Below are 47032 nucleotides of genomic sequence, written 5' to 3'. Positions count from 1 at the left end.
AAACAGGCCTTCATACAGGGAGGGCACGCACGACGCGTATGCGCCTTCAGAATGGGGCCAGCTTCACCGCAAACCGTTTAATATTGGTTGAGTAAGTGCAAAGGAACGGAACCAACAAATAGATAAGGCGCTCCGGACAAACCGAAGCGCCTCGTAAAGATTCGATTAACCGCCTGCGGACGACGCCGCGCTTACGAAGCTGTAACGATGATGGCTTCGCCTTCCGGCGCGAGCGTCACGGTCAGACCGCAGGCCTGCGCCAGCAGCCGCGTATAATAGGGCTGGATCGCGTGCGCATCCGCGGCCGGGCCACGCTCGCCGCTGAGAAGCTCGGCGATGTTCTGCGGCAGTCGCGCATTGTGACCGGTCGACGTGACGCGAAAGCTCATGGTCTCGCCCTCGCCGATCGGATCGACCGTCAGCGTGCCGCCCCGCGGGATGGTGTGCTGCGCGATCACGAGCATATTGAGCAGCAGCTTGACGCGATTCTTCGGCAACAGCAGCCGCGGCAGATTCCAGGTGATCGTGCACTTGCCGTCCTCGATGTGGCCGCGCGCCATGGTCTGCGCGTCGCCCAGATCGATCTGTGCGCCCGACGAGCCGGCGGCACCGAAGGCGAGGCGGCAGAACTGCAGGCGGGCGGACGCCGTCTTGGCGCTCTTGCGGATCAGTTCGAGCGCGAAGTCGCGGTCCTCGGGCTTGGGATCATCGTCGAGCACCTCGAGCCCGTTGACGATGGCGCCGACAGGGCTGATGAGATCGTGGCAGACACGCGAGCACAGCAGTGCCGCGAGTTCGAGCATATCGGGAGCAGTAGCGGTACCGGGTGACGAGGTGCCAGACATTAAAGGGGTCCTGGAGGGTTCCTGGAATTGCACGGCGCGGACGCGGCGAATCACGCATGCTTGACGGATGGGACGGGTTCTAACATTCGCAAGCCCGTCGCAGCTAGCTTGCGATAGGTTCGAAGCGGCCGTAATGCAGCGGCCGAATCAACCGACGAGAGGGCGAAACTTGCCGATGAATGAGGCATGCAGGTGAAGCGCATCATCGACGCCGAGGCTGCGACCGGCCTGATGGAGCCGCTCACGGCGCTGGTGGTGAAGGCGGGCGAAGCCATCCTCGCGGTCAACCGCGCAGCCATGCGCATCGACGGCAAGCAGGACGGCTCGCCGGTGACCGAGGCAGATCTCGCCGCCGACCGGATCATCGCGGATGGCCTCGCCCAACTCGCCGGCGAGGTGCCGACGCTCTCGGAAGAGCGGACGCAGCTCGCCTCTCCGCCCTTCCGTGACAGCTTCTTCCTGATCGATCCGCTCGACGGAACCAAGGAGTTCGTCGCCGGCCGTGACGAGTTCACCGTCAACCTCGCGCTCGTCACGCGCGGCGTGCCGGTGCTCGGCATCGTCAGCGCGCCTGCGCTCGGGCTGCTCTGGCGCGGCATCGTCGGGCGTGGCGCCGAGCGCGTGACATTTGACGGCGCGGTCATCGGCGCCGCCGAGCCGATCCATACCCGCAAGCTGCCGAACCAGGGCGAGCCCTGGGTCGCGGCGGTGAGCCGCTCGCATGGGGACAAGAAGAGCGAGGCATTCATTGATGCCCGGCCCAATGCCGTGAGACGGACGGTCGGCTCGGCCGTGAAGTTCGGCCGGATCGCGGAAGGCACCGCCGACATCTATCCGCGCTTCGGGCCCACATCGGAATGGGACGTCGGAGCCGGCTGCGCAGTCGTGACTGCGGCCGGCGGCAGGGTCACAGACGGCAAGGGCGGCGAGCTCCGATTCGGCGAGCGTCGCGACACTGGCTTCATCATCCCGGAGTTCATCGCCTGGGGTGATCCGCAGGCGGTACGGCCCTACTGACTGAGCTGGTCCTGGAGCGCCGGCCAGCGCTTGCTCACCTCGTAGAGAAAGCGCTCCGGATCGACCGCGAAGGCATCGCGATTGTCCTCGCGGCTGAACAAATAAAGCCGCTGCGCCGCGATCACGAAGAAGCGCGGATTGCCGGCGACGGTCACGCCCCGGGCGATATCGGCTGGATCATAGCCGCCGAACTGCGGTCCGTAGATTTCGGGATGAGCCAGGAAGGAGGCCCGGTTGCCCTCGTTGCGGAAGCGCCAGACCACGCCCCAGATGTTCGCTTCGAACTCTGCTGTGCCTTGGACCGGTTGGCCATCGACGAAATAGGCCACGGGGTCGAAGCCGTCGATCGCCACCCCGCTGAAGCGGTTGACGACGATCCGTTCGGTGGTGGCGGCCTGTGCCGGCAACCCGGAGCAGTCGATCCATATGCCCGCCAGCAGGCAGACGACGAGGCCGATAAAGGCAATTCCGGGGCGCAAAGGGCTAGCTTCCTGCCGTTGTGCCGTCATAGTTGCTGCGGATAACATCCGAGTCGAGGGGACATTCGGCGCAACCTAGGGCCATGCCTGTTGGCGTCAGGTTAAGGGAAGTGACCGGATTCGGTACCAGGGGTTTTTTATGACTTTCGCATCACGCCTTGCCGCAGTCGCGCTTGCCGCGCTGGTCGGTTGGATCGTGCCGGCCGCCGCCCAACAGGGGCCGCCGCCGAACCTGCCGCCGCCGCAGCGGACCCCCTCGCCCAACACCTATGGGCCGGACGAGCTGGTGGGCGCCGGCCACCGCTTCTTCGGCAACGTCTCGCGCGGGCTTGCCTCGATCATCGAGAAGGCTGTCAGCCAGTGGGGCCTGCCGAACGGCTATATCCTGGGCGAGGAAGGCTCCGGCGCCTTCGTCGCCGGCCTGCGCTACGGCGAAGGCACGCTCTACACCAAGAACGCGGGTGATCTGCGCGTCTACTGGCAGGGCCCCTCGCTCGGCTTCGACTGGGGCGGCGACGGCGCCCGCACCATGACGCTGGTCTATAACCTGCCCGCCACCAACGCGATTTACCAGCGCTTCGGCGGCATCGACGGCTCGGCCTACATCATCGGTGGCTTCGGTATGACGGCGCTCACAGCCAACAACATCGTGCTGGTGCCGATCCGCTCCGGCCTCGGCCTGCGGCTCGGAGCCAATATCGGCTATCTCAAATACACCCCGCGCGCGACCTGGAACCCGTTCTGAGGGTCCCCTCCTCCCCGTCCCCTACAGATCAACGTTAACGACAGGGCGGGGCTGGCTTTTTGCCGGCCCCCCATGGCATTGTCGTTGGTAAATTTTTCCTTGATTTGCGGAGTCCTGCCCCATGGTCGAACCGATCATGTATCTGGCGATCGGTTTCCTGCTCTCGATGCTGTGCGGGCTCGCGTTCGTGCCGCTGGTGCACAACCGGGCGGTCCGCCTGACCACGCGCCGGCTCGAGGCCGCAACGCCGCTGTCGATGGCGGAGATCCAGGCCGACAAGGATCAGCTCCGCGCCGAATTCGCCATGTCGGCGCGGCGGCTCGAGATGAGCGTCGAGCAGCTCAAGAACAAGACCACGAGCCAGCTCGCCGAGCTCGGCAAGAAGAGCGATGCCATCAACCGCATGAAGATCGAGCTCGGCGAGAAGAACGCCACGATCTTCGCGCTGGAGGCGCGCGAGAAGGCGATGAAGGAGCAGCTCCGCGCCACCGAAGAGGAATTCAGCGCCAAGACCGAGGCGCTGCGCGGCGCCGAGCAAGCGCTCACCGACAAGCAGGGCGAGCTCGCCAAGATCAACTCGGAGCTCTCCGACCGCTCGATGATGGCGGAGAGCCGCCAGGTCGAGCTCGTCGCGGTGCGCGCGCAGATCGAGCAATTGAAGAATCGCGTCGGCGATGCCGAGAAGGAGTTCGCCGCGACCCAGGCGCGCCTGAACCAGGAGCGCACGGAATCCGAGACCGCCTCGCGCGAGCTCGGCGATGCGCGCGGCCGCGTCGAGAATCTGAGCCAGCGCGTCACCGATCTCGACCGCCAGCTCATCGTGCAGGTCAAGGAGGCCGAAATGCTCTCGGGCCGCGTCGCCGATCTCGAGGGGCGGCTCGCAACCCAAGGCAAGCTGCTCGCCGAGCGCGACTATGAGAACAACCAGCTCCGCCAAGCCAATGAGGCCGCCGAGCGCACCGTCAAGGAGCTGCGCGTCGAGATCGCCGCGCTCAGCGGCGGCAAGTCGTCGGCCGCATTCGACGCGCTGCGCGCGGAAAAGGCCGCGCTGGAAGAGCAGCTCCGCACCGCGCGCGACGAGCGCGCAAAACTGCAACGCGACATCAACGGGATCCAGCAGCAGGCCGAGAGCTCATGGGCGACCGAGCGCATGGAGAATGCGCTGCTGCGCGAGCGCATCAACGACATCGCGGCCGAAGTCGCCAAGCTGGCGATGCAGCTCGAAGGCCCGAACTCGCCGATCGAGGCGCTGCTCGCCGCCGAAGCAGGCCAGGCGCCGAAGCCCGCCCCGCGTCCGGCCAACGACGCTGCGACGAACGGCGCGGCCAGCCTGCCGGAGGGCGGCGGAACGCTGGCCGAGCGCATCCGCGCGCTCCAGGCCCACGCCTCCCGCGCCCGCCAGCAAGGGGCGTAAAGCGGGCCGAAAGCGCGGTTTCGTTTGCGAATTGCGTGATCTACGGAAGGTTTTCGGGCGCGAGACCACCTGGAAACTTGACACGTTCGGCCCGCACTTCTAAATCGCGGGCTCCACAGAATGTGCCGGCCGGCCGCAAGGTCCGGCCGCCTGCATGATGGTCCCGGGCGCATAGCTCAGCGGGAGAGCGTTCCCTTCACACGGGAGAGGTCCAAGGTTCGATCCCTTGTGCGCCCACCATTTATAGCCAAAATTCAATGACTTAGCAACCCGCCTCCCCTCTAATGTGCCCCAGAAAAGCGGGGGCACAATAGGGGCACATCGATGCTTTGCTACCGCGCGCAAGAACTCCGTGCGGGGATTCATCGAGAGGTCGGCGATAAACTGCACCCTGCGAAGAGCTCTTGGGTGGCCAGTCGTTTTCGAGAAGCCGATCGTCGAAGAGGAGACGGCAGGCTCGTGCCGAGCATGTTTTCGCAAAGAGCATGCGATGGCGCTGTCGGGTTACGAGCAACGGCGACAACGCGCGCAAGGATTACCGTGCGCACCGAACTGGACAACCTGCTGGCCGAGCCCGGAGCCCCCATGCAGCGTTCAGGAAACGGCTGGAGAGAGCTCGCTTGAAAGCCGCAGTGGAAGGAGCGGCTGCGCTCCGAGGCAGGGCCCGAGTTTAGTCGATGAAGGGAGGCGGTTTGGGCCGCGACGGCCGTATGCATTTATGCTGGGCAGCGTCATCAACAGTCGCAATCGGCGACCCCGCGCTAGAACTCAGTGATACTTCTGACCTCTATTGTCAAAGGCGATCTTCGTGCCTTCCAGCACATCAACAACAGCCCTGTTGATTATTCCATCCTCGATAGAGCCTGACTGATACGAGATACGGGCGCCATTCTTTCTGTCGAATGTTGCGTGTATAATCTGCTCGGCATCGCACACGACCGCCAAATTCGGATTATGCGTTACCATGATGATCTGTCGTGATTTCTTTGCTTCGTTGAGAACCGGAACGAGCAAGCTCACAACCGTCTCGTTGTCCAGATTCTCTTCCGGCTGATCGAGGACGATGGGATTTCGTCCCTTGTCGACCAACAGATAAAAGATCAATAGAAGAGCGCCGCGCTGCCCGGGCGACAGCCGTTCGATGTGCGTGTCTTGAAACAGCAGCGTATACTTCGGTTCCAGATACTGAAGTCCGAATACATAATTGTAGACCTCCGACGGCGCCTTCTCCTTCCTCATTAGCGCCCTGATCCCTGGGACATTGGGCGCCGCCTTATCGGCGCTCTCGGTCAGCAGGGAAGTGACGTCTTCGGCAAAACCGACCGCATCGGCAGCATTTTCAAAGGCATATTTCTCAAATCTGCTACGGATTGCGGCGAAGCTCTCGTCTTCGCCCCGCAGCTCTCCAACGTTTTGCTTGATGGCTCCAAAAAGATTCGTCGCGATGGCGTCAGGCGAGCCGATTAGCTTGGCCTGAAACTGAAGCTTGTAGTCGTCCCGGATCAGCGAATTATTCTGAATCAACTGCTGCAATGGCGCGAACAGCGCCTCCCGCGCTGTGCGCTGTTCTTCGAGTACTGCAAAGATCTGGCTGGTAATCTCCCGGCGCGCCGCCCGCCTTTGTGCCAGTAGCGTCGGAAGTTCATTTAACTGAGCGAGCCGTCGTTGCAACCCCTTAAGGCTTTCCGGCTCCGTTTCGGATCCTTCAATTGCCTCCAGGGCCACTTGCCAACCCTTCAAGGCTTCCGTGTAGGCTTGGTACTTTTGCTGCGGATCGTTCAATTTCTGAGAGAGTTGCTTCTGCTCTGTGACCAGAGCCGCTTCCGTCTTAGCGGCACTTTCGACCCTTTCCGCCATCTCTGCGTCGCTCGCGAGCATCGTTTGCTCAAGCTGAATCAGGACGTGGCGGTTGACTGTCAAGGTAATCATCCTCTCCGCTGTAAGCTCGACCGCGGCGAGGTCATCCGCGATCTCTGATACGAAGGTCGCGAATTGCTTCTCAAACAGACTAATACGCTCGCCAATGTTGCGGAGCGATCTCTGCTTCCTGCCGATCAGCCGCCTGTCGTCGGCAACCTTCCTGGCCTCAGTCTTGAGCTGCTCCAGCGCCGCGCCGATCTCCGCGAGTCTGGCACTTGCCGCTTGCTGATCGGCAGTAAGAGCCGCCGTCGGCTGTTCGACCTCCGCGGGTCTAACTGTCGCGTGTTCCTCGATCTGCTTCGCCTTGAGCTTGACCTGCTCCTCGATATTTTTCTGGACGTTGGGATGGAGTTGATCCTCGGTTTCAACGATCTGCTCGTTGAGCGCCCGCAACGATTTGCGAAGCTCGTTCGTTTGAGCCCGGAAGACATTCTCCTGTTTGTCAATGAGCTGATCGAAACTGAGGGCCTCAAGACGGACGCTGTTCGGAACGTGCGAAAAAATCACCTCGCGCAGCTCTTTCTCGAACTCGTCCGTCTTGCCGGACACGTGATCATTGCAAAGGGCTTCGAATCGTCCTTGAGGTATGTACCGAACAAGTTCGACCCGCTCGGGCGATGGATCATCAGCAAGGCACATGACGCATGGATCGCCAGCTAGCCAGCACAGCCTGCCGACGAACTGGCGCGCCGGTTCACCCGCCTTCCCGCGAAATCGGTCCCGTTTGAGAAAAGAGAAGTGGACATTCTGATGCGAGTTTCCTAGCAACGCCACGATGTCCGCAAGGGCGCTCTTGCCGCTTCCTTTGTTACCAATGATCGCGATGAGGTCTGGGTTCAGAAGGATCTCGGTTCCGTCGAGCCAAGTGTCGGGAAGCGCGCTGTCAGGGTTCTTGTAGACGCTAATCCGGTCTATGTAGAACGTTTTGTGGCCATTGATCCGCTCGAGCTTCGGCGGCAATTCGCCTAGGAATGAGCGGTTGGCAGGTTCTTTCAGCACCTGTAACAGGCCCTTCCAGGTGGGATCGGCCTTGATCCACGTACGCTTGCCGGACGGAAACTGACCGTATCCGCGCTTATCGTTGGTCCCGTTTCCTCGGAAGCCGTGGGCATCGCTGCCGGAAACCGCGAGTCGAGGAACGCCCCTCAATGCCGCCTGGAAATTATCGAGCCATTTTCTGTTTCCCTCTGATTCAACGCCACAAAAGGCGGCCCAATAATCCGTGCTTCTCGTTTCAAAAATGGGAGAAGATTCGAACAGCCCCAGCGCATACGCGTAATGATCCGTCCAATTTATTGAATCAAGTCCGTCGTAGGTGGAGAACGGCATGAAGCCAACTGCCCGACCACTGGGAACCTCGCGTATCGCCTCCTTGTATGAGTCGACCTTCAACTCCGCGATCCTGCATCCTGCGGCGAACGCCTCCTCGTCTTCTGAAACAACCCTGCTCTTGTCAATTCCATGTTTGGCCAGTTTGTCCGCGCCCACATATCGGGCGTACTCTATCAGCGCATCACGAGATAGCGGTTGATTGATGAGTTCAAGCTTGAGCCGCGAGAGAAAATCTCTGAGGTGCTGATCGCTGATTTCATCGGAGAAGAGGACGTGGGCATTAAGTCGGCCCTGCATCGGCGCTGCCAAGCGCAGTTCGATACCCGGAAAGACCGTTTTCAGAAGTGCCGGCGCCCCCTGTTCGCTGTGTCGCGCCTTTAGCGCGAACCAGCCATCGAACGTCCAGTAGTCCATGAGCCCGAACGCCACTGGAGCAGCGTCATTTAGGGCCTCGATCATCTCGTCGACGAGACGATCGTTTCGCACCTTGTCCGTACCGAAGCGCTCGCCATCCCAATGAAATGAGGCTGGCGAATGCATATGCAGATCCCACTCGCGCCATTCAGAGCCCCTCGGAAACATCCCTGCAATCCTTCCAGCTAGTATTTTTTTTGAACGAAACCCGATTAGTTTTAGTTCAGATGCGGCGATCACACCTAAATAACGTCGATGCTCTCAATCCGGAGCGCCGACGGCCGGGTCGTCTGCGCGAACAGAGTTGGTCAAGCTTGCCGGATTCACATGCTTCCGATCGGCCCACTCGACGAGATTCTTGGGACGGTACGACGCATCTGCCCGCCAGCGATCGAATACCGACTTGTCGATCGTCTCGTTCACATTCACGTGGGCGCCGTCGTCTCGGACGTCCGGCTCCTGGCCGATCGTCCGATAGAATGGCTTGGTGATCCTCGAGTACAGACCGTCGGCAAACTCTTTGTAGGAATCCGCAAGCGGCGCCGACAGTCCGTCACCGTCCAGATCCACCTCGCTTCGGAATGCGAGTCCTTGTGACTCGGCCTTCTTCATGATCCAGCGCAACGGCGCCTGAGGCAATAGGTCGGTCGCGTATCCGCCTCCAACGTTGGCGTGCGCGCCGACGAACCAGCGTTGCTCGACGCCGGAGATGGGCCTTGGCGCCGCGATGACGGCCTTGGGATCCTTCGGATGGCGGACGTCCCAGAGCGTGGGCGCGAAGTCGCCGCGATGTTCATCGATGGCGAGCGCATGATATCCGTTGAGGATGTGGATCCGAAGCCCTGTTTCGAGGAAATCGAAGGTCGACCTGCTAATCCCCTCGATGCTGAACGCCTTGAGGCCGAGCGACCCGACGGTGTCCCAGACTCCGACCATCTTCACGTCAGCCCGTCGCGAGTACTTTAGCAACCAGCGCTCTTCGGTCGTGATATTCTGAAGGTCCCCCCAGCTCTGCAGCTCGGCTAGCCGCCAGATCGTCTCCTCGTTCCCGCGCTTATAACGGTCATATAATTGAGTGATGCCGATGGGCGAGCCCGGCTTCAAAATTCCGAGCTTTGCGGTCAGGCCTGCGAGGCTTCGCGCAGTGTAAGCTCCGCGACTGAACCCAAAGATGAATATTTCATCCCCGTCATTGTAGTTCTCGACGAGCCACTCGTAGGCAAGCCGGATGTTCTCATCGAGACCCTTACCAAAGACGCCGCCAAGAAAGCCATTCACTCCAACCTCATAATAGATCAGTTGCGGCATTCCGGCAGCATCTTTGGGAGCGCACAAAGCTCTCATGCGCCACACGTTGGTGTTGCTGTTCACCGCGTTCCAGGTGCCGTCGAGGAAGATCGCGAGCCTCTTTCTCTGGTTGGAGGGGCCGGAGAACGCCTCCTGGTTTCCGCCACTGGTCTGTGGCTGGCCGACGATCGCGCTGACAGCAACGATCATACCGATAAGGATCGAATAGCCGACAACCCTCTCTACAATTTTCGCGAAACGCTTCATTTGCCCCCTCCCAAACAGCCCAATGTTTATGGCAACCGACTTAGCCCGCACGGGCCTATTGGATGCGACAACGCAAGCAATGCAGCAGCCGTCGTAGCCCCAAACCGTTTCTGATGGCTGCCGAGCCTCACAGATTGTTCGATTACAATCGGAGGCCGCAGTGAATCAACAACGCTTCGTTCCTATTAGGAATCTGGTGTGCTGTACGTACCGTTTAGAGCAATCAACGCAGTCTTTCGGCGCGATGACGGCATGATTCGCGGCGAAGCGGCCCGAGACAGGTGCCCATCGTAGTTTGTGCAGATTATGAGAGGAGCACAACTCCAGGCAGATGTCGTGACTGTCGTTTGCAGCAATCAAACACTCTCTGCTCGGCGCGCTCAATCTTTCGTGCTGGACGCCCTCACACCTGCTGTCTTTTTTTCGGCCGCCGCAAACGCGCCTGCAAGCCACGTCTTAATAGGGATACATCCAGTAGGTCGTATCGGTCTCGTCGGGCATCGAGCGTAGAGTGGGGGTCCGCTGCAGCGGTTTAAGATGCGCCGAAGAAGAGATGATCCTGCCGATGTCATCGAGAACCGCGCGGCTCGTTGAGTATGTACTGTGGTTTAGAGCAAACATTTCACTCCCTACCGCAGAAACATCAATCGTTTCGATGCCAGGCACCAGGGTTGGCCCACTCTGAGTCACGAATCCCATTCGCGATTTGGATTGCGCTTTCTTCATGGAAGCTAGCAGGGCTAGATCCGTCGAGGACGCATAGAGAGTTACCGCCCCCGCTGCTGCTTTAATCTGATTTGCACGTTGCAGATAAACATCACGGTCCACGTCCGGGGCAGCAAAAATCAGCTCGGTAATTCCAAGCGTCGTCTGGCTCAAGGCAGCTTGCTGCAAAGCGCCAAGGACGACTTCGCTGCCGAGGCTATGTGCAATGACGATGATTCTGGAGACCTTGCCCTCCTTTTTGATCAGCTGGAGAAGGTCGAACAGGCCATCCGGCGCGAACAGAGCACTCTCGCGGTCGTAGTCGTAGTCCTTCCATCCGCCCTTGGACGGCCAGGAATACATCATGACGCGTCCCTTGTAGTTCGCGTCAAAGGCGATTTGGGCTGCCTTGAAAGCCGCGTCGTTGAACGCAACGTTATAGCCGTGCACAAAGAGCATCAGGCTGTCTGCCGGATTTGCAATAGCGGCCGCAAACTCCTCGCGTGAGAGCCGATTCAGCTTCTGAATTCGAAAGTGTTTTCCGTCCTGCTCCGCCTCTTTCGTTCCCCACCAACTGGTCCCGGGGATTTCCACTTCGCCCATCTTGTGAACGATGGGAATGCTGACCGTCACATAGCCAAAGGTGTTGGAAGCGGCCCGGCCATACGAGATCTGGCTCAATTCCAGACCTGGTCCGCCCGTCACAACGCGATTGGTAGCAAAGTAGACCGGCACCAAGCCCTTAATTGCAGACTTGTTGGCCACCACCTCGGCTCCGGTGGTGCTCTTGTTGGGAGGCGCCTCCTCGCTCGCCTCACCGGTCGTCGGTCGCCAAGGCCGGTCTACATGGTAGCGCCGGACATGGTGGTAGTACCCTGGCCCATAGCGGTAGCCGTATCTTGTCAGTGCATTCCCATGTTTCTTGGGAGCCTTCTGGACATGCGGCTTGAGCGGCTGTGAGGCCGGCCCCTGATGGGCGCAACCGGTCGCGTGCGCACAGAACAAAACAATGAGCACTGTCTGGAAACGCCGGCAAACCTCTCCGATCCGTTGCAGACGGTTCGAGGCCCGAAGTTGCGATGCAAGAATGACCATCTATCGACACCTACTTCGCAAGGACCTGAGACACGTTGACCGTAGCCCCCAGCCATCCGCGGTACCTGTCCACAGCGGGCCCGCTGGTGAGCTTATAGGTGAAGCGCGCCTGCGCTCCACCGTCCTTAATCGCGCAAGCGATGTTGCTTGCGCGATTTGCCGTCTCGACATGCCATTTGCATCCTGTGATGCGGTAGCCAGGCTCAGCCGGGAAGGTCTCGGTATAGTCCGCCGAATGCTCGGCAAACACGACCGGGTGATCGTCTTTGGTCTTGTCCACCGTATAGGAGCGATCGATCTGCTTTGGCTCGACGAGCTGCGATACTGGCACGTTCACAATGAGGCGGCGGTCTTCGGGCACGAGAGTGTGGATTGCGCCAGCTAGAATCTCGGGGATCTTCACGCCAGCGTTGGCCTGCGTCTGCACATGCGTGGAGTTCAGCTTGCTCCAGTTCTCAAACGAGATCGTTGTGTCGACCCATTTCGTCCAGCAAACGGACGGCTGGGGAATGGCGGCGATCATGTTGTAGAGTGGGCTTGCGGTAATCACGGTCGCGGGGATAATGAAGTTGACGCCCGAAACCTGTGCCTCATTCCACTTGACGATACCGCCGACCGCGATCCCAAGCAGTGCGCCGAACTCATTGAAAGCCGGCCCGCCGCTGTTGCCGACGTTCATCACCGTATCGGTCTGCCAGCGGCCATTGGGGCTGGTTTGGTTGCTGATTAGGCCACTCGATATGCTGAGATCCAGATCGAGAGGATAGCCGAGCAGATACAGCTGGGTGCCCATCGGGGCTTGCCGATTGTCGTCGATCACCGGCATCGGACACCGTGAGGCTCCCCCGCTGCTTCCCGCGGGTTGCGCCAGTTCGAGGAGTGCGAGGTCTCGGGCATCGTCGCGATGCACGGCAGTGACCTTGATCGGGTTCGCATTGCGCGATCCCAGCCGGGCATCAACCTCGAGGGTCTTGTAGTTCTCCTCGCGTCCGACGACATGGCTGTTGGTCAGCACGAGGCTATCGCCGATCAGTAGCCCGGAGCCGCCGCCAACTTCCTGCTTGCCGTTGAACATCACGCCAACGAACTGGACGTGAACCGTCCTGACGTTGTACCGCGCGGCAATCTGCACCGCCGCACGATCCGCTCGCGCCGGCGCGCACATCAATGTAAGGACGCCAAATGTCAGGACGGATAGAACGTCCTGACAGCGGCGATATCGAGTGGGCTTAATTGTCCGTTTCCGTTCCATGCTGAATTACAATAGTTCATTATTGAATTGGGATCGTATTTGGTGACTTTGTAATCGCCGACTGAGCCTGACGCTTTTTCGTTGCGACATTGCTCCGGAGCATCATCACGATTCTGCTCATGCGTGAAGCCGAGCGCGTGTCCGAATTCATGGACCGCGACTGCGCGAATGCAAAATTCGCGTTTGTCTCGACAGCCTTTGCTCCAATGATTGAAACTGAAATTGAGAGTCATGCCCGAGGACTTGCCGTCCAGGTATTTTCCGACCACGTCCGTGTGGGCACCCTCGTCGGCTATGCGCACATGAACGCCAGGCGCGCCGTCGGTACAGGCGGGCCACGTCTTTGAGAACCGGACGCCCCCTTGCGCCGCCGTCTCCCAAGTCTCAGCAACGGCTTTCCGGACGAGGTCGGCATATTTGCTGTCCTGCGCTTTGAGATTTTCCCAGCAGACTGGAATTTCCTTGATGTCCCACTTCGAGCCGCGGATGACCGTGCCGTATAATTCCATTTCGGACACGCCGGAAGGAAGCGCAGGCTGAGCATTCGCGCCCCAAGACAGAGAGAGCGCGAGCAGCAGTACGAGTCTGGGCAACCAGAGGCGAAACATGCTTCCTACTGCGTCGGAGTTGGGCTCGGCGGGAAGACCGGCACCGGCGCCACAATGAAACCATTGGTCCGAGGTCCGCCCCCGCTACGGCGACCGCCAGGTCCCACTCCTCCCGGGAATTCCTGCGATTTCTCTCCGCCTGGCGAGGGCGCTGTATAAATGGGGTTCTCCTTTGACCCGAGCGGCGGCGTTTTTGCCGCATAGCCAGCCGAGCCGGACTTGGCTCCATTGGCAAGGACCGCATTCGGACCATTGATGTAAATCCCGAGATTGCTGAACTGCTGCGCGGAGGCAGAAGCCTGGACTGCAGCGGGGGTCCAACGCACCGAAGTGAGGGAGTACTTTGCCTCGACGCCGCCGGTCACCTGAACCGAGAAAGTGTACGTCATCTGCGCTGGCTCCGCGCTCTCCGAAGGCATGGCGGGCGTCAGATTGTTGGCGGAGATGAGAACAGCGTTGTCCCGCAACCACGTTGCAAATGGCTTCGAAGCATCGACAATGATGCGCTTGTAGGCGACGCGCTCCGGAAATTTGTTCTCGGCGAGAGCCTCGAGCTCGGCCAGATCAGTGGGCGTTCCACGATAGCAGCCACGTTCATACGTTGCCGAACCGGCTGCAGCGGGAGTTGTATCGGACGCAAGCTGGGCATTCTGCTTCATGAGGAATGACCAGATCAGGTCATAAGTGTCCTGGGCCGAAGCGGTGGGGCCTGCATGAGTGACGTCATTGCCCGTCGCGTTCAGAATCCGCTTGTAGTCGAATGCTGTGCCGGATCCGAGTCCGGCCGTATCGGTCACCTTCAACTCCAGGAAGAAGGTGCCATACAGGAACGGGTCGATGTCAAAATGAGCGTACTTGTCGAACGCTTCTTCCGGCCGGGTTTTGTAGATTTTCAGGTATTCCTTCCGCCTCTCGCGCTCGATTTGGTAGAAGGTCACGACCTCACACCTGATCGACTTGAGGAAATACGGCAGCTCACCGGCCGTGATCACGCCCGTCTGCGGATCATGAATGTAGTACAGGCTCGTGCAGCCGCCCATGGCAAGGCAAATGCCAACGCAAGCCGCGGCGCGGCTTAATTTCCACATCTGATCGTCCCCCGTCCACGTCACTGACCGCGCGCGGATCTCCCGCCCAAATTGAAAAACAGTCGCATCGGTTCGTCAATAGCATCGTGACCACACTGCAGCTTTTCGTTGTCCCTGGTGCTGTTGGCGCAGATTTTCCGCGCGCCGCGGGCGCGTCGTTGAAAGCAGGGCTGAATCACCAGACAAGATCGAGACCAAGAGGTGTGAGCAACGCGTCGAGCCGATTGCAAACAAGCCAGCGCGCGCCTATCGAAGAAACATATTTGCTTGCGTGATTTGGACGAAGATTTTGCCCGGGCCCGTCGACAACCGAACCGAGAGAGCGGACTTTGCTGCCTGGAAAGAGGCAGCCCAAGAGCTTGCTCACGGGCACGAGGCGATTACGAATGCCAGTCGGGACGAGCTCAGGAAAGCTCTGGTTGATCTTGACGCGCTGTTTCGCAGTGCTCCCGGCAGCGTCCACAAGGCCTACCGAAATCTGACCGAAAGGCGGATCGAGAAGGTGCGGGAAACCTTCACCGACGCGATAGGAGACGGCCATCTCTCGTGGTCGCTATCCGATGAAGCGCCCGAATTGGCGGCGTTGGCGATGGGCGGCCTCATACGGGAAATCGACCGGGTGCTTGCCGAGCGACGCTCTCACTGGCCGATCGCGCCAAGTGAGTGGCACCTCGAGCAGCTCGGATGCTGGTTCATTCCGCGGCAGGGCGTCAGCGCATTGCGCCCTGCCCGACGGGGGCAAGCCTATTCAAAGCGAGGCACGCTCTTTCACCGGATATTGCCTACACTGATACAGGGCTACCCCATCCACGTGGTCGATACCCGGACGTTGCATAGTGCAGCGAAGGATGCGAGCAAGTGGAAGATGGGAGCTTGCCTGTTCAAGGAGCTGAAGCTCAATCCCGAGTTCATTTCGCTAGACGACGATAAGCGTTTCATAGTCGCCAGCCTGGAGGCGCCTTCTGCAGGAGAGGCGATTGCGGTGCAGATCGGCCAGGCGCTGCGAGAAAATTGCATCGCGGTCGTCTGGCCTGAGCTGACCGTTCCCCCGGATTTGCGGGAGAGGATCATCAAACTTATCCGCGAGCGTGACGTCGCTGATGAGCTCGAAGCGCCCGAAATCCTGATTCCAGGGACCTGGCACGAGGCAGGTGACCATGGGACCGTAAACCGCGCTCGGATCTACGACGGATATGGAGAGGAGCGCCTGATCTACGACAAGATCGCCCCTTACGCTGACGATGATTGGGGCGCGGAAAACATCACTGCGGGCGATCGCATATGTGTCCTTGCCACCGAAGGCGCCTTGATCGGCGTCGCCATTTGCCTTGATTTCTGCGACGTATGCGAGACGCCGTTCAACGAGCTCGATGTCGACGTGATGCTGGTGCCCTCGATGGGGAACGACCGCACCATGCAAGGCCACCAGACCACAGCAGCCCAGGTCGAGGCGCGGTTCGGCACGCGAAGCTTTGTGGTGCAACATCCCACTCACACAGCCTTCAATGATCAGAGACTAGGTACAATCTTACCTCTGTTGAAGGAGCCGAACTCGGTTTCAGCTCGAGAACTCGGTCAAAAAACCGTTTGGACTGCCTACAAATGGGGCCCTTGACACCTAGATTCCGGGACTAAAATCAGAGTAAAGCGTTGTAAAACGTTCTTAACGGTTGTGATGTAGGTCTAGCCCATGTCTGACGTAGCATTGGAAAAGGTAGAGACGGGCGAAGCAACGGCGAGCGAGGCCAGGCGCCTCATTTCGGAATTGCTCAAAGAGGGATCCGAAAGAAGTCTGGAGCGGCTCTACGCCACGCTCGGCGCGTGGATTTGGAACGCCCTCGAGAGCCGCCGGCGCGATCCGGAGCTACGAGAATGGTTCGACATCCTGCGACGGACGAGCGCAACGCTCGGGCCGAGGAATGCTGCCTACGCGGAGCGCTTCCGAGCATTCTACGATCTGCTGCAAATGTCGATCAATACCTCCAAGCTCGTGCGTCCGAGCGAGGTCATGCATCGTCAGCACGTGGTCGCAATCCTTCGGCTGCTCCGCGACGCACCGTCGCGTCAGATGGAGAAGGCAGCGATCGCCAAGAAATTAGAACTGAGAGATGCCAATCTGAGCCGTATTCTCCGATTGATGACGAATGCGCGATTTGTGGAACGAACGACACAGGGAAAATTCGCTCATTTCGCTTTAACGCGCGACGGCTTGTTTGAGCTGGAAAACCGCGAAAAGCGTGAAGGCAAGAAGCGCAGCCAATTGCCTGCACTGCTGCGAGATAAATATCCGTCGGCAGGAGCCGCTCACCCTCATCACCTATCGGCGGATGTGGATGCGGTTCTTCGCTCCTTTGACCTGGCGATACAGAGCTCTGCGCACGCGCCGAATACGGCTGGGCTGCTCAATGCGGGCGCTATTGGCGTCCGTCGCGCCATGGAAGACTATCTGCTTCATTTTCATGGACCAGCACCTGCAGCGCCCGGATACATGAAGGTGAGGACAAAGAATTCATACCAGGGCTTTTCCGTAACCGCCGTCCAGACAAAAAAGGCCGAAGCCCACGGCTCCTACACCATCGAGGCGGCAAGCAGTCCCAAACCCGCCTCATTCCCTGTAGGGGCACTGCATCTGTACGATGAGGATGAACATGCCGAATGAGGATCTCAATGCTTTGAAGCCGGATGAGGCGCAAAGCGATCCCGACTCTGTCGTGCTGTATGGAAGCGCCCTCGTCGATCGACTGACATATATCTCAACAACCTTCAGCTCGCTGATCATGAGTGTGGGCAAAGCTGCTCGAGACGATCGCGACGTCCTGGTCCCGCTGGTGGAGGTGAAGTTCGAGGGCCCGAGCGGCCAAGACGACGCCCTATCGAAGACCTTCTTTTCAGAGCTGGTGCCGCTCGAAAACGTAGCTTTCGTTCTTGAGGACATATCGAACGATCTCACGACCATTTGCCGTCACCTTAGTGCGGTGAGTGCTGGACCGGTGAAGCCCGATTTCAAGCGGTTGGGAGAAACAAGAAGGCTTCTGAACGAAGCCAAGGACAACATGCAAAAATGCCTGGCAGATTTGGAAGGGATTGGCTGAGGCCTCGAACGGCCTGCCGTTTTGCAAGGGTCCTCGATTGCGGCGAGAAAAATGGACGAGAGTCTTTCTTTTTCAGCGCAACCATCCCCCGGCTTTACGATGCTGGGATATCCTTCTCGGCTCGATGTGAAACACAGCTCAGTCACCACCTCTCCGGCCGCCCCCTATAGCTATGCTGCTAGGTTAGCCAGCACATCAGCTTTCTCCAGGCTAGCTCTGAGCGCCTCGTCGGACACGTGCGTGTATATTTCCGTGGTTGATATGCTGGAATGTCCAAGCAATTTTTGAACGAAGCGGATATCGACGCCGCGCTCGATCAATAGAGTGGCGGCTGTGTGACGCAACATATGCGGCGTAATCCGACGCCGGCTACTCGACAATTCAGAATAGCGACGAAGAGCGAGGCGAACCGACTGCGGCCCCATCGGCCGCTTAAGTCGATTCACAAAAACATGCGCGCTTTTGGCCGGCTGCTTCGCGCGCGCGTCCAATAGCTGCAGGAGCCCCGACCGAAGCCCCGTGCGGGGATAGTTGCCGCTCAATCGCACAATACCGCAAGTACTCCGCAACCGCTGAGCCGATCAGCATCACAACCACACTCCATCTGCAAACGCGACCAGTCTCTATCGCAGTACAAGCAGGCTTGGGATGGGCTCAGATTCATTAATGGTAAACACCCTCACAATGAGCCGCGGGGAGAGCACATAACTCGGAATTATGCGGTCATCAGACGGACGCTTGATTAGGGAATCTGCTGAGCGACTCTATGGTCAGGGGCAACCCATTTGGCGATGGCTGTCCTGTAGGGCATGATTGGTGGTTATCCCTGGATCAAGGCGAGCGCTTCGGCATGAAGCCGCGGCGTTGCGGTTGCCAAGATGCGCCCTTCCGAGTGAATCGAGAGCGGGCATCCCTCCCAATCGGTGATGCAGCCGCCGGCGCCCTGCACGATCGGAACCAGCGCCATGTAGTCATATGGCTGAAGCCCCGTTTCGAGAACGATGTCGCAGTGTCCCGACGCAAGCAGGCCATAGATGTAGCAATCGCCGCCGAATCGGCGCATCCGCGCAACTCGCGACAGCCGCTCGAATGGCTCCATCTCGCCTTTGCGGAACATGTCAGGCGATGTGGTGTAGAAGCGCGCGTCGGCGACGCTCTCGCATGCGCTGGTCCGAGCCAATCCATCGCCAAACCGCGCCACGCTGGGCTTCGCCATCCACCGCTCGCCCGTAAAGGGGATGTCGATCAGGCCGCAGAACGGCTGCTGCTGATAGGTCAACGCGATCAGCGTGCCGAACAAGGGAAAGCCGCTGATAAAGCTCTTGGTGCCGTCGATCGGGTCGACGATCCAGGTGAATGCTCCGCCGGGCTTGGCTCCGATCTCCTCGCCGATGATGCCATGCTCCGGAAAGCGCGCCTCGATCCCTTCCCTGAGACGCAACTCGACGGCTCGATCGGCGATCGTCACCGGGCTGGCATCGGACTTGGCAACGACATCCAGCGGCGTGCGGAAATAGGACAGCACGATGGGCCTGACCGAATCCGCGAGCTCGGCGGCGAATGACAGATAGACATCGGCATCGTCTGCCGTGACGGCATATTGGGCCATTACAACTCCTTCAGGAACAGCGGCCATCGCGGATCGCGGATGATGGAGCGCGTCCGCATGTGTTTCCAGATGCCGTATTTGTGACGCACCAATATAGGCTCAAGTAATCCGCTTAGCCGGCTCCAAGCTCCTGCGAACGTCCTGCGTCTGCCACCAGGATTTTAAGTGTCGTTTCGCGACAGCGATGGGATCATCGTCGTTGGCAAGGGCGGCTCGATACGCAATGCCACTATCTTTGAACTTGTTAAGAAGTACGTATCCATCCTCGACCTTGTATTGTCCTTCCGGCTATCTCGCCGGTATCGCCCTTCGCGCCCGACGAAGACCGAACGATAACACTAAGGCTGCGATATTCATGCGGCATTTTGGACACCCTAGATATGTGATTTGTCTGCGTTGCCGATCATCAAACGTCGCGCGCGAAGCGCGATACCTGTTCATCAAACGCTACGACATTTCCCCTCCACCTGATCGAGCATGACCGGTAAAGGAGCTTCGTGGGGCTGCCCAGGCACCTTTCGGGCAGTGCCTGACTAACCCCGTCCCCCTGACCAAAAGCTGACGGCCGCGATCAATTCCTCGAATTCGGTAACTTGCGGGGCGCGACGCACCCCGGTCAACTTAGAACAGCTATGCTACAAGCCTCAAACTTGTCAGAGTTTTCCAGTCGCGCAGGCAGTCTTCGTCTTTGTCAAGGTCTTCACCAATCGTGGCGAACGAATCTTGCCGCCATCAGGCCACGTCAGCAACTGCGGGTTCAAGGCTGAAGGGCTGACCGTCAAACACAAAGGCAACTTCGTCATCGTCGATTCGCTTTGACGATCTCGGCCTTGGAGGTTGATCGCTGTACCGGCTTTTGTGCCGACGTCGAACTCTAGTCGCAGCATCGCGGTAAGCTGCGGCGCCCGATAGCCGAGGTTTCAAGCAAGAACAGCCAATGACAAGCCACTTCCGTTCAGCCGCCCTTAAGTCGAGGTATGAGGATAACCCTGGCGCCGAACGGATTGTAGGCTGTCCCTTCCCTCATGCCTGCAGCCGACTGTGCCATGTACGGATGACCATGGATCTAATTATCTGCCGTGGGCTGGTACGGCCTCGGGATGCCATCTACGCTATTGAGCGCGCCGAGCAGGATGTCTGGAGCCGCTTGAGGGACCGTGGTTCCAGCCCAAGCTTACGATGTGGGTGAAATCCTCATTTAATCTCCTAGCTCTCAGACCGAGTGCTGGGCATGCCTACTGCCGCGGCAAATCAAAACGGCCAGCTCCTCCGGGCCAATTTTCCCTCGATCTTTGGTTTTAGACTGCTGGACCCGCCCACATCCCGAGGGCTCTGTCTCGCGAGTTTCTCGGTCCGAATTTTCTCCAACTCGGAGATAAAGTGCGCCGACCATTTCTGGATGGGATACACTCGAAGCTTCGCCATCATCTTCTTCCAGCGGCAGATGCGGTCGGGCTGCGACATTGAAAATGCGATCGAAATCTTGGCCGCTATGTCTTCGATGTTGTTGGAATCGATGAGCAGCGCCGCGTCGAATTCCTTGGCCGCGCCGACAAATTTCGACAAAATCAGTAGGCCGGGATCGCTGCCATCCTGCGCGGCAACATATTCTTTCGCTAAGAGATTCGTCCCGTCACGCAACGATGTTACCAAGGTGACACGTGCGGCGCGGTAGAGGGCGGCGAGCGCTGCCTGACTCTGAGGCTTCGTTCGTGGCGGATCGGCATCCAGCCGTCCGCGCCATGCCGAGCGTTGACGTCCTCGACAAGAGCCGCGACATCGCTCTGATAGTCATCGTAGCTCTTGATGCCGGATCGTGAGGTGGTCGCGATCTGCAAAAGGCGAGATGCTGCGCGGTTCCTCGTTCAGAAGGTGATCGATTGCCCGAACGCGATTGTCGAGACCCTTGGTGTAGTCAAGCCGGTCGACGTCGATGGCAAGTTTCTCGCGATTGAGACCTTGCAATAGCAACAAAGCATCGGCATTCGACAGCATATTGTGCAAATCTATCTGTATCTATGCCGATCGGAAATACTTGCGATCTTGTCACGCGGCATTGCGGGAAATCACCACACCATTTTCATCAGGCGTGAGCTCGAAATCGGCACGGACACAGGCGAGGAAATTCCGTCGATTCTCGTCGGTCTGAAAGCCTATCAAATCATAAGCGAGCATCGCCTCGGCCCCACCCAAATCGCCCCACAGCAGCAAGGACCGCCTCAAGCCCGCCTGTTTTGGGTTGATCGACGTCGCTACCGGCGACCCGGTTCGATACGATGACGAGATTCACAAGTTATCCTTCCCGTCTGACTGCCGTTTTGCCGGCCATCGATCAATTTGCAAAGGTTGGTCGCCGAAGATTTCCGGCCGGACCGCCGATCGGACTCGGTGATTTCGTGTGCACTCGGCTGGGATTAGATGTAGCGAGCCGCCTCGAGGGCGTCCCACGCACACCCTTGCTCAGTCGCAAGACGAATGCGTCTAGTCCGCGTCCACCGCATCAACGGCTTCGCCTAACGAAGCAACTTACCCACGGCCACGAAGTACCGATTCTTCGCAGACAAAAACGGCTTTAATTCTTTGGTGAGCGGCACTCTGGTCCGATATCGGGTCGATCGATCGGCTTTGGGAGCCGATGATTCTGCTGGAGCAAATTGCGCCTGCTTCGAATATCAACCTTCGCCGCGGGAACGACAGTTTGCGCAACGCGGAGCTAAACGGCTGCCTACCAAATTTGGTATGGGACATAAAGACGCGTTTGCATCGTGCGACCGAAAGTCTGTCACGCTAGAGAGATATTGGTGGGGACGAAAAACGTCTTGGCAGGCTTCATGCCCGTTCTTGTAAAGCCCCGCACACTGGGTCTGTTGACCAAATGCGAGCGTCGTCCTCCAGGGGCGAACCTCATAATTTCGGTCTTCGCGATGTTCGACCTCGCCAACCCGCGCGCAGATCGTTTGCAGGGCGAGCAGGAGCTTTGGGTCATGGCCGCGAAGGAGCTTCCGCCCGGCACCCCTCTCGACGTCGGCAAGTCCAAGCCACAAGCCGAGGTGCCCATCGGCGGACACGCGGCGGCACCTGAGGGAGGCCAGACAACCATGTCCACGTAAATCTAGGCATTCGTCGAACGGTGCCGCGCGCCACCGCCAAGGTCGCGCGCGCGCCGCTACACCTATTGAGCCACAATGCCGACATTTCGCCGTAAACACCGGACCATACGTTGATGGCGTCATTCGAAAGCTGGATGGGGCGGCTCCATCTCAATCTGCCTGGCCTGACGCTCCTCCCGCAAGACCTCTTTCCCGAGTTCAAGGCGGCCTCGGTAGTGATCGTCGACATGACTTCATCAGCAACCTAGCCGCGCGCAACCGTTTCCTAGCACCGCCATTGCATCCCGCGTCAAGGCTGACGGTTGCCTGCTCACCTGAAGCGAGGCGTCAATACATGGTCGATGAACTGGATCTGCGAACCTTCACGCCACATCCGCAACGCGACGCTGTGCTCCGCGAAGTGCACGCACGCCCCTTCACGCGCCTTATTTCGCCGTTCAGCGTGATCCACTTCGCTTTTCTTGCACAGGGCGAGGCGGCCACAAGCGATCGCTGCCGTTTTATCGATTTTTGCCTCGAGCGCAATCTTACGCCGCCTGAGCAATCGGCGAAACTTCATCAGATTGTCATCGGGCCCGCTACGCTACGCTGGGAGCAGCATTCGGAATTTACAACGTTCACCTGGATCTGGACTAACGCAAATTGTTCTGCCGCAGACCAATTTGACAAAGTTGATGGTACTGTCCGATCGCTGATCCGCGCGTTGCGTCAGACCGGACAGTTGCTGGTCGCGATCAGGCTAGAAGTGGAGCGGGACGCTTCGCCGACCACGCGGGCCGAACAGATTTTTGACAAGAACAGCCTGGCCATGGTTGCCACAAAGAGCGGCGCAGGCGTCGCCGCCTCAGACTTCCGCGTAGACGAAAAAGGCTTTACGAAAATCCTCGTCTGCGACCTCGGGTTGACGTCGCACGATCTCGGAGCGCTGGTGCAACGGCTCCTGGAAATCGAGACCTACCGTCCATTGGCGCTGCTTGGCCTGTCGGCGGCCCTTGAGCTTGCACCATCTGTTGATCGCATCGACCGCCGTCTTGTTGAGGCGCTCGAGAAAATGCAAAGCGGTGAGGGGCTGCAGTTCAACAACCACCTACTTGCCGAGCTGACGGCGCTGGCCGCATCCTTCGAAAGAGGCGCGACCGGCAGCCTGTTTCGATTCGGCGCCAGTAGGGCCTATAACGAGCTGGTCCAATCGCGACTATCCATCATTGAAGGCAACGATGTCTCGGGCTATCCGACCTGGTCGTCGTTTCTGGCACGCCGCATGGCGCCGGCGATGCGAACCTGCGCAACTGTGGAGGATCGTCAGGCGACTCTGTCGGTCAAGCTCGCGCGTGCCGCCGATCTGTTGCGAACCCGGGTCGACGTCGAAATCGAACGACAGAATCGTGACCTGTTGCAAGCTATCAACGAGCGCGCGAGACAGCAACTTCGGCTGCAGTGCACGGTCGAAGGATTGTCGGTCGGGGCGATAGGATATTATGTGGTCAGCCTGTTTAGCTATCTTGCCAAGGGCGCGCATGACGTCGGACTGCGAGTAGAGCCCTCGTTCCTGACCGCAGCCTTCGTGCCGATCGCGGTCGGCGTGATCTGGCTGGTGAGTTATAATGTCCGAAAGCGACACCTCAAGCACAACGACGCGCCCTCGGTTACTTGCGACTAGAGCCCCTTAAGGGAATCGGTGCGTCCGTCCTGCGAATCTCGCATGGTCGGGGTGCGACGCTGCCGCAAGATCGCGGCCGGCTCCTGCGCAAGGTAATGGCCCCACGGAACAGCCGGGCGCGGCAATGTGGGCCGGGTCAGTCGCCGTTGCGACGGTTGGGACGGGGCCAGATCAGGCTGAAGCGCTCACCTTCCTCGTCGGCGAAGAGGTTGGCGAAGATCGCAGCGGTGAAGCTCGGATCGTCGAGCTTCAGACCCAGATAATCGCGGCCCTCGTTGGAGCGCTTCGACTAGGCGGCCCCGATCTCCACACGGCCGACATAGACCCGGTGGCTCGGTGCGTTGTCGCCGGCACCCGAGAGCGTGCAACCCATTCCCTACGCGGTTGGTTGGTCGTTCGAAGGCGGCTCGCGGCTCTGGCTCAGCCGGGGGAGATTCCAGTGGGATCACAGCGCAGCAATAAATGTGAACGGGCCGCGCGGCCGACGCGTAATCACGGCACCAAATCCGTCCGTTGCTGAAGGGAGAGGGCGCGTGTCAATCGCAGTGCGGTGAATTTCGGAGCGGATCTGGCGCGCGTTGCCGCGAGTGTCAGTTCTGCTCCGACGATTTGCCGTGCGGAGATATGCCGGGCTCCAGGCTCGAACTGCCTAATCCTGCAGCCCGAACGTGCGGTATGCCAGCTCGGTCAATGCCCGTCATATCGTATCTCCGATTTTTATATCCTGGTCACACCTCGTGCACACGACCCCCCTGAGCAGTTGACAAACCTAAACTCCCGGACCAGTTCATCACAGTCCGTCTTGCAAAGCGCCACCATCTGGGGACGATATTTGGTACGATCCCCTGATCGTAGATCAGCGCTACGAATCGTGCCGGGCAGCGGGTCGGCGATTGTCGAGAAGTTCGACGGCTTGATCCAAATCTCTACCAAGGTGGCGGAGAATTAACCCTCGACTTGGCTAGTACAGGTGCAATTCAGTTTTCGCGACTCGGGCCACTGCCCTTAGTCATGTGGCGCACGGCGCCCGCTTAGACTAGCATGCCGCCGACGCGCCCGCGGGTCGATCCGCTAATGCGCTTGGCAATGCTGATGAGGCTTAGGCTTTCAGCTCGAATAGCCAACTCGAGTAGCCGCGGGTCATTCGCTTACCTGATGCGGAGACCCGTAGACCAAAGCGAGTCAGGCTATCCCGCTGACGCGACCATTTTCCGAGCTTCCCCCAGCGAAATGATCGTGCTTGTGCACCGTTCAGGGATGTATTCCGTGCTCTCGATGTGGTTTACGAAAGAACTGTTGAGCGTTCCCGCGCATGATCCTCTCTATCAGACCACGAGTATCTTCAAGCGCAACCCACCCTTCGGCAACCAATTGCGAGAGTGCCATAGCGATTCCACGACGCGCTACAAACGCATGGCCGTAAATTGGCTCGACAGCGACATAGTCGCCGCCAAAGGTGAAGATCTTGTTCGACGGAACGGCCATCAGAAACTCCTTCAGAAAGCGAACGCCCGCCACCGGATTGATAATCCATGCCCAGCACATGTCGATCGCGGCATTCGGATAATGTTTGGCCAGCGCGATAAACTCGTGCTCGTATGGATAGCCGATATGCATGAGAACAAAACGGGTTTCGGGAAAGTCTTGCAACAGACGGCATACGTCTGCGGCATTGCTGTGGGTACGGCCGAGTTGCATCACGCCATAGCCGGCCAAAACGCCGGTGTGCAGCTTGACCGGTAGGCCGCACTCGCCAGCTTTTTCGACGCAATAGCGGAACAGATAATCTTGCAGCGCCTTGAGGTCCTCAGGACCGAGAGCATGTAACGCGCCGACCCTGTCGGCATGGTGGGGAAATAGCCTTGACGCATGCGCCTTGGTGACAGGCTCGAAATTAAGAGCGCGCGAATAAGCTATCTGCGATTTTACGGCCACGGCTTTGGCGCCGTATGTTGCGAAATAGTAGTCGATGACGCCGAGCCACTCGTCGAGCGTCGTCGGGCATCGACCTGTCTCGGCCTCCACCCACGCAAAATCAGCAGCACTACACCGGCACAGTTGAAGGATGCTTATATCGTGATCGAGGAGCCCTGGCTGTTCGGTCTCCATGAAGATGCGCTGTAGCGAATTGATATGGCAGCCCTTGATGTTCGCCTGGCCCAAAATGCGTGCATAAAAGCCAGGTTGAACGGTTTCACGATATTTCTCCGCGATGCGCGGTAGGCTCTCGGCAGTGAGATCGTCTTCACCGTAAACGCCGCGAAACGTATGGCGCAGCGCCTGGGCGTAGCCAGTGTGGCGGATTCGGTCCCAGTAAGGGGCGATCAGCCGATACTTTTCGTGACTTGGAAGATCCGGCAAGAGAAACCTACGCAAATCGGCCGCCGGGAGGCCGGCAACTACCAGATCCTCGGCAGCATAGGACCTGAACAAATACGCCCAGTCGTTGCACGGTAACGTTCGCGGATGGATCGCTCCGGCAAGGCGCTGACTTTCCTCAATCAAGTGCTCATGGGTATCCACAAAGGGCGTCTTCTCAACCCATTGTGCGATCTGTCGATCGGAGTCCGTCATCGCCTCCCAGCCAATCGCAGCTCTACTCATCTTGGGCTCCCTTTAAATAAGGACAGTCGCTTGCGTCCGCATTTGCGACCGCCGCTCGCGTTAGACATGCTGTACGTCTGGCGTTGGTCAGCAACGCTCCCAGGGCCGCGGCCGGTACGATCAATTGTTTACGACATCACTAGGATGGGTGACGCGTTCCTTAAGAGCCTCGGTCATTGGAAAGTTGAGGTTGATGTTCTTCGGCGGGATCGCGGCCATGAACCATTTATCGTAGATTTTCGTGAACTCGCCGGAAGCCATAAGCTTAGAGAGAACGTCGTCGACCATTTTTTTGAAGTCGGGATCATCCTTCGAGAACATCAGACCATAATAATAGATCGTGCCGTAGTTGGCTCTTAGGAAAGTGAGGTCAGCGGGGTTCGAATAATCCGCCTTCATACCGGCCAAGAGAATGTCCGCCTCCACCCACGCCGATGCCCGCCCGGTGGCCAGCAGCAGCAGGGATTCAGCATGGTCTTTGGCTTGTGCGATCGTAAGATTGAGACCTTCATCCTGCGAGATACTTTTGGCGATGCCAAGCGCATCGGATCCCTGTGTGACAACGATAGTCTTGCCCTTTAGATCTTTCGGCGTCTTGAACCCGCTCGACACCTTGGCGAGCCAAGCCGTTTGGCTGGCGAAGGTCGAAACGCTGAATGAGACCTGCTCCAGACGCTGCTTGCTGCTGGCAGTGCCGCCGCACTCGATATCGATCGTACCGTTCTGTATCAGCGGGATACGGTTGGACGAATTGACCGGCGTGAGCTTTATCTGAAGGTCTGGAGTGCTGAGATCAGCTTTCAGCCGATCGACGATATGCGCACACAGGTCCAGGGAAAAACCGACGGGCTTCTGGTCGCCGCCGAGATAGGAAAAGGGGATCGAAGCTTCGCGATAGCCAATGGTGATCGCCTTTTTCGACTTGATGTTGTCGAGCGTCGGACCGGCCTGAGCCGTGGAGAATGAAAGCATGGTGATAGCAGTTGCGGAGAGCAGTGCAAACATTCTGGGCATGGAGATCTCTCTGTTCGGGTAAGATGCGGCTAGTGAATGATCTGGTTGAGGAAGGCCTTGGCCCGTTCCGTGTTCGGTGCGCGAAAGAAGGTGCTCGGATCGCCCTCTTCCACGATTGAGCCGCAATCCATAAAGACCACACGATCCGCCACTTCGCGCGCGAAACCCATTTCATGGGTGACGCAGATCATTGTTATTCCGTCCTGCGCGAGCTCAACTATGGTTTCGAGCACCTCCTTGACCATTTCCGGATCCAGGGCAGAAGTCGGCTCGTCGAACAGCATGATCTTGGGTTGCATGCACAAGGCGCGAGCTATAGCGACACGCTGCTGCTGACCGCCAGACAATTGCGAGGGATACTTTTTGGCCTGATCGTGGATCCGGACCTTCCTCAGCAACACCATCGCTCGGTCACGTGCTTCGGACTGAGCAAGACCTCTGACTTTCATCGGAGCCAACATGCAATTCTCGAGCACCGAGAGATGCGGAAACAGGTTGAAGCTCTGAAAGACCATGCCGACTTCACAGCGAACAGTGTTGATATCGCGAATCCGATCTGTAAGCTCGGTCCCGTCGACGACTATGCGGCCGGAATCATGCTTTTCGATATGATTGATGCAGCGGATCAGGGTCGACTTCCCGGAACCCGACGGCCCGCAGAGTACGATCTTTTCTCCTTTTGCAATGTTGAGGTTGATATCACTCAGGGCATTGAAGCTGCCGAACCGCTTGATGAGGTGCTCGACGACAACCATCGGGAGTTGGTCGGCTGGGCTAACCGTGCGCTCTTGCTGCATGCTGGTCTCCAGGTTGAAGCCGCCAGGGAAGGACGGGCCATCAGATCATCGATTGACTATGGATGGGCGCCCGCGATCGCGTACTTCTTGCGGAGTGAGGCGACGAATTGGGACGCGGCGGAACTTATGATGAGATAAGCAACGGCTACTGCCAGGTACATCTCGACGAGGCGACCATTGAGCTGTGCAAGCTTCGAAGCCGCACCAAGCAGATCGGTGAGCGACAGGACGTACACGAGGGACGTATCCTGAAACAGAATGATGGTCTGGCTCAGGATGATGGGGCTGGCGACCCGAAACACCTGCGGCAGGACGATGTGGCGATACGTATCGAATGTCGACAAGGCGAGAGCCTGGCAGGCCTCGAATTGCCCCTTGTTCACCGCGCGCAAGCCGACGCGGATGATTTCCGAATAATAGGCGGCCTCGAACAAACCGAACGTAATGAACGCCGTGTAGGTGGCACCCACTGGAATCGGACGACCATTGCCTGACAGGTGGCCCAGAACGACGGGCACCAAGAAGAAAAACCAGAACAGGACGAGAATGAGCGGAATCGATCGCATCAGGGCGACGTAGCCACGGACGAGCTGGCTCAGAATGCGGAGTTCAAAATGCTGCACGAGAGCGAAGAGCGTTCCGAGAAACATCCCAAAGAAGAAGGCAGCTGCCGTCAAGGAGAGCGAGAATAGCAATCCTGACCATAAATAGGGCCATGCCTGCGCGATGATCGAGAAATCGAGGCTGTTCATTTCACGACCTCCATACTGCTGGGCACGGCGCCTTCAAGATTTACGTCGTCAAAATCTGCTCCCACAGCTTCCTTGCCCGGTGCCGTAGCGGGAATACGCACCGCTTTGTCGATGAGCATCATCGTCTGATAGGCGATCAGAGCCAAGGCAAGATAGATGAGTGTGGCGGCACCGAATGCCGTGAAGGTTTGGAACGTAGTGTCACTGATTTGGCGCGCTTGAGCGGTCAACTCCATCAAGCCGATGGTCAGAGCAACGGACGTGTTCTTGTAGATGCCCATCACCTCGCTTGTCAGGCTTGGCACGATGAGGCGCAGAGCCTGCGGCAGGATGATATGGCGATAGGTCAGATATCCGCTCAGACCAAGTGCGGCAGCCGCTTCGGCTTGCCCTTTCGGCAAGGCTTCGATGCCTGCCCGAACCTGTTCCGCGATGCGCGCCGCGGTGTACAGGCTCAGACACCAGAGGGCCGGAAAGAAAGATCCCCAGGGCGGAGGAATCTGCTTGATCCAGTCGCCGATTGTACTCGGAAGAAGCTCGGGCAGGACGAAGTACCAAAGGAACATCTGCACGAGAACGGGGATGTTTCGGAAGATCTCCACGTACATTCGCGCTAATGCCCTGAAAAAGGAACTCCGCATGGTTCGACCTATGCCGACGACGACTCCGACCGCGAACGCTATCCACCAGCCGAAGAAGGCAAGCGCCAAGGTCCAACCAAGGCCCGAAAGAAGCCAGTCGATGTACCGCTGGCCATCCGACGTATTTTCAAGAAGAACTCCGAACATCGCGAGCCTCACGATTGCGGGTGTTTTTCTCAAGCCGCTCCCATGCCAAATCCTAAGCGGCCCTGAATGACTTTTTTGACTGGCGTCCACGGATGAGATGCACCAGACAGTCCACATCGTCGACCGTGTTGAACATGCCGAACGACACGCGAATGCCGTCGCGCTCGGGGGAAACACGCACGCCATTCTCTTCGAAGTAGCCGAGCCATTCTGTCGCGGGCAGACCAACGACGTAGATGTGTGGCGAGCGATGGTCTCGCTGACGCGGACCGACGAGACTGAGGCCGAGCTCGTCCAGTTGGGCGATAAGATGATCGCCCAGGTCGAAGCAATGGTTCTGAATGTTTGTCACGCCAATCTGCTCGATCATGTCGAGGGAGGCGCCGAGCGCGTGAATTGCGGGAAGGTTGAAGTTTCCTAGTTCGAAACGTCGCGCGCTCGGAGATGGCGACAAGCGATCGGCACGCGCGATAAGGTCGTCAGGAATCTCGGCCAAGCTGGCAGCGGCGAGATAGGCAGGCTCCAACTCCGCCAGCTTCTTATTCCAATAGAGCAATCCAAGACCTTGAGGGACGAGCAATCCCTTGTGACTGCCGGAGCCAACGAAGCTTGCCTGAATAGCTTTCGCGTCGATCGGAACGACCCCGATCGCCTGCATGACGTCGACGACGAAATACAGCTTCTTATCCGCGCAAAGAGAGCCGATGCTCTCGATGTCGAAGCGATGTCCGGCGTGGAAGGTGACGTGCGACAGCGATATCGCGCGAGTTTTTTCATCGATGTGGGGAAGGAAAGTGTCCGCGTTGACGACATCCGTCATCGGAAGGAAGTCGATCTGGACGCCCTTCTTTTTCAAATTGAGGAAGGCATAGGCGTTATTTGGATGATCTCCGTGGATCATCAAAACTTTATCACCGGCTCGCAGAGGCAACGCATTCGCCGCGACGTTCATGCTTTCCGATGTGTTCTTCGTGAAGGCGATTTCGTCGGCTGACACACCAAGGAAACGGGCGACCTTGGCACGCGTTTGCTCAACCCGATCGAGCCATACGCTTTTCGGTCCGGCTGTCTCCAAGCCTTCACGAAGGAAGGTGTCGATCGCCGTCTTTACAGGTCGCGCCAGCGGCGTCTGAAAGCCGGAATCGAGGTAGACCATCCTTTCGGCTGCCGGGAACTCCTTGCGCACAGCTTCCACGTCGTAATGACGCGACATTCCCATCTCCTTTTTGGACACCTCGCCTCGCACCGGTCGAATTCGGGCCCCAGCCGCAGGCCCAACACACTGCGCGCTGCACAATCTCTGATCATGAGACGACAGCGCCAACGTTATGAGCAAAGGGCAAGCGCGTCTAACGTATTTTTCATATTGTAGTAGTATTTATTCCAAAAAATGATAATTTACCTCTATGGGAGATTCGCGTGACGCAGCAAGAACGAACGGCTGGACCGCTCGACCGAGCATTCGCCATCATCGGTTACGTCGCTCATCAGACGAAGGCCGTCTCGGTCGCGGAGATCGCGAACGCCCTTTCGTTACCCGTTCCGACAGCCCATCGGCTTGTTGGAAACCTGGAAGAACGCGGCCTTCTCCAGAAGGCGCTTGGATCCAAGCGCTACGCGGTGGGCAATCAGCTGGTCACACTGTCCGCCAAAGTCATCGGCGCGGCTTTTCGCACGGCGCGGCGACACGCGGTGCTGCGCGCGGTTGCCAGCGAGATCGGCGAACAGTGCGAAATTGGCGTCGTGCGCGACAACGTCGTCGCTTACGTCGACAGCGTACGGGTGTCCCAACCACAGGGGCTTCAATTCAATCCCGGCGAGGCTGCTCCCCTTCACTGCACCTCGACTGGAAAAATCTACATGAGTCGGTTACCTGAGAGAGCGCGTGAGAAGTTATGTCGTTCGCTCGCTCTGACACGGTACACCGACAACACCATCGTGGATTACGACACCCTCATGAAGCTTCTCGAGGAAACTCGCCGTCGCGGATGGGCCAAGACCAACGAGGAATACGTGAAGGGCGTCGTTGGCTGCGCGGTCCCCATCGTTTCCCCGGACCGAGAGCTGATCGCCTGCCTTGGCGTATCGGTGCCCGTGGCGCGAGTGAGCTTCACAGAGCTGGATCGCTTCATTCCTCCACTTCAAAGAGCCGCCGCGCTGCTATCGCAAACCATCCTTCAGACAGACAGTGAAGACGACACACTTGAGGATACTTGATGATCCTCAGCGCCGGCCTTCTGGGCAGGAGAGAGAGCGTGATCGGCTGAGAACGTATCACCATCGATGTGATCGACGATCTCGTCGGTTTCGCCAGTCGCCTCGCCTATTCTGAATGAAATCGCCGGCTGCTTCAGTGTTTGCGCCTGTCGCGAATGACGGCGCCGAGATCAGCAGGTGTGTGTATGAACATAGTCCATCCGCATGTCAGCGTGCGCTTACTGTCATGTGTAAGCGATCGCTGACACCTTAAAAGGTCGGCGATCGCCAACATTTCGGGATGTCAGCGATCCCTGACATAAACATAAAGAAATGATTAGCTTCCGCCCTTATCCGAGCAGCGCCGGAGCTCGAGACCAACCTTCGAACCCTCAGCTTTCGGAGAAAGTTCTTTGGGTCTATTCGATAGTCCCGATTAAGGCAGCTGAAATGGCCCGAGCCAGAACTTGCCGGTTTTCTGGATTGCTTACCATTGTGGTGTGGTTGCCTGGCATTGGGACCGCATGAATGGCCCCCGCATTCAAAACCAAGTCCCAACCCTTGTTTGGCGAGTTTGCCTTGCGATGCAGTTGTTCGTCAGGTTGTACCTCAGGGCTGATAAGAGGCTCACTGGCATAAAACTGATGTATCTCGATCGGGAGCGACGGCACTCGGTACGAGTGTAGCGCCCGGTGAAATGTCGCGGCCCTTTGATACATCGAAACATCGCCGTGGAGATCGTGGTCTGGAGGTAACGCTCCCATTTGCTGCGCCTTTTCGAGCAACTCAAAAATGGAACATTGCTCAGGGTGTCGTTCGAAAACCTCGCCATATTCATCGCGCGAGATTCCACAACGCTCCAAAACAAATTCTCGAGCCAAATTGATATGTGATGCGCCAGAAGAATCTGCAGGTGAACTAACATCGATGAACGCCATGAATGATACAAGTTCGTCGATGCTCAGGAATTGCTCGGCGATTGCATAGGCCAGGATTGCACCTGATGAGTATCCAGCAAAGCGGTATGGGCCTCGTGGCTGGATCTCTTTAATCGCAAGGATCACCTCTGCGGCCATCGTCTCAAGAGTTGGTGAACAAACGTCATTGAAGGGCGGCCACGGCAGAGCGTAGACGGGGCAATCTACATCCATTTCCGCTACCAAACCGAAGACATAGGAACAATCCCCAAAACCTGTGGGGACAAAGAACAGCGGTGGCTGCGATCCGGTTGATCGAACGGAAATCACCCCTCGGCTACTGGGCTGTGGCTCCACATGAATCTTTGATGCAAATTCCTTCAGAACAGGGGTTTGGAAGAGGTCGGCAGCGCTAAAGCTCAGCCCAAGTTCTAATGCTCGACTGAGCATCTGCACGGCCAGGAGCGAGTGGCCGCCCAGTTCGAAGAAGTGGTCGTGGCGTCCGATGCGCTCGACACCGAGAAGCTCGGCCCAGATCCGCGCCAGCGCGGTCTCGACCGCACCCTGCGGCGCCTCATAGGCCGCCAGCGCATAGGCCTCGTCGGCCGGCGCCGGCAGCGCGTTCCGATCGAGCTTGCCGTTCACCGTCAGCGGCAGCGCCGCGATCGGCACGAACGCAGCCGGCACCATGTAGTCCGGCAGCCGGCTACTCAAGTGCGCGCGCAAGGCGCCCGCAAGCCCACCTCCATCGCCCTCGACCGAGCCGGCCTCGGGGGCGCCGGCCTCGGGCGCGCAGACCACATAGGCGATCAGATGCTTGTCGCCGGCGCGGCTCTGGCGCGCCATCACGACCGCCTCGCGGACCCAGGCGTGCTCGCAAAGCTTTGCGACGATCTCGCCCGGCTCGATGCGGTAGCCGCGGATCTTCACCTGGTCGTCGTTGCGGCCCAGGAACTCAATATTGCCGTCCGGCAGATAACGCCCGAGGTCACCGGTCCGGTACAGCCGATCGCCCTCGACAAAGGGACTGGCGATGAACCGCTCGGCCGTCAGTTCAGGGCGGTTCAGGTAGCCCCGCGCCACCCCCGCCCCGCCGATGTAAAGCTCGCCCACCGCGCCGAACGGCACGGGCGCGCCATGGCCATCCAGCAGGTACACCCGCGTGTTGGCAATCGGGCGCCCGATCGGGACCACTGCCCCATCAAAATCGGCAGGGCAATTCCAGACCGTCGCGCAAACTGTTGTCTCGGTCGGGCCATAAGCGTTGACAATTGATGCCTGGGCGAGACTTCGGATGAGTTCAGCCTTCGGCAGCTCGCCAGCAAGAATGAGAACTTGCGAAGCCAAACATCCCAGATTCTTGCTTGCCGGTAGCAACGCGGGGGGTAACGTCGCATGGGTGATAGCTTCGCTTCGGAGATAATCCGATAGCTTGTTACTCGCTTGACGGATCTCATCCGCAGGCAAGTGCAATGCGGCTCCAGAGCCAAACGCCATAACAAGCTCCCAAGCGCTTGCATCAAATCCAATGGAGGCGAACTGCACGACTCGGCTCTTAGAAGAAGCGCGAAAAAGGCCGAGTTGAGCCAACAGCAGATTGACCAGCCCTCGATGCTGGATCATGACGCCCTTTGGGGTCCCCGTGGAGCCTGAGGTGTAGATCACATAGGCGAGATGGCTGGATGTGAGGCCAAGCGCGCGCGGGTCGGGGTCCGCATCCGGCCGGTCGGCCCAGGCCGGCGTGGCCGTCGCCAGATCGACCACCGTCACAGCGTCCAGCACCTCGCGGCCGAGTGCTGTGCGTCCGGCGGCATCGCAAAGCAGCAGCCGCGGCGCTGCATCGTCGACAACCTGCCGCAGCCGTTCGCCGGGATAGGCCGGGTCCAGCGGCAGATAGGCACCGCCCGACTTGAGGATCGCCAAAAGCCCGACCACCATCGCCAGGCTGCGTTCCAGGCAGATCGCCACCGGCTGGTCCGGCTTGACCCCGAGGGCGATCAGATGATGCGCCAGCCGGTTGGCCCGTGCGTTGAGCTCACCATAGCTCAGCCGCTCATCTTCGCAGACCAGTGCCACAGCCTCCGGCGCCTTGTGCACCTGCGCCTCGAACAGCTCGTGGATGCACCGTTCCGACGGATAAGGCGCCGCCGTCCGGTTCAACTCCTCCAAGAGATAGCTGCGCTCCTCGGCCGGCAGGATGTCGAGCTCGCGCACCGGCATGTTGGGGGCATGCTGCAGCGCCTCGGCCAGTTGCTCGAGCGCCCGCTGCATGTAGCCGCAGACCCGATCAGCAGAGACAGGCTCCGCCACCTGCGCCGTCAGGCCGAGCGCTTCGCCATAGTCCTCGACCGACAAGTTTACGGGATAGTTGGTGCGCTCCTCGCCGCCGAGCCATTCCACGCCCGACAGGACATCATCCGTTCCGAAACCGGGCGTGGCCGCCGGCCTGTTGTGACGGTAGTTCAACAGCGCGCTGAACAGCGGCGCCGGCGCCGCAACGCCGCTGCAGCGTTGCGCCAGCGCCAGCGAAGCATGCTCGTGCGCCAGCAGCTCGGAAAGCTGCGCGTGGGTGCTGCGCACGCTCGCCGCAGCCCCGGTCTCGTCCAGGGCAAGCCGCACAGGCAGCGTGTTGATGAACAGACCCATTGTACGGTCGGCGCCCGCCCCCGCATGCATCCGGCCGAACAGCACTGTGCCGAACACCACCTGCTCTCGGCCGCTGCTGCGCGCCACCACCTGCCCCCAGGCCAGATGGCACAGGCTGGCCAAGCTCACCCCGAGCCGCTGCGCCTGTTCGCGCAGCCGCTCGTTGAGCGCCTGCGGCAGCATCCGATGCGCCTCGCCGACGCCGCTGCCGTCGCCGTAGACCTCGCTTAGCCCGAACGGCACGGTGGGCTCGTCGATGTCGGCCAGCATCTTTCGGAAGAACTCTTCGTGCGCTTGTGCACTCACGCCCAGCCGAGTTTGCACAACCAGATTGCGGAACGGCTGGGGCTGTGACAACTCGTGCACGCGCCCCTCCAGCACGGCGCGCACCTCGGTATGCATCACCTCCAGCGTCGTGTGATCGCCGATCAAATGGTGCTGCAACTGCAGCAGCAGCCAGCCCCTGCTGTCCGGCTCGCGCGCTATCACAAACCGCAACAAGGGCGCCTGGCCAATTTCGATGCGCTGCCGGCGCGGATCAAACCGGCGCCGGAGCTCTTCGGCACCGGAGCTTTCGCAGCCGTCCAGCTCGACTTCGCTCACGTGTAGCGGCGCGCGCCGCCAGACGACCTGGACCGGGCTCGACAGCCCTTCCCAAACAAACGCCGTACGCAGGATATCGTGCCGATCCACCACCTGCTGAACCGCACCAAGATAACGCTCCAACAGGTCACGCTCGGCAAACGCCACCTGCGACACCATCAGGTAGGGATCGCCCCGACTGGCTAGCAGATGATGGAACAGGATGCCGTCTTGCAGCGGCGAGAGGCCATAGATGTCTTGGATGTTGCTGACGCCGCCGGGCACTGTGGCGACGATCCGATCGATCTCGCCCTGTGTCAGCTCAATAAGCGGCAGCATTGGCGGCGTAATGGCGGTGCTTTGCTCGGTGATCAGGTTGACGGGGGCTGCCACCTCGTGATGACTACCGAGGCCGGCGGCAAGATCGGCCAGCACCGGCCTGGCGAACAAGGTACGTACCTCCACCCCGAGCGACAGCCGCCGCAGCCGCTCCAAGACCTGCACGGCCAGGAGCGAGTGGCCGCCCAGTTCGAAGAAATGGTCGTGGCGTCCGATGCGCTCGAGACCGAGAAGCTCGGCCCAGATCCGCGCCAGCGCGGTCTCGACCGCACCCTGCGGCGCCTCATAGGCCGCCAGCGCATAGGCCTCGTCGGCCGGCGCCGGCAGCGCGTTCCGATCGAGCTTGCCGTTCGGCGTCAGCGGCAGGGCCGCGATCGGCACGAACGCCGCCGGCACCATGTAGTCCGGCAGCCGGCTACTCAAGTGCGCGCGCAAGGCGCCCGCAAGCCCGCCTCCATCGCCTTCGTCCGCAGCCTCCGGCGCGCAGACCACATAGGCGATCAGATGCTTGTCACCGGCGCGGCTCTGGCGCGCCACCACCACCGCCTCGCGCACAAGGGCGTGCTCGCAAAGCTTTGCGACGATCTCGCCCGGCTCGATTCGGAAGCCGCGGATCTTCACCTGGTCGTCGTTGCGGCCCAGGAACTCAATATTGCCGTCCGGCAGATAACGCCCGAGGTCGCCGGTCCGGTACAGCCGATCGCCCTCGACAAAGGGACTGGCGATGAACCGCTCGGCTGTCAGTTCGGGGCGGTTCAGGTAGCCCCGCGCCACCCCCGCCCCGCCGATGTAAAGCTCGCCCACCGCGCCGAACGGCACGGGCGCGCGATGGCCATCCAGCAGGTACACCCGCGTGTTGGCAATCGGGCGCCCGATCGGGACCACTGACCCATCAAAATCAGCCGGACAAGTCCAGGCCGTCACGTCGATAGCAGCTTCCGTGGGACCGTATAGATTGTGCAGACCGGTCCAAGGCAATACGCGACGAACCTTCTGCGCAAGGGAGGTAGACAGCGCCTCACCACTACAGATGAGACGCTTCAGCGATGTGCAGCGATCAACACCCTTCGCGTCAATAAAGCTGATCAGCATGGATGGTACAAAGTGTGCCGTGGTGATGCGTTGGCTGACTATCAAGTTGACAAGCGCATCGGGGTCTTTGTGCGCACCAGGAAGCGCCAGCACCAGGCTCGCCCCTTCAAGCAACGTCCAGAAGAATTCCCAGACCGAAACATCGAAGCCAAATGAGGTCTTCTGCAAGACAACGTCAGTCGCATTGAGTGCGTAGGCTTTTTGCATCCAGATCAGGCGATTGATAATGGCCCGATGCTCATTCTGCGCTCCTTTGGGCGTTCCGGTTGAGCCTGAGGTGTAGATCACATAGGCGAGATGACTGGATGTGAGGCCAAGCGTGCGCGGGTCAGGGTCCACATCCGGCCGTTCGGCCAAGGCCGGCGTGGCCGTCGCCAGATCGACCACCGTCACAGCATCCAGCACCTCGCGGCCGAGTGCTGCGCGTCCGGCGGAATCGCAAAGCAGCAGCCGCGGCGCTGCATCGTCGACAACCTGCCGCAGCCGCTCGCTGGGATAGGCCGGGTCCAGCGGCAGATAGGCACCGCCCGACTTGAGGATCGCCAAAAGCCCGACCACCATCGCCAGGCTGCGTTCCAGGCAGATCGCCACCGGCTGGTCCGGCTTGACCCCGAGGGCGATCAGATGATGCGCCAGCCGGTTGGCCCGTGCGTTGAGCTCACCATAGCTCAGCCGCTCAGCTTCGCAGACCAGCGCCACCGCCTCCGGCGCCTTGTGCACCTGCGCCTCGAACAGCTCGTGGATGCACCGTTCCGACGGATAAGGCGCCGCCGTCCGGTTCAACTCCTCCAAGAGATAGCTGCGCTCCTCGGCCGGCAGGATGTCGATGCGGCGGACCTCTTGCTGCGCATCGGCAGCCATCGCCCGCAGCAACGCCAGCAGATAACCACGCTGCCGCTCGATCGTCGCGCGATCGAACAGCGCCGTAACATAACCCAGTGTTCCGGCGATCTCCTCGCCATGCTCGCCAAGGCTCAGCTCCAGATCGAACTTGATCTGATCGATCCCGTCGGAAGCAGCCTCCACACTCAGCCCCGGCAGGTCCAGTGACCCAACCGCATTGTTCTCCCAAGCCAGCATCACCTGCAACAACGGCGTGTGATCAAGAGCCCGGGGCGGCTGCACGATCTCCACCACCTGCTCGAACGGCAGGTCCTGATGCTCTTGCGCAGCCAGCACCGTGCGCCGCGTCCGCTCCAGAAGCTCCGACACGCTCGGCTCGCCTGACAGGTCCAGCCGAAGCGCCAGGGTGTTGACGAAGAAGCCGATCAACCCTTCGATCTCCCGATGCCCCCGATTGGCGCTCGGCACGCCGATCACAAGATCGTCCTGCCCCGACAGACGCGACAGCACCGCCGCCCAGGCCGCCAACACCGTCATGAACAACGTCGTGCCATGCTGCAGGCTCAGCCGCTTCAGCTCCCGCGTCAGATCCGCATCGATGACGATCGGGACCGTGGCCGCGGCAAACGACTGCTGGGCCGGCCGCACACGGTCTGTCGGCAAGACAAGACGGGTCGTGCCTGCCAGGGCGCTGCGCCAATACTGCGCCTGCTTCTGCAGCCGTTCCCCCGACAGCCATTGGCGTTGCCAGGCGGCGTAATCCGGATACTGGATCGCAAGCGGCGGCAGAGGATCGTCCTGCCCAGCCGCGAATGCCCGGTAGAGCTGGCTAAGTTCACGCAGCAGCACGCCCATCGACCAGCCGTCCGAGACGATGTGATGCTGGGTCAGCAGGAAGACGTGCTCCTCATCCGACATCCGCACCAGACGCCCGCGGATCAGCGGACCGCGTGCAAGATCGAATGGCGTGCGTCCCTCTTCTTGGCACAGATCCAAAAGTGCCGCTTCCGCATCCGATCTCTCCCGCAGATCGTGCTCAACTATCGGCAGACCCGCATCCGGGGGCAGAATCTCAACCCGGGGCTTGCCCTGGGTCGCGACAAAGACACTGCGCAGCGCCTCATGACGCGCAAACAGACGGTCAAGGCTGCGCTGCCAGGCGCTGTGGTCGAGCATCCCGCGCAGTCGCAAGGTCAGCGGAATGTGATAGTTCGTGCTGTCTTCGTTCAGCTGCGCCAAAAACCATAGCCGCTGCTGCGCAAATGACAGCACAAGCGGCTCATGACGCGACACGGTCGCAATCGACGGCAGCTCTTGCGGACCGGAGCGGCTCAACAGCTCGACGATGCTTGCTGCCAGGTCAGTCAGCACTGGCCTTGCGAACAGCGTCGACAGCGACAGTTCGACCCCGACAGCCTGTGACAGCCGGCTCGACACCTGCACGGCCAAGAGCGAGTGGCCGCCCAGTTCGAAGAAATGGTCGTGGCGTCCGATGCGCTCGACACCGAGAAGCTCGGCCCAGATCCGCGCCAGCGCGGTCTCGACCGCACCCTGCGGCGCCTCATAGGCCGCCAGCGCATAGGCCTGATCGGCCGGCGCCGGCAGCGCGTTGCGATCGAGCTTGCCATTCACCGTGAGCGGAAGCGCGGCCAGCCGCACGAACGCACTCGGCACCATGTAGTCCGGCAGCCGCGCACTTAAGTGCGCCCGCAAGGCGCCCGCAAGCCCGCCTCCGTCGCCCTCGTCTGAGCCGGCCTCGGGCGCGCAGACCACATAGGCGATCAGATGCTTGTCGCCGGCGCCGTTCTGGCCCGCCACCACCACCGCCTCGCGCACCCAGGCGTGCTCGCAAAGCTTTGCTACGATCTCGCCCGGCTCGATGCGATAGCCGCGGATCTTCACCTGATCGTCGTTACGGCCCAGGAACTCAAGATTGCCGTCCGGCAGATAACGTGCCAGGTCGCCGGTCCGGTACAGCCGATCGCCCTCGACAAAGGGACTGGCGATGAACCGCTCGGCTGTCAGCTCAGGGCGGTTCAGGTAGCCCCGCGCCACCCCCGCCCCGCCAATGTAAAGTTCGCCCACCGCGCCGAACGGCACGGGCGCACCATGGCCATCCAGCAGGTACACCCGCGTGTTGGCGATTGGACGTCCCACGTGAGGCATCTGGGGCCAACATGACGGATCGCCCGCAAGGTGGTGCTCGGAAATGACGCTGATTTCCGTGGACCCATATTGATTGATCAATCTCGCGTTCGGGTGTGCTTCGAAGAACGCCCTAAGCAGTGGAGTGGCCTGCAATCGCTCGCCGGCTGTATAAAGCTCTCTTAAAGAGGGCAGCTGCACGCGCTGCGTGCTCCAGACTTCCGCAAAATGATTCAATGCTACGAACGGGAGGAAAAGCCGCTCGATCGCCTCCCGCTCTACAAATTCCAGCAGGTCGGAGAAGCGCCTCCGGGTCTCTTCCCGCAGGAGCACAAGCACTCCGCCGTCCTTCCAACAAATGAACAATTCCTGGCAGGACACATCGAAGTTCAGGGTCGCGAATTGAAGTGTGCGCAGTTGTGACGTGCCAATCCCCGCAAGCGAATTCACAAGCGCGCCATGCGACATTTCAACGCCCTTGGGGATTCCGGTTGAGCCGGAGGTATAGATGACATAGGCGAGATGGCGCGATGTGAGGCCAAGCGTGCCCGGGTCCGGGTTCGAAGGCGGCCGCTCGCCCCAAGTCGGGGTCGCCGTCTCCAGATCGACCACCGTCATATCGGCCACGGCTTCGGCGCCCAATGCGGTTCGACCGGCGACATCGCAAAGCAGCAGTTTCGGTTCTGCATCGTCGACAATCTGCCGCAGCCGCGCCGACGGATAAGCCGGATCTAGCGGCAGATAGGCGCCGCCGGCCTTCAGGATCGCCAAGACACCAACCACCATCGCTAGGCTGCGTTCCAGGCAGATCGCTACCGGCTGGTCCGGCTTGACCCCGAGCTCGATCAGATGATGCGCCAGCCGGTTGGCCCGCGCATTGAGTTCGCCATAGCTCAGTCTCTCCTTCTCATGGACCACCGCCACCGCTTCCGGTGCCTTTTGCACCCGCTCCTCGAATAGCTCATGGATACATCGCTCAAACGAATAAGGCGCCGCCGTCCGATTCAAATCCTCCAGTAGATACGCGCGTTCGTCGGTTGGCAGAATGTCGATTCGGCCGACAGCCTGCCCCGCATCGTCCATCACGCCGCGCAACAACGTTTGCAAATGCTGCGTCATGCGGTCAATCTGCTTCGTCGCCAATCGAGCGGCATCAAAATGCCAGCGGAAGCTCCCATCCGGAGCGCGAACCTCAAAAGTCAGCAAATTGCCGCATAAGGCTTGGCCCGTTTTGTGGCTCGTCGTCAGATCGTCAGCGACGGAACAGCTCTCTGTCGTGATTGCAATGCCAATCGGCCAAGGCTGGCGCGCCCGTAGCGCCTCCACACCTCTCAATGTCGGGCAACGCGCGATAAGATCCCGGGCAAAGCTAGCGTGCGTCCTCAGCTGAGCGACTTCGGCCGCTACGGTTTTGCGCACTTCTTCAAAATCATGAGCAAGCTCAATGCAAACATCCATCGGCACGACGGAGGCGATCAACACCTCGACGAGTTTGGAGCCAGTTTGCAATCCATCCCATGCAGGCTTCCATCCCAGTTGAAATTCTTTTTCCCCCGTGATCCGAGCGAGATAGATCAGCCAAGCCGTTACCAAATACTCCGAGCGATCTTGTGGGGATAGTTTAGCCAAAGTGCTTAGGCTGGACCACGAACTCGACTGCCATCGGGAAGGCGCTGCAGCCGCGGACGATGACACGAAAGGAGGATGCAGTCTTCTAAACTGCTCGAGCCGCCGTCGCCAAAACTCCTCCCCACGCGCCAGCAGTTCATGTGCGGCAGATATGCTCTGCACCTGTTCATCGCTCAAGATTGGAAGGCGACTTCCTTGATTCACGTAAATCGCTCACACCGGTTCGGATCTGTTGTGGGGCTTAGGCTGCCCTGCATTGATGTGACGAAACCCTTCGCCGAAGCAGATCACTCAATCTTCCTGCCGACCTTCCGCATCACCAAATATGGTACCGGCAGTATCGCAGCTGCCAGTCAGAGTTTCTGGTGGGCGTTCTCATCGAACGACTTCTCCTCTATGGCGCCCTTGAGAGGATTACGCATGTATCGTGCCAAAGGTGAAATCGACTGCAATCAATGCGATAGCCACAGCAGTGCTATGTCAGCTGTCCAACAGCGTCGCCAGACATCGGACAACTGAGCGCGCTATCAATCGGCACAAGCCTCCGATCGCCTGGTCCGGACAAGGGAAAATGGACCTGGAATGCCAAAGTAATTTGTCAGCTCAGCCGAGCCGCATCACGTGCGCATCTCGTAAAACCGGGACAAAGACTTTTTCTGAGGTCCGCGCGCGCGGTACGAGGCAGTGCCTGGATCGCTCGAGTAAATGTTTCTCGCAATTGGCGGCAGTTCATATTGGATTGGCGTTTCTTCGCATCGCTCAATATGTGGAGCCTGCCGGGTCGTCGAGCTTGTGGCGCTCGGTTCCGGTGAGGGGCGGGTTGAAGATGCTAACGAGGATCATGTCGTTGTCCCGTCCCCCGCGCAGGAAATGCTTGTCATGCTTGTCAAGCACATACATGTCACCCTTGCGAATGGGAAAGACATTGCCGTCCATGTCCTCGACCTCGCCCTCTCCAGCGATGCAGTAACAGGCTTCGAGATGATTCCGGTATTGCAGAAGCGAAACGGTGTTAGCGCGCACCACGGTGTGGCAGATGCTAAAACCCATGCCGTCCTTATCCGTCAGAAGGCGGTGGCTAGTACCATTGCCCCAATCGACGAAGTGATCGGTTGCTTCGACGTCGTGCAGGCTACGCACAATCATAGTGTTCGATTGCCCGGTGCAGGTTGAAGTGATTGATCCAAAAGCTGGAGGCCGTTGTTCTGCCCCGGAACTGCGACTTCCCTGTCGCGCGACCGACTGCGGTCTCCGTCGAAACAACCGACCGTCGGTCGCGGAGAACCCGTGCAGTAGTCCTACGGGATCGGCTACACGCAAAAGACTTGCCATTTGCCCGACGGCGACTAGTAACAATATCGGCGCGAGGGTATTTCGCAGCCGAGCCCGATCGGCGCGTACCAACTTGATGTTCCACGTCTCGCGCGGTACCGCCGCTTACCTTTGTATTCCCCAGCATGCTGCTGGAGATATTGCCGGCGACATAAACTGTCTCCAGTCGCAGATTTGGCAAGCCGTTTCCTTCCTTGCTGTGCCTCTCGCCGCGAATACGGTTCCGCAGCGTCTCAGCCAATTGAGCAAATCTCATGCCGTGGTCGCAGACCGATGAAAGATAAAGTTGTGGCTGTCTCAGCTGGCTAGCGAATGAGAACGATTTGGCTGGGCGTGTAGCCAATCTAACAAACTGCCGAGATATGGCCGAATACAAACAGGTCCGCGAGCGAGAACCGTTCGAACAATGCGGCTTTTTAATCCGCTATGGGTAAATGCCGATATAGATTGAGCACCTGATACCCGAGCCGAATGAACCCACGTGCAGGTCACTAGATCAGGTCCCCGGGGCTAGGCCAACAGCAGGCGGATATCGTCGATTATTTGCCCGGTCTCGAGCTCATGATGATGCCGTCGCCAAGAAATCGCGTGGTCCGGAACGCGCGCGTCGTTCGCGGCTCCGCGCCTAGCTTGCCGGCATGTCCGGCCCCTTCCGAAGGCTAAACGCGAACGGGAAGGCCTCGGCCGAAAGAGACTCGAGCGCGGTCTGCTCTTCGGTGAGGCGTCTTTCGATGAACCGACGTTCGACATCCGACAGGTTCGACTTCAGCAGGCGACGATAGCGGTGGATGTTGTTGCGGTGAGCACGAATGCGGGCCAAATATTCATCGAGCATCCTGGACGCTCCTGACGTCGTCGCAATCTCTACGAAGATATATTCAGGCGAGCATGTCGTCGGTCAACGCGCCGCCTGTCGCCGCATCTCGGAAGCCGTTCGGCAGGCGGATAAGGACCATGGCAGTTCGTGATATCATTCCTTTACCTAGCCTAGCATTTCCATCGCGACGATCCGCAGCGATTTTGGCTCGCCATACGCCGTCTTTCTGCTCGGGTAGTCGCTCATACAGAGCTGGACGCTTGTAAAGCGCGAGGAATAGTCGGCAACGCCCCCGCCGCCGGACGCTTGTCGCTAATAAGCTCGGCCGCCAGTATTCTCTGCCGACGAGCTGAACATCGTTTGCCGATGTGCTATACGCATCTTCGTTGAGAACAGCTTTTTGAGAGTTTCGATGTCTCTTTCGATTGGATTGATTGTGGACGGCTATGTGAAACTAAACGACCGTATCGCGCTGGAGAACCTTCTAGCGCATCGGCGGGAGCTACTGCAGCAGCTGAAGTGTGTTACTGGAATTGATCCGAAGCAAGCGGTCGCTCAGGTCAGTCAAGAAATCGCAGTGATCGAAAGTGCACTTGCGGCGCTCGCGCCAGAGTAAACAGCGACGGCAGACCGGCTCGCGTCAGTTGACCGCCTCCTTTTCCGTGGCCATAATTTCCGTGGCCATCTGACGCCAATTGCTGAGTCGCTCCGTCAATGCCGCTTTTTCGGTCGAAGAGCGGTTTGATCGATCCGCCGCCCGTCGGCACGTCAGCTATAAGACCCGGCTGCGTGCGCAAAGCGTGGACGCGCTGCCTTGAGTGGGAACCGCTCTCTTGCTTCAAAGATCTGCCTCTCGCAGCGAGCGACGCGTCAAACGATTCACATATGCAAATGCGCCCTGGCGGACGCATGGCCCTATCGTGACGGATCAGGCAGAGAATCGGGGAACCAGGCTTGAGCGACGGCGCTTCTTCGCAAAACAGATTTTTCGTTCGCAAAGGCGGCAAGGGTTGAATGGTTTATGATCGAGAACGTAAGGGGCCAGCGCTGATTGGGACCAGCTTGGCAACCAATCTAACCATAGAGCAAGCCGAACAGGTGAAGCGGATCCTCACCGCTCCGCAGGAACACAAGGTCTCATTTTGAGCAGAGCATTCGAGATGGTAGGTTGTGTGATCGTTCGGGCCTACGGAAGGCAACTTGATCAATTGCGCGAAGAAGCCTCCCGTATTTCCCGAGGACTGAGAGTCGACTGGTGGATCGAACGCGCAGATGAAGGAGCGCGATTTTGCTTCGAGAACGAGGAATCGAAAAAAGCTTTCGCCTCGATCTGCGAGAACCTCGCTATTGCTTTCCGGGAAGCTTAGAGAGTTGATTTCAATACGAAGGCTTCTGAACCGGCCAGGATCTGAAGGTGCCCTCTTGGCGCTTCTGGCGATCGACGAACTTGCAAAGACCCAACGAAAGCGTTTCGGCGATCTCTGCAGGACCGGCGGCAACTCCGATCCGTAGGCCTGATCCATCACACCAACAATCCCGTTCTCATCGCTGGATCTGCCTTTGATTCTTCTCGTTGCCGCGATAACAGACGCTTTGAGACGAGCTACGCATTGTGCTGCAGGTGGTGAGGCCAATAGTGAGGACCGCTAGGGGCTTACCTGTGAAGCACATTCATACCTGCTTGTTCTTAAGGGCCCGCCCACCGAAAGGCTGTGCGTGTCGGAAAGATTGCTAGGGTGACGCCTCCAGCGCTCCTGTGCCTGATTGTTCGAGGGGTCGATACTTGTCGCGCCGGAGTTTGATCTGGCGCAGAAATGCTGCGCAAGCCAGGAAAAAATGTATGATGCGCGCGCAACGCGAACTATCTGAGACAATCGATCACCGAACTCTTTCATCAAGATCACGGCCTGGATTCGTAGCTCCGTGTGCCGGAGTTTAACGGCGCATGGGCTGTCATCGCGAAATCTGCATTGCATCAGAACACGTATTGCCGCCGCAAGGACACCATATGCACACGCCGGCGCAACGAGCGATTCGATGGCGATTGATTGTGCATGCCGAGCACAATGTAAATAGTTTAGAGTCCGACGAAGGTCGGACTTTTCTTTTACGGGCTGCTGCGTGTGGGGACGATATTTCGATGAGTCGGGCAGGCGAGCGTTAGAGAGCGAGAGGCGAGTCCAACCGCCCGCGCTCTTTCGCTTGCTGATCATGGAAGGGGCATCCGCAAGGTTGGAGAGGGACAAACATGTTCGACGTCTACGTAAACGATAGCGACGAATTGCTGGTCGTGCCCCAGGGAGCTCGACCACCTATCATCGGCTCGTTCGGCAAGTGGCGAAAAAAGAAAACACACGTGACCAGCGTCAGCCAGGAGATCAGGTCGGTCGTTCAGAAAGACGGGCACTACATGCGAAAACGGAGTGATTCGAGGAAGCGGATCCCTACGGAAACCTGAGCGGATCAATCTGCAATCGCCGGGCCTCCACATGTGGAAAACCATACCACGCGCCATGGCCAGCGGCGTACGGTTTTGCGCGAGCTCGTCTCGTAGAAAGCCTCGCGTGCCGAACGTCGAGCGCGGGATTTAAATGAAGGCA

At 59.3% G+C, this 47032-nt stretch carries 35 protein-coding genes, 1 tRNA gene and 1 pseudogene; 14 read left to right on the top strand and 23 right to left on the bottom strand.

Going from position 1 to position 47032, the window contains the following annotated elements; genetic code table 11:
• Window positions 1-191 precede the first annotated feature (191 nt).
• Window positions 192-845, bottom strand: a complete 654-nt coding sequence (chpT, locus tag MTR72_RS38400; protein ID WP_063700973.1) for a histidine phosphotransferase ChpT — start codon at window positions 843-845, stop codon at window positions 192-194.
• A 186-nt stretch (window positions 846-1031) separates the two neighbouring features.
• On the opposite strand from chpT, the gene MTR72_RS38395 reads away from it, so the two are divergent.
• A complete protein-coding gene (locus MTR72_RS38395; protein WP_280969259.1) occupies window positions 1032-1862 on the top strand; it encodes a 3'(2'),5'-bisphosphate nucleotidase CysQ family protein in 831 nt (276 codons plus the stop codon).
• On the opposite strand, the gene MTR72_RS38390 is transcribed toward MTR72_RS38395, so the two are convergent.
• Complete coding sequence (locus tag MTR72_RS38390; protein WP_280969258.1) at window positions 1856-2341, bottom strand: YHS domain-containing (seleno)protein; 486 nt, start codon at window positions 2339-2341, stop codon at window positions 1856-1858. The two genes, MTR72_RS38395 and MTR72_RS38390, sit on opposite strands and share 7 nt — an antisense overlap.
• A 139-nt stretch (window positions 2342-2480) precedes the next feature.
• Here MTR72_RS38390 and MTR72_RS38385 point away from each other — a divergent pair, with 139 nt between their 5' ends.
• The 3 genes from MTR72_RS38385 (at window position 2481) to MTR72_RS38375 (ending at window position 4740) form a co-directional block, all read left to right on the top strand.
• Window positions 2481-3086, top strand: a complete 606-nt coding sequence (locus MTR72_RS38385; protein ID WP_280969257.1) for a DUF1134 domain-containing protein — start codon at window positions 2481-2483, stop codon at window positions 3084-3086.
• A 121-nt stretch (window positions 3087-3207) separates the two neighbouring features.
• Window positions 3208-4500: a hypothetical protein gene (locus MTR72_RS38380; RefSeq protein ID WP_280969256.1), complete on the top strand. Its 1293-nt coding sequence runs from the start codon at window positions 3208-3210 to the stop codon at window positions 4498-4500.
• 165 nt (window positions 4501-4665) lie between these two features.
• Window positions 4666-4740 (top strand) — tRNA-Val (locus tag MTR72_RS38375).
• 528 nt (window positions 4741-5268) lie between these two features.
• Here MTR72_RS38375 and MTR72_RS38370 read toward each other — a convergent pair.
• The 6 genes from MTR72_RS38370 to MTR72_RS38345 form a co-directional block, all read right to left on the bottom strand.
• Window positions 5269-8334, bottom strand: coding sequence for a TrlF family AAA-like ATPase (locus MTR72_RS38370; RefSeq protein ID WP_341512201.1), 3066 nt, complete (start codon window positions 8332-8334; stop codon window positions 5269-5271).
• 93 nt (window positions 8335-8427) lie between these two features.
• Entirely contained in the window at window positions 8428-9720 is a 1293-nt protein-coding gene (locus MTR72_RS38365; protein WP_341512200.1) for a DUF2235 domain-containing protein, read from the bottom strand.
• 456 nt (window positions 9721-10176) lie between these two features.
• Window positions 10177-11520, bottom strand: a complete 1344-nt coding sequence (locus tag MTR72_RS38360; RefSeq protein ID WP_341512199.1) for an alpha/beta hydrolase — start codon at window positions 11518-11520, stop codon at window positions 10177-10179.
• 10 nt (window positions 11521-11530) lie between these two features.
• Window positions 11531-12652 carry a S1 family peptidase gene (locus MTR72_RS38355; protein ID WP_341512198.1) on the bottom strand — a complete coding sequence of 374 codons (1122 nt, stop codon included), beginning with the start codon at window positions 12650-12652 and terminating at the stop codon, window positions 11531-11533.
• Between the two features lie 53 nt (window positions 12653-12705).
• Window positions 12706-13380 (bottom strand): M12 family metallopeptidase, encoded by a 675-nt coding sequence (locus tag MTR72_RS38350; protein WP_341512197.1) that lies wholly within the window; start codon window positions 13378-13380, stop codon window positions 12706-12708.
• Between the two features lie 5 nt (window positions 13381-13385).
• A complete protein-coding gene (locus MTR72_RS38345) occupies window positions 13386-14468 on the bottom strand; it encodes a hypothetical protein (protein WP_341512196.1) in 1083 nt (360 codons plus the stop codon).
• A gap of 289 nt (window positions 14469-14757) precedes the next feature.
• Between MTR72_RS38345 and MTR72_RS38340 the strand changes: the two genes are divergently transcribed.
• From MTR72_RS38340 to MTR72_RS38330, 3 genes are all read left to right on the top strand, one after another.
• Complete coding sequence (locus MTR72_RS38340; RefSeq protein ID WP_280969249.1) at window positions 14758-16083, top strand: hypothetical protein; 1326 nt, start codon at window positions 14758-14760, stop codon at window positions 16081-16083.
• A gap of 75 nt (window positions 16084-16158) precedes the next feature.
• Entirely contained in the window at window positions 16159-17127 is a 969-nt protein-coding gene (locus MTR72_RS38335; protein ID WP_341512195.1) for a helix-turn-helix domain-containing protein, read from the top strand.
• Window positions 17117-17560 carry a hypothetical protein gene (locus MTR72_RS38330; protein WP_280969247.1) on the top strand — a complete coding sequence of 148 codons (444 nt, stop codon included), beginning with the start codon at window positions 17117-17119 and terminating at the stop codon, window positions 17558-17560. Before MTR72_RS38335 ends, MTR72_RS38330 begins: the two co-directional genes overlap by 11 nt.
• Before the next feature lie 170 nt (window positions 17561-17730).
• Here MTR72_RS38330 and MTR72_RS38325 read toward each other — a convergent pair whose 3' ends face one another.
• From MTR72_RS38325 to MTR72_RS38305, 5 genes are all read right to left on the bottom strand, one after another.
• Complete coding sequence (locus MTR72_RS38325; protein WP_445819685.1) at window positions 17731-18108, bottom strand: tyrosine-type recombinase/integrase; 378 nt, start codon at window positions 18106-18108, stop codon at window positions 17731-17733.
• Window positions 18109-18380: 272 nt separating this feature from the next.
• Window positions 18381-19169 carry a histidinol-phosphatase gene (gene hisN / locus MTR72_RS38320; RefSeq protein ID WP_341512194.1) on the bottom strand — a complete coding sequence of 263 codons (789 nt, stop codon included), beginning with the start codon at window positions 19167-19169 and terminating at the stop codon, window positions 18381-18383.
• Between the two features lie 1251 nt (window positions 19170-20420).
• On the bottom strand, window positions 20421-20900 hold the full coding sequence (locus MTR72_RS38315) for a trehalose-6-phosphate synthase (protein WP_341512202.1): 480 nt from the start codon (window positions 20898-20900) through the stop codon (window positions 20421-20423).
• A 60-nt stretch (window positions 20901-20960) separates the two neighbouring features.
• Window positions 20961-21164 (bottom strand): hypothetical protein, encoded by a 204-nt coding sequence (locus MTR72_RS38310; protein WP_341512193.1) that lies wholly within the window; start codon window positions 21162-21164, stop codon window positions 20961-20963.
• 51 nt (window positions 21165-21215) lie between these two features.
• Window positions 21216-21380: a hypothetical protein gene (locus MTR72_RS38305; protein ID WP_280969241.1), complete on the bottom strand. Its 165-nt coding sequence runs from the start codon at window positions 21378-21380 to the stop codon at window positions 21216-21218.
• Between the two features lie 608 nt (window positions 21381-21988).
• Between MTR72_RS38305 and MTR72_RS38300 the strand changes: the two genes are divergently transcribed.
• The 3 genes from MTR72_RS38300 (at window position 21989) to MTR72_RS38290 (ending at window position 23939) form a co-directional block, all read left to right on the top strand.
• Window positions 21989-22279: a DUF2169 domain-containing protein gene (locus tag MTR72_RS38300; protein ID WP_341512192.1), complete on the top strand. Its 291-nt coding sequence runs from the start codon at window positions 21989-21991 to the stop codon at window positions 22277-22279.
• 113 nt (window positions 22280-22392) lie between these two features.
• Entirely contained in the window at window positions 22393-22527 is a 135-nt protein-coding gene (locus MTR72_RS38295; protein ID WP_280969239.1) for a hypothetical protein, read from the top strand.
• Between the two features lie 86 nt (window positions 22528-22613).
• Window positions 22614-23939: a DUF3422 family protein gene (locus tag MTR72_RS38290; RefSeq protein ID WP_280969238.1), complete on the top strand. Its 1326-nt coding sequence runs from the start codon at window positions 22614-22616 to the stop codon at window positions 23937-23939.
• A 136-nt stretch (window positions 23940-24075) separates the two neighbouring features.
• Here the strand turns inward: MTR72_RS38290 and MTR72_RS38285 are convergent.
• The 7 genes and pseudogenes from MTR72_RS38285 to MTR72_RS38255 all read right to left on the bottom strand — a co-directional run.
• Window positions 24076-24297: pseudogene (locus MTR72_RS38285) on the bottom strand (DUF736 domain-containing protein); the annotation flags it as partial.
• An 893-nt stretch (window positions 24298-25190) separates the two neighbouring features.
• The gene (locus MTR72_RS38280; protein ID WP_341512191.1) at window positions 25191-26543 is read right to left on the bottom strand and encodes an amidohydrolase family protein; all 1353 of its coding nucleotides are present in this window, start codon (window positions 26541-26543) and stop codon (window positions 25191-25193) included.
• A gap of 120 nt (window positions 26544-26663) precedes the next feature.
• Complete coding sequence (locus MTR72_RS38275; protein WP_280969236.1) at window positions 26664-27557, bottom strand: amino acid ABC transporter substrate-binding protein; 894 nt, start codon at window positions 27555-27557, stop codon at window positions 26664-26666.
• Window positions 27558-27586: 29 nt separating this feature from the next.
• A complete protein-coding gene (locus MTR72_RS38270; protein WP_280969235.1) occupies window positions 27587-28354 on the bottom strand; it encodes an amino acid ABC transporter ATP-binding protein in 768 nt (255 codons plus the stop codon).
• A 56-nt stretch (window positions 28355-28410) separates the two neighbouring features.
• Window positions 28411-29106 (bottom strand): amino acid ABC transporter permease, encoded by a 696-nt coding sequence (locus tag MTR72_RS38265; RefSeq protein ID WP_280969234.1) that lies wholly within the window; start codon window positions 29104-29106, stop codon window positions 28411-28413.
• Window positions 29103-29894 carry an amino acid ABC transporter permease gene (locus MTR72_RS38260; protein ID WP_280969233.1) on the bottom strand — a complete coding sequence of 264 codons (792 nt, stop codon included), beginning with the start codon at window positions 29892-29894 and terminating at the stop codon, window positions 29103-29105. Before MTR72_RS38260 ends, MTR72_RS38265 begins: the two co-directional genes overlap by 4 nt.
• 52 nt (window positions 29895-29946) lie before the next feature.
• Entirely contained in the window at window positions 29947-31107 is a 1161-nt protein-coding gene (locus MTR72_RS38255; protein ID WP_341512190.1) for an aminotransferase class V-fold PLP-dependent enzyme, read from the bottom strand.
• Between the two features lie 206 nt (window positions 31108-31313).
• On the opposite strand from MTR72_RS38255, the gene MTR72_RS38250 reads away from it, so the two are divergent.
• Entirely contained in the window at window positions 31314-32111 is a 798-nt protein-coding gene (locus MTR72_RS38250) for an IclR family transcriptional regulator (protein WP_280969231.1), read from the top strand.
• 398 nt (window positions 32112-32509) lie between these two features.
• Here the strand turns inward: MTR72_RS38250 and MTR72_RS38245 are convergent, their stop codons facing one another.
• Entirely contained in the window at window positions 32510-42247 is a 9738-nt protein-coding gene (locus MTR72_RS38245) for a non-ribosomal peptide synthetase (protein ID WP_341512189.1), read from the bottom strand.
• Between the two features lie 111 nt (window positions 42248-42358).
• Here MTR72_RS38245 and MTR72_RS38240 point away from each other — a divergent pair, with 111 nt between their 5' ends.
• The gene (locus MTR72_RS38240; protein ID WP_280969229.1) at window positions 42359-42802 is read left to right on the top strand and encodes a hypothetical protein; all 444 of its coding nucleotides are present in this window, start codon (window positions 42359-42361) and stop codon (window positions 42800-42802) included.
• A gap of 240 nt (window positions 42803-43042) precedes the next feature.
• Here the strand turns inward: MTR72_RS38240 and MTR72_RS38235 are convergent, their stop codons facing one another.
• Complete coding sequence (locus MTR72_RS38235; protein WP_280969228.1) at window positions 43043-43429, bottom strand: ectoine synthase; 387 nt, start codon at window positions 43427-43429, stop codon at window positions 43043-43045.
• An 811-nt stretch (window positions 43430-44240) separates the two neighbouring features.
• On the bottom strand, window positions 44241-44450 hold the full coding sequence (locus MTR72_RS38230) for a hypothetical protein (RefSeq protein WP_341512188.1): 210 nt from the start codon (window positions 44448-44450) through the stop codon (window positions 44241-44243).
• A 394-nt stretch (window positions 44451-44844) separates the two neighbouring features.
• Here MTR72_RS38230 and MTR72_RS38225 point away from each other — a divergent pair, with 394 nt between their 5' ends.
• Both MTR72_RS38225 and MTR72_RS38220 read left to right on the top strand, forming a co-directional pair.
• Window positions 44845-45048, top strand: a complete 204-nt coding sequence (locus tag MTR72_RS38225; RefSeq protein WP_280969226.1) for a hypothetical protein — start codon at window positions 44845-44847, stop codon at window positions 45046-45048.
• A gap of 1632 nt (window positions 45049-46680) precedes the next feature.
• Window positions 46681-46890, top strand: a complete 210-nt coding sequence (locus MTR72_RS38220; RefSeq protein ID WP_341512187.1) for a hypothetical protein — start codon at window positions 46681-46683, stop codon at window positions 46888-46890.
• The last annotated feature ends 142 nt before the right edge of the window (window positions 46891-47032 follow it).

The sequence above is a fragment of the Bradyrhizobium sp. ISRA442 genome (genome assembly GCF_038085055.1).
Taxonomy (GTDB): domain Bacteria; phylum Pseudomonadota; class Alphaproteobacteria; order Rhizobiales; family Xanthobacteraceae; genus Bradyrhizobium.
Note: the sequence above shows the minus strand (reverse complement) of the source record. Positions and strands in the feature narration are given on the sequence as shown.

Excerpts from the sequence above, each read along its gene's own strand:
- chpT (WP_063700973.1), bottom strand. The coding sequence starts at position 845 with ATGTCTGGCACCTCGTCACCCGGTACCGCTACTGCTCCCGATATGCTC.
- MTR72_RS38395 (WP_280969259.1), top strand. The coding sequence starts at position 1,032 with ATGCAGGTGAAGCGCATCATCGACGCCGAGGCTGCGACCGGCCTGATG.
- MTR72_RS38385 (WP_280969257.1), top strand. The coding sequence starts at position 2,481 with ATGACTTTCGCATCACGCCTTGCCGCAGTCGCGCTTGCCGCGCTGGTC.
- MTR72_RS38380 (WP_280969256.1), top strand. The coding sequence starts at position 3,208 with ATGGTCGAACCGATCATGTATCTGGCGATCGGTTTCCTGCTCTCGATG.
- MTR72_RS38370 (WP_341512201.1), bottom strand. The coding sequence starts at position 8,334 with ATGTTTCCGAGGGGCTCTGAATGGCGCGAGTGGGATCTGCATATGCAT.
- MTR72_RS38365 (WP_341512200.1), bottom strand. The coding sequence starts at position 9,720 with ATGAAGCGTTTCGCGAAAATTGTAGAGAGGGTTGTCGGCTATTCGATC.
- MTR72_RS38360 (WP_341512199.1), bottom strand. The coding sequence starts at position 11,520 with ATGGTCATTCTTGCATCGCAACTTCGGGCCTCGAACCGTCTGCAACGG.
- MTR72_RS38350 (WP_341512197.1), bottom strand. The coding sequence starts at position 13,380 with ATGTTTCGCCTCTGGTTGCCCAGACTCGTACTGCTGCTCGCGCTCTCT.
- MTR72_RS38345 (WP_341512196.1), bottom strand. The coding sequence starts at position 14,468 with ATGTGGAAATTAAGCCGCGCCGCGGCTTGCGTTGGCATTTGCCTTGCC.
- MTR72_RS38335 (WP_341512195.1), top strand. The coding sequence starts at position 16,159 with ATGTCTGACGTAGCATTGGAAAAGGTAGAGACGGGCGAAGCAACGGCG.
- MTR72_RS38330 (WP_280969247.1), top strand. The coding sequence starts at position 17,117 with ATGCCGAATGAGGATCTCAATGCTTTGAAGCCGGATGAGGCGCAAAGC.
- hisN (WP_341512194.1), bottom strand. The coding sequence starts at position 19,169 with ATGGCCCAATATGCCGTCACGGCAGACGATGCCGATGTCTATCTGTCA.
- MTR72_RS38310 (WP_341512193.1), bottom strand. The coding sequence starts at position 21,164 with ATGCTGTCGAATGCCGATGCTTTGTTGCTATTGCAAGGTCTCAATCGC.
- MTR72_RS38295 (WP_280969239.1), top strand. The coding sequence starts at position 22,393 with ATGGCGTCATTCGAAAGCTGGATGGGGCGGCTCCATCTCAATCTGCCT.
- MTR72_RS38290 (WP_280969238.1), top strand. The coding sequence starts at position 22,614 with ATGGTCGATGAACTGGATCTGCGAACCTTCACGCCACATCCGCAACGC.
- MTR72_RS38280 (WP_341512191.1), bottom strand. The coding sequence starts at position 26,543 with ATGAGTAGAGCTGCGATTGGCTGGGAGGCGATGACGGACTCCGATCGA.
- MTR72_RS38275 (WP_280969236.1), bottom strand. The coding sequence starts at position 27,557 with ATGCCCAGAATGTTTGCACTGCTCTCCGCAACTGCTATCACCATGCTT.
- MTR72_RS38270 (WP_280969235.1), bottom strand. The coding sequence starts at position 28,354 with ATGCAGCAAGAGCGCACGGTTAGCCCAGCCGACCAACTCCCGATGGTT.
- MTR72_RS38265 (WP_280969234.1), bottom strand. The coding sequence starts at position 29,106 with ATGAACAGCCTCGATTTCTCGATCATCGCGCAGGCATGGCCCTATTTA.
- MTR72_RS38260 (WP_280969233.1), bottom strand. The coding sequence starts at position 29,894 with ATGTTCGGAGTTCTTCTTGAAAATACGTCGGATGGCCAGCGGTACATC.
- MTR72_RS38255 (WP_341512190.1), bottom strand. The coding sequence starts at position 31,107 with ATGTCGCGTCATTACGACGTGGAAGCTGTGCGCAAGGAGTTCCCGGCA.
- MTR72_RS38240 (WP_280969229.1), top strand. The coding sequence starts at position 42,359 with ATGCAGTCTTCTAAACTGCTCGAGCCGCCGTCGCCAAAACTCCTCCCC.
- MTR72_RS38235 (WP_280969228.1), bottom strand. The coding sequence starts at position 43,429 with ATGATTGTGCGTAGCCTGCACGACGTCGAAGCAACCGATCACTTCGTC.
- MTR72_RS38230 (WP_341512188.1), bottom strand. The coding sequence starts at position 44,450 with ATGCTCGATGAATATTTGGCCCGCATTCGTGCTCACCGCAACAACATC.
- MTR72_RS38225 (WP_280969226.1), top strand. The coding sequence starts at position 44,845 with ATGTCTCTTTCGATTGGATTGATTGTGGACGGCTATGTGAAACTAAAC.
- MTR72_RS38220 (WP_341512187.1), top strand. The coding sequence starts at position 46,681 with ATGTTCGACGTCTACGTAAACGATAGCGACGAATTGCTGGTCGTGCCC.